Genomic DNA, 57,408 nt, shown 5'->3' with positions numbered 1-57,408 from the left:
GCACGCCCATGGGGGCCGCGCCGATCGCCTACACGCTGTGGCAGCGCTTCCTGCGCTTCGATCCGCAAGACACCACCTGGCCGGACCGGGACCGCTTCGTGCTGTCTGGCGGCCACGCGTCGGCCTTGCTCTACGGGCTGCTGCACCTCTGCGGCGTGCGGGACGCGGCTGGCGCCGAGGCGGTGTCGATGGACGACCTGCAGCGGTTTCGTCAGCTCGGCAGCCACTGCACCGGCCACCCGGAGCATGGCGTGACCGCGGGCGTGGAGACCACCACCGGCCCGCTCGGCCAGGGCATCGCCACCAGCGTCGGCCAGGCCATCGCCCAGGCCTGGCTGGCCGCCACCTACAACCGCCCCGACCACCGCCTGTTCGACCACCGCGTCTACGCCCTGTGCGGCGACGGCGACCTGATGGAGGGCCTGAGCGCCGAGGCCGCCTCGCTGGCCGGCCACCTGCAGCTCGCCCACCTCTGCTGGCTCTACGACTGCAACCGCATCAGCATCGAAGGCTCGACCACGATCGCCTTCACCGAGGACGTCGGCGCGCGCTTCGCTGCGCAGGGCTGGCAGGTGCTGCGTGTCGCCGACGCCAATGACCTCGGCGCGCTGACCCGCGCGCTGCACACCTTCGTGGAGACCACCGACCGGCCCACGCTCATCATCGTGCAGAGCACCATCGGCTATGGCGCCCCGCACAAGGCGGACACGAAGGAAGCCCATGGCGAGCCGCTCGGCGCCGAAGAGGTGCGGCTGACCAAGCGCTTCTACGGCGTCGATCCGGACGCGAGCTTCGTGGTGCCCGAGGGCGTGCGGGCGCATTTCGCGGCGAAATTCGGCCAGCGTGGCGCACAGGCCTACGGAGCGTGGACCGAGCGCTTCGCCGCCTACCGGGCGCGTTACCCGACATTGGCCCTGCAGCTCGACCAGATGCAGCACCGCACCTTGCCACCTGGCTGGGACGCCCACTGGCCGACCTTCGCCGCCGATGCCCGCGGGCTGGCCACGCGCGAGGCGTCCGGCCAGGTGCTCAACGCGATCGCGGCCCGCGTGCCCTGGCTGATCGGCGGCGCCGCGGACCTCGGACCTTCCACGAAGACGCGCCTCGGCGACCACGCCGGTGACTTCGAGCCACCCGGTGGTGGCGGTGGCGCAGGCGACTACCAGGGTCGCAACCTGCACTTCGGCGTGCGCGAACACGCGATGTGCGCCATCTCCAACGGGCTGGCGCTGTCCGGCCTGCGCCCGTTCGCGGCCAGCTTCCTGGTCTTCTCCGACTACGGGCGCGGGGCGATCCGGCTCAGCGCGATGATGGGCCTGCCGGTGCTCTATCTGTGGACCCACGACTCGATCGCCATGGGCGAGGACGGCCCGACCCACCAGCCCGTCGAACAGCTCGCTGCACTGCGCGCGCTGCCGGGCATGGTGGTGCTGCGTCCGGCCGACGCCAACGAGGTGGCCGAGGCCTGGCGGGTGGCGATGCAGTGCACCGACCGGCCGGTGAGCCTCGTGCTGTCGCGCCAGGCGCTGCCGACGCTGGACCGCACCCGCTACGGCAGCGCGCGCGGCGTGGCCCGCGGCGCTTACGTGCTGGCCGATCCGTCCGATGGCCGCGCGCCCGAGGTGCTGCTGATCGGCACAGGCAGCGAGGTGGCGCTCTGCCTGGCCGCCTTCGAGCAGCTCGGTGCCGAGGGCATCGCGGCACGCGTCGTCAGCATGCCCTCGTGGGATCTCTTCGAGGCCCAGAGCGCCGACTACCGCGACCGGGTGCTGCCGCCCGAACTGCTGGCGCGGGTGGCAGTCGAGGCCGCCTCGCCGCTGGGCTGGGAGCGCCATGTCGGCGCGGACGGCGTGGTGATCGGCATGACCGGCTTCGGGCACTCGGCGCCAGGGGCGGTGGTGCAGGCGGCCTGCGGCTTCGATGTCGCGCACGTGGTCGCCGCGGCGCACGAGCAGCTGCTGTGGCACCCGGGACTGACCGCCCGCACGGCATAGGCCCTGTCCTGCAGGCGCTGTGGCGCTGCCTGCTGCCTGCTGCCGGACGCGGCGCGGGATTCCCATACTGGGTTGTTGTCACGTGAAACAAAGGTTCCCCATGAACAAGCTTCTCACCCTGGGCGCGGCCGTGCCGGTCGCCGCCGTGCTGCTGCCGGTGGCCCAAGCCGCCCCGATGACCCGCGCCGACTACGACGCCGCGATCCGGAAGTGCGACCCGCTGGTCGGTGATCCGCGGGCGCTGTGCACCGAAACGGCCAAGCAGAAGTTCGGCACGCCGTGAAGGCCGCCTTGGCCGCGAATGCCGGGATGTCCGAGTCCCTGTCGCCTGACTTGCTGCGCCGGATGCACGCCGCCTGGCGGGCCGCCAACTACCTGTCGGTCGGCCAGATCTACCTGCAGGAGAACCCGCTGCTCGACGTGCCGCTCACGCTGGCACATGTCAAGCCGCGGCTGCTCGGCCACTGGGGCACGACGCCGGGGCTGAACCTGCTCTACGTGCACCTGAACCGGCTCATCGCCGCCCACGACCTGAACCTGATGCTCGTCGTCGGCCCCGGGCACGGCGGGCCGGGCATCGTGGCGAGCACCTACCTCGAAGGCTCGTACACCGAGCACTACCCCGCGATCGAGCGCAACCGCAGCGGGCTGCGCCGGCTGTTCCGCCAGTTCTCGTGGCCGGGCGGCATCCCGAGCCACGTCGCGCCGGAAACGCCCGGCTCGATCCACGAAGGCGGCGAGCTGGGCTACTCGCTGGCGCACGCCTACGGGGCGGCGTTCGACAACCCGGACCTGGTCGTCGCCTGCGTCATCGGCGATGGCGAGGCCGAGACCGGCCCGCTCGCGGCGAGCTGGCAGTCGAACCAGTTCCTGAATCCGGCGCACGACGGTGCCGTGCTGCCGATCCTGCACCTCAACGGCTACAAGATCGCCAACCCGTCGCTGCTGGCGCGCATCGGACGTCCCGAGCTGTTCGAGCTGCTGCACGGCCACGGCTACGAACCGCATTTCGTCGAAGGCGATGACCCGGCGCTGGTCCACCAGTGCCTGGCCGGCACGCTCGACAAGGCGCTGGACCACATCCGCTGCATCCAGCGCGACGCCCGCACGCCGGACCAGCCCGCCCATCCGGCGCGGCCGCGCTGGCCGATGATCGTCCTGCGCACCCCCAAGGGCTGGACCGGGCCGAAGGTGGTCGATGGCCTGCCGGTCGAAGGCACCTGGCGCGCCCACCAGGTGCCGATCGCCAACGTCCGGGCGCCCGGCCACCTGCAGCTCCTCGACGACTGGCTGCAGAGCTACGACCCCCGCACGCTGTTCGACGCGGACGGTCGCCTGCACGAGGAACTGGCGGCCCTGGCGCCCACCGGCCCGCGCCGCATGGGCAGCAACCCGCACACCAACGGCGGCCAGCTGCTGCAGGCGCTGTCGCTGCCGCCGTTCCGCGACCACGCGGTGGCGGTGCCGACACCGGGCGGCGTGCAGGCCGAGGCCACGCGGGTGCTGGGCACCTGGCTGCGCGATGTGGTGGCGCGCAACCTCGACCAGCGCAACTTCCGCCTCTTCGGGCCGGACGAGACGGCCTCGAACCGGCTCGACGCCGTCTTCGAGGCCACCGGCAAGGCGTGGATGGCCGAGGTCCTGCCGACCGACACCCACCTCAGCGCCGACGGCCGCGTGATGGAGGTGCTGAGCGAGCACCTCTGCGAAGGCTGGCTGGAGGGCTACCTGCTCACCGGGCGCCACGGGCTGTTCTCGTGCTACGAAGCCTTCCTGCCGATCGTCGGCTCGATGGTCAGCCAGCACGCCAAGTGGCTCCAGGTCAGCCGCCAGATCCCGTGGCGCGCGCCGCTGGCCTCGCTCAACCTGCTGCTCACCTCGCACGTCTGGCGCCAGGACCACAACGGCCTGTCGCACCAGGACCCCGGCTTCATCGACCAGCTGGCCAACAAGCGGGCCGACGTGGTGCGCATCTACCTGCCGCCGGACGCGAACTGCCTGCTCTGCGTGGTCGACCACTGCCTGCGCAGCCGCCACACCATCAACGCCATCGTCGCTGGCAAGCAGCCCGAGTGGCAGTGGCTGGACATGGACGCCGCCGTGCGCCACTGCAGCGCCGGCGCGGGGGTCTGGGACTGGGCGGGGCAGGGCGACGACAGCGACACCGGCGACGAGGAACCCGATGTGGTGATGGCCTGCGCCGGCGACGTGCCGACGCTCGAAACGCTGGCCGCCGTGCTGCTGCTGCGCCAGGAGGTGCCGGACCTGCGCATCCGCGTCGTCAACGTCGTGGACCTGATGGTGCTGCAAGCCCCGTCGCAGCACCCGCACGGACTGCCCGACCGCGACTTCGACGACCTGTTCACCACCGACCGGCCCGTGGTCTTCGCCTTCCACGGCTACCCGGCGATGGTCCACAAGCTCACCTACCGGCGCCGCAACCACGGCAATTTCCACGTCCGGGGCTTCCAGGAGTCCGGCTCGACCACGACGCCCTTCGACATGGTGGTGCGCAACCACCTCGACCGCTACCAGCTCGCGCTGGATGTGGTCCGCCACGTGCCGCGCCTGGCCGGGCAGCTCGCGCAGGCCACGGCGCGCTACGGGGCCCGGGTGGAGCGCCACCAGCAGCACATCGCCGAGCACGGCGAGGATCTGCCGGAAATCCGGGACTGGCACTGGGAACGCCGGACATAGACTGTGCGCTCGAACAGGAGGGCGTGATGGGCTCGACGCGCAGCAGGACGGTGGCAAGGTGGATGGCGGCAATGCTGGCAGGCTGGACGCTGGCCGGTGCAGCACAGGCGGCCCGGGTGGTCACGGCGACGCCCAGCGGCGAGGTGTCCGAGGCGGTGCAGATCCGCCTGCGCTTCGACACGGCGGTCGTGCCGTTCGGTTCGCCCGCCTTGCCCGATCCGGCCACGCTGCGCTGCGAAGGCCTGGGTGCCACGGCGGCACCCGCCGGCAGCCGCCGCTGGACCAGCGACCGCGAGTGGGCCTACGACCTGAACGACGCGCTGCCCCCCGGCGTCGCGTGCCAGCTGACGATCGCGCCGACCTGGAAGCCGCTGAACGGCACGCTCCACGGGCCGCGCGAGTTCCGCTTCTCGTCGGGCGGGCCGGCGGTGCTGTCGGTCGAGCCGTACGAAGGCGCGCAGGTCGAGGAGGACCAGCACTGGCTGCTGCGCCTGAACGGCCAGGTCGTCGCCGACACGGTGCGCCGCAACGCCTGGTGCGAAGTGCAGGGCGTCGGCGAGCGGGTGCCCGTGGTCTGGGTCGACGGGGCACCGCGCGCCGCGCTGCTGAAGAGCCAGCAGATCAAGGACCGGGACGCCGAGCGCGTGGCCGTGCTGACCTGTCAGCGCCCGCTGCCGCCCGCTGCGGGGGTGAAGCTGGTGTGGGGGCCGGGCATCGCCGCGGCCAACAACCCGAAGGTCGTCACCCGCGCGCCGCGCCGCTTCGAGTGGGAGGTGCGCGAGCGCTTCACCGCCGAGTTCACCTGCGAGCGCGAGCGGGCCGAGGCGCCGTGCATCCCGCTGCGGCCGATGCAGGTGCGTTTCTCTGCGCCGGTCGCGCGCGAGGTGGCGGCGCAGATCCGCCTGGCGCGCGCGGACGGGCAGGGCAGCGGGATCGCGCCGAAGCTCGCCCGCGACGCGACCGAGGCGACGGTCGAGGCCATCGATTTCCCCTCGCCGCTGGACGAGCGCATGCGCTACCAGCTCACGCTGCCCAAGGACTTCCGCGACGCCTCCGGCCGCGCGCTGGCGAACGCGTCGGCCTTTCCGCTGCAGACGGCGACCGGCGGGATGCCGCCGCTGGCCAAGTTCGCCGCGGCGCCGTTCGGCGTGGTCGAACTGGGCACCGCCGCCGAGCCGGGGATGCTGCCGATCACGGTGCGCCATGTCCACGAAGGCAGCGGCCCGCCACCGAAGGCGCGGCTGAACATCAAGACGCTCGACGCGGGCGTGTCCGACAAGGACTTGCTGCAGTGGTTCGCCAAGGTGCAGCGCCACCACGAGAGCAGCTTCACCGCCCGGGAAGCCGGTCTGCCCCAGAAGGACTGGAAGGTCACCGAGACCGTGACCGGCGACGACGGCAAGCCGCGCAAGGTGACGCGGGACCGCATCGTCGGCACCCGCGAGCTGTCGCTGCTGGCCAAGGAAACCGAGGTGCAGCGCAGCGACCTGCCCGGCCCCGGTGCGGACACCGCCAAGACGCCCGGCGCGACCGAGGTGCTCGGCCTGCCGCTGACGCGCTCGGGCTACCACGTCGTCGAGATCTCTTCGCGCGTGCTCGGCCGGCAGTTGCTGGACCGGGAGGCGCCGATGTACGTCCGCGCCGGTGTGCTGGTGACGCCGATGGGGGTGCATTTCAAGCGCGGGCGCACGTCCAGCCTCGTCTGGGTGACGACGCTCGACCGCGCGCAGCCGGTGGCGAACGCGGACGTGGCGGTGAATGACTGCCGCGGCGACGTGCTCTGGTCCGGTCGCACCGATGCGCAGGGGGTGGCGCGGATTCCGCGTGGGTTCGAGGTGACCTACGACCAGTGCCTCACCGACAACGGCCTGTTCGTGACGGCCCGCAGCCCGGCGCGAGCGGACGGCGGGCGCGACCTGTCGTTCGTGTTCAGCGGCTGGAGCCAGGGCATCGAGTCCTGGCGCTTCAACCACCCGACCGCCAGCGGCCCGCTCGACGACCGCAACGCGGTGCGCGCCCACACGGTGTTCGACCGCACGCTGCTGCGCGTCGGCGAGACGGTGTCGATGAAACACTGGCTGCGCCACGAGACCGAGCGCGGCCTGGCGGCGTTCAAGGCCGATCAGCAGCCCGACGAGGTGGACATCACCCACGTGGCCACGGGCGAGGTGGTGACGCTTCCCTTTGCGCGGGCGATGCGCTGGGCGACTCCGAAAGCGGCCAAGCAGGGCTTCTACGACGTGACGCTCAAGCGCAAGGGCGGGGCGCAGTGGTCCTCCGGGCAGTTCCGTGTCGAGGCGTTCAAGGTGCCGCTGGTCGATGCGCGGCTGTCGGCACCGGCTGGCCCGCAGATCGCGCCGCGCGAGCTGAGCCTCGGCGTGCAGCTCACGCACCTGTCGGGCGGCGGGCTGTCGACGGCGGCGTCGCTGAACGCGCTGCTGCGGCCGGCGTACATCCACTTCCCCGACTACGGCGACTACAGCTTCTCGCCGCCGGACACCCGCAACGCCGAGACCGGCGAGTCGGTCAGCAGCGTGCGCGAACAGGTGCTCGCCGACCGCCAACCCGTGAAGACCGACGCGCAGGGCGCCGCCACCGCCAAGGTCGCGCTGCCCGCGAGCGTGCAAGCGCTCAAGGTGCCGGCCGAACTCGTCACCGAGGTAAGCTTCGACGACCCGAACGGCGAGCGCCAGACCGTGGGCCGCACGACGACGCTGTGGCCATCGAGCCTGGTGGTCGGCGTCCGCGCGCGCAGTTGGCTGGCGCAGAAGGGGCGCGTGCCGGTGCAGATGGTCGTGCTCGACACGCAGGGCAAGCCGCAGGCCGGGCAGGCGGTCGCGCTGCGCGGCGAGCAGCGCACGTCGCTGACGACGCGCCAGAAGGTGGTCGGTGGTTTCTACGCCTACGACTCTAAAGAGCAGGTGAAGGATCTTGGCAAGCTCTGCAGCGGCAAGACCGACGCGCGCGGGCTGCTGGTGTGCGACCTCGACGTGACGAGCGCGGGCGAGATCCACCTGATCGCGCAGGCGACCGACAGCGCCGGCAAGCGGACGGAGTCGACCGCCTCGGTCTGGGTCAGCCTGGGCGGTGAACTCTGGTTCGACCAGGACAACGACGACCGCATCGACCTGCTCCCCGAACAGCGCGACCTGAAGCCGGGCGAGACGGCGCGGCTGCAGGTGCGCATGCCGTTCCGCGAGGCGACGGTGCTGGTGACGGTCGAGCGCGAGGGCGTGCTGGAGGCGAAGGTGGTGACGCTGCGCGGCAGTGATCCGGTGATCGAGGTGCCGATCCCGAAGGCGTCCGCAGCCGGCGCGGGCTCCTGGGCGCCGAACGTGTACGTCAGCGCGCTGGTGCTGCGTGGGCGGATCCGGCATGTGCCGTGGTATTCGTTCTTCGACTGGGGCTGGCGCGCGCCGACGCTGTGGTGGAACGCCTGGCGCCACGAAGCGCCGGAGTACCAGGCGCCGACCGCGATGGTCGATCTGGCCAAGCCGGCGTTCAAGCTGGGCGTGGCGGCGCTGCGGGTCGGGCTGGACGAGCACCGGCTGGAGGTCAAGGTCACGCCCGCGCAGCCGCAGTACGGCGTGCGCCAGACGGCGAAGGCGACGGTGCAGGTGCTGCGCGGCGGGCAGCCGCTGGCGGGCGGCGAGGTGGCGTTCGCGGCGGTGGATGAGGGGCTGCTGGCGCTGATGCCGAACACCTCGTGGGAGCTGCTGGAGGCGATGTTCCAGCCGCGTGCGTGGGGGGTGGAGACGTCCACCGCGCAGAACGAGATCATCGGCCGCCGCCACTACGGCCGCAAAGCCATCGCCCCCGGCGGCAGCGGCGGTCGCAACCCGACGCGGGAGCTGTTCGACACGCTGCTGCTGTGGCAACCGGCGGTGAAGCTCGACGCGCAGGGCCGGGCGACGATCGACGTGCCGCTGAACGATTCGCTGACCAGCTTCCGTCTCGTGGCGATCGCGGACAGCGGCGTGGACCAGTTCGGCACCGGCAGCGCGTCGATCCGCGTCAGCCAGGACTTGCAGATGCTCGCCGGCCTGCCGACGCTGGTGCGCGGCGGCGACCAGTTCGAGGCGCTCTACACGCTGCGCAACACGACGGCGCGGGCAATGAAGGTCCAGGCGACGCTCACCGGGCAGCCGGAGCAGCAGGTGTCGATCGCGGCCGGCGCGGCGACGGAAGTGCGCTGGAAGGTCACGGTGCCGCAGGACGTGACGACGCTGACCTGGGAGGGCGGCGCCGAGGAGGTGGGCGTCGCCGCGGGAGACCAGCCGGCGCGCGACCGCATCAAGGTCGTGCAGCTGGTGCAGCCGGCCGTCCCGGTGCGCGCGCAGCAGGCGACGATCCGCCAGCTCGACGGTACGGTGAGCTGGCCGGTGGCGCTGCCCGCGGACGCGCTGCCGGGGCTGGGCGGTGTGCAGGTGACGCTCAAGCCGACGCTGGCGGGCGCGCTGCCCGGCATCCGGCGCTTCTTCGAGCTGTACCCGTACCGCTGCCTGGAACAGCAGACCTCGCGCGCCATCGGCCTGCACGACACGGCGGCGTGGACCCGGCTGGTGGGCGAACTGCCGACCTACCTCGACCGCGACGGCCTCGCGCACTACTTCCCGCCGTCATCCGACAGCGCGGGCGGGGGCAGCGACGCGCTGACGGCCTATGTGCTGGCGGCGTCGCAGGCGGCCGGCTGGAAGATCCCGGACGCGCCGCGCGAGGCGATGCTGGCCGGGCTGACCGCGTTTGTCGAAGGCCGGTTGGAGCGCCGCCTGCCGTCGCCGCGGGCGGATGCACTGGAGCGCGACGTGCGCAAGCTCGCCGCGATCGAGGCGCTGTCACGGCACGGCCGGGCGTCGGCGCGGCTGCTCGGCTCGCTGGAGATCACGCCGCAACAGTGGCCGACCGGCGCGCTGATCGACTGGCTGGCGATCCTGCGCCGCGTCGACGGCATCCCGCAGCAGGCGCAGCGCGTGGACGAGGCGCGCAACCTGCTGCGCGCCCGGCTGGTCGCGGGTGGCACGACGATGAAGTTCGCCGATGAGGCGGGCGATGCGTGGTGGTGGCTGATGACGGGCGCGGACGCCAACGCGGCGCGGCTGCTGCTGACGGCGGTGGACGATGGTGCGGGCTGGCGCGAAGACCTGCCGCGGCTCGTCACCGGCCTGATGGCGCGTCTGGACGCCCAGCGCAGCGGCGCGTTCTCGACGACGACGGCCAACGCCTGGACCACGCTGGCGCTGGACCGCTTCTCGGCGGTGCACGAGTCGATGCCCGTCACGGGCCGCAGCCGCGCCGCGCTCGGAACGACCACGCGCGAACTCGACTGGGCGAAGCAGGCCGACGGCGGGGCGATGCGCCTGCCGTGGGCGGCGCCGTCCAGCACGCCGGCCACGCTGACGGTCACGCAGCAGGGCACCGGCAAGCCGTGGGTGGCGCTGCAGAGCCTGGCCGCCGTGCCGCTGAAGGCGCCGTTCAGCGCCGGCTACCGCATCGAGCGCAGCGTCACCGGGGTCGAGCAGAAGACGGCCGGCCGGTGGACCCGCGGCGACGTGCTGCGCGTGCAGCTGAAGGTGACGGCGATGGCCGACCTCGGCTGGGTGGTGATCAGCGACCCGGTGCCGCCGGGTGGGGCGCTGCTGGGCAACGGGCTGGGGCGGGATGCACAGATCGCGACCCGCGGCGAGCAGTCGAGCGGAGCCGCCTGGCGCGTGTACGAGGAGCGCCTGCCGGAGGCCTGGCGCGCCTACTACGCCTGGCTGCCGCGCGGCACGCACACGGTCGAGTACACGATGCGGCTGAACACCGCCGGCCGCTACCTGTTGCCGCCGAGCCGCGTCGAGGCGATGTATGCGCCAGAGAACTTCGGCGAGGCACCAGTTGGCGTGATGGATGTCTCGTTTTGAACAAATCACCCTGGAATCGGGGGTGTAGTTCACAGGTACTTGGACGTATCTTTCATTCCAACGCGGCATGGCAAGTCAAGGCCTTGGCGTGGTATCTGTACCTTTTTATCGATTCATCGAGCGATTCATGAAATCAGGGGGGGTCTGCCAGAGCGGCAGACCCTTTTATTTTTGGGCGATCATCGCGGCATGTTGTCGCGTCGCCGCTCCCTCCTCCTTGGCGGACTCGCCTGGACCCTGCTGTCCACGCTGGCGGCGGTGGGCCTGGCGCAGTCCGAGCTGACCCGCCTGCGCGAGGCCTTCGACACCGACGCCCGCATCGCCCACCGCCTGCTCAGCCAGCGCGCTGCGCAGCACGACGCCATCCTCGCCACGCTCAACCTGCTGCAGCCGACCCGATCCGGTGCGGAAGACGACCAGCCGCAGCAGCACCTGCCGGCGGTCTATCCGCAGGTACTCTTGGTGCTGCAGCGCGACCGTGGCCACGACTGGCGGGACGCCGCGCTGCAAGCTGCGGACGCGCAGTCCCGGGTGCTCGACCGGGCCGTGTCGGTGCACATCGATCTGGCGCAAGGCCGCTACCTGCTGGTGCAGCACGGCGAGCCGGCCAGCCACGCGCTGCGCCTCGACCTGCGCGCGATGGTGCCGTGGAGCGAGTGGCCGATCCGCGTCGATGACCCGCAGCGTGTGTCGCTGCAGTTCGGCGGGCAGTCCTTGGTGCTGCAAGCGGGCCACGGCGCACCCGACGCCGCGCCGTGGCCCTACGCCTTCCGCAAGGTGCTGGCGTCGCCGAGCCAGCCGTTCGAGGTGGTCGTGGAGCGCGGCTTTGGCTGGGCGGACCTGCCGTGGGGGCAGATGGCGGGGGCTTCGGCGCTGATCGCGGCGCTGCTGGCGGCGGCGGCGGCGTGGTGGCGGCAGCGCGTGGCGCGTCGCCGGGCGGAAGAACTGCTGCGGCTGGGCCAGGTCGCCCGGCTCAACACGCTGGGCGAACTCGCCGCCGGCATCGCCCACGAGCTGAACCAGCCGCTCACCGCCGTGCTCGCCAGCACGCAGGCCGCGCGCCGCCTGCTCGCCGACGAGGAGCACGACCCGGCCGACACGCCGCTGCTGCGCCAGGCGCTGGAACAGGCCGCCGCGCAGGCCCGCCGCGCCAGCGATGTGTTGCTGCGGCTGCGGCGCAGCGTCGAGCGGCCGGACGCGGGGCGGGTGCTGCAACCGGTCGCGCTGGACGTGCTGGTCGCCGACACGCTGCACCTGCTGGAGCCCGAGTCGGCGCGGCGGGCGGTGGTGCCGCAGGTGGTGGCCGCGGCGGCGCCGGTGGTGGTGCAGGGCGACGCGGTGGCCGTGCAGCAGATCGTCCACAACCTCGTGATGAACGCGCTGCAGGCGCTGGAGCAGGTGGACGCCGCCGAGCGCCGCCTCGTGCTCACGCTCGACACCGACGGTGATGCCGGCCGGCTGCGCGTGGCCGACACTGGTCCCGGCATTCCGGACGACGCGCTGCCGCGGCTGTTCGAGCCCTTCTACACCACACGCCCCGGCGGGCTCGGCCTCGGCCTGAGCCTGTGCGAAAGCCTCGCGCAGGGCATGGGTGGCGCGCTGGCGGCCGAGGTGAACCCGCCGCGTGGCGCCTGTTTCACTCTGCGGCTGCCCCGGGTGGCCGAACGCCCATGACCACTGCACCCCTGATCCACCTCATCGACGACGACGCCGCCGTGCGCGACAGCCTCGCGCTGCTGATCGGCACCGTCGGCCTGCGCGTGACGACCTGGGCCGAGCCGCTGGCCTTCCTTGCCGGATTCGATCGGCAGGCGATCGGCGCCATCGTGCTGGATGTGCGGATGCCGGGGCTGAGCGGGCTGACGGTGCTGGAGCGGCTGCGCGCCGAGGGCGTCGACCAGCCGGTGGTGATGCTGACGGGGCATGGCACGGTGGAGCTGTGCCGGCGCGCGTTCAAGTCCGGCGCGGCCGAGTTCCTCGAAAAGCCGGTGGACGACGAGCTGTTGATCGAGACGCTGCAGACCGCCGTGCGCCAGCATGTGCGTTCACGCGAACGCCACCAGGCCGACCGCGAGGCCCGCGAGCGCCACGCGCAGCTTTCGGAGCGCGAGCGGGAGGTGCTCGGGCTGATCGTCGCGGGGCTGACGAACAAGGAGATTGCCCGGGCGCTGGGCGGGCTGTCGCCGCGCACGGTCGAGACGCACCGCGCCAACCTGTTCGCCAAGCTCGGCGCCGAGTCGCTGGCGCAGCTCATCCGGCGTTACGCGGCGCTGGTGGACGAGGCGCCGCCGGCCGGGCATCCGTAGCGCTACGGAGGGCGGCGCGTAGGCGTGCGCATGGCGGCGGCGGGGGCGAATTCCTACAGTGAAGTCCTGTTCCCACACCACCCGAACCCGACAGGACACCCCATGAACCGACTCGCCGCCGCCCTCGCCCTGACCGCTGTTGCCGCCTTCGGCACGCTGCCCGCGCAGGCACAAGCTGTCCGCACCGAGCGCACGATCTCGCTCGACCTCGCCACCCAGATCGCCGCGGGCGCCGTCGCCGCCTGCCAGGCCGGCGGCTACGCGGTCACCGCGACCGTCGTGGACCGCTCGGGGGGTGTGCGCGCCGTCCAGCGCGCCGACAACGCCGGGCCGCACACGCTGGCCGCCAGCCACGACAAGGCCTTCACCTCCGCCTCGGCCCGCAACACGACGCTGGCGATGATGGAAGGCGCGCAGAAGAACCCGGCTGCGGCGAACCTCGTCCACATCCCCGGCTTCCTGCTGCTTGGTGGCGGCGTGCCGATCAAGGCGGGCAACGACGTGATCGGCGCGGTGGGCGTCGGCGGTGCGCCCGGTGGTCACCTTGACGAGCAGTGCGCGATGGCCGCGATCGACAAGGTCAAGGAGCTGCTGAAGTGAATACCGCTCTGCTGCGCGCCGTGGTGATCGCGGGTGCGGCGTGGCTGGGGGCGGCGCTGACCGCGTCGGCCCAGGTCGCGCCTAGCGCTGCCGAGGTTGCTGCCTACACCGGGCTGCACGCGGCGGCGCACCGTGGCGATGTGGCGCGGCTGAAGGCGCAGCTCGCCGCGGGCGCGCCAGTCGATGCCCGCGACGCCGCTGGCCGCACGCCTCTGCACGTCGCCACCTTCGCCCGCCAGCGCGACGCGATCCGCGCGCTGGCCGCGGCGGGCGCCACGCTCGGCCTGCTGGAACACGACCGCTACGACGCCGTGACCATTGCCGCGGTCGCGGACGACGAGGACACGCTGCGCCTGCTGCTGTCGCTGGGCGCGAGCGCGAAGCTGGTGACCAGCCGCTATGACGGCACCGCGCTGATCGCCGCCGCGCATCTCGGCCATGACGGCGTGGTGCGGCAGCTCATCGCCGCGGGGGCGCCGCTGGACCATGTGAACAACCTGCACTGGACGGCGGCGATCGAGGCAGTCGTGCTCGGGGATGGCGGGGCGCGGCACCAGGCGACGCTGAAGGCGCTGCTGGACGCTGGGGCGAATGCGCGGCTGGCGGATCGGGAAGGGCGCACGCCGCTTGAACTGGCGCGGGCGCGGGGGTTCGGGGAGATGGTGAAGTTGCTGGAAGCGGTGAAACGCTGAACCGTCGGGGCGATACAGTCCGTGGACTGACCACCCCGCCACATGAGTCTCCTTCGCCACGTTCTCGCTCCCGTCATGTCCGCGCTGGTGTGCATGGGCACGAGTCCGGTGGCGCTGGCCTCAGCGCTGCCGGCGTATCCGGAAGTCCGCGCCGCCCACCGCCCCTCCGCCCTCACCCTCCTCGACCGCCAGGGCACCCCCCTCCAGTCGATCCGCACCGACCCCACCGCCCGCCGCCTGCCCTGGGTCGCGCTCACCGATTTCTCCCCCGCGCTGCGTACGTCGGTCGTGCTCGCCGAGGACCACCGCTTCCACGCCCACACCGGCGTGGACTGGTCCGGCCTCGCCCGCAGCACCTGGGCCAACCTCGCGGGCGACGGCGCGAAGCAGGGCGCGTCCACCATCACGATGCAGCTCGCCGGCCTGATCGACACCGACCACGCCCGCCCGGCGCAGGGCCGCAGCGTCGTCGGCAAGCTCGGCCAGATCGCGGCAGCCCGCGAGCTGGAAGCCCGCTGGAGCAAGGCGCAACTGCTGGAGGCTTATCTGAACCGCGTGCCGATGCGCGGCGAGCTGGTCGGGATTCCGGCGGCGTCGCGCGTGCTGCTCGGCAAGCACCCGAGCGGGCTGGACGCGGCCGAGTCGGCGCTGCTGGCCGCGCTGGTGCGGGGGCCGAACGCGGCGCGGGACGTGGTGGTGCGCCGCGCCTGTGCGCTGATGCAGCAGCAGCGGCTGGACTGCGCCGCGCTGGAGCCGGTCGCGTCGCGGGCGCTGGTGCCGGGTGCGTCGGCCCGCGCCGTGCAGCCCGCTCCGCCGAGCGACGCGCCGCACTACGCCCGCCACCTTCTTCGCTCGCTGAAACCGCCGTTCCCCGCCACGCTGACGACGACGCTCGACGCTGGCCTGCAGCGCCTCGCCGTCCAGGCGCTGCGCCAGCAGCTCGCCGAACTCAGCCTGCGCCACATCGAGGACGGCGCCGTGCTCGTGCTCGACAACGCGACCGGCGAGGTGCGCGCCTGGGTTGGCTCGTCGGGCGCGGCGCTGTCGGACGCAGCGGCCGTGGACATGGTGCTCACCCGCCGCCAGCCCGGCTCGACGCTCAAGCCGTTTGTCTACGCGATGGCGTTCGAGCGCCGGCTGATCACGCCCGCCAGCCTGCTCGAAGACGCGCCCGCGCAGCTCATGGCCGGCAGCGGCGTCTACGCCCCGCAGAACTACGACCACGCCTACCACGGCTGGGTCAGCGCCCGCAATGCGCTGGCCGCCAGCCTGAACATCCCCGCCGTGCGCCTGGGCGTGATGCTGACGCCGGACGCGCTGTTCGACCGCCTGAACGCCTACGGGCTGGCGATCCGCCAGAGCGGCGGTTTCCACGGCGCCGCGCTCGCGCTCGGCAGCGCCGAGGTGACGCTGTTCGCGCTGACCAACGCCTACCGCGCGCTCGCCAACGGGGGCCGCACCGCGAACGGCCGGCAGGTCGGCACGTCCGCCGCCGCCTGGCTGGTCGGCGACATCCTCTCGGACAACGCCGCCCGCGCGATCACCTTCGGCCTCGACAGCCCGCTCGTCACGCGCGGCTTCGCGGTGGTGAAGACCGGCACCAGCAAGGACTTGCGCGACAACTGGTGCGTCGGCTGGACGGACCGCTACACGGTCGGCGTCTGGGTCGGCAACGCCAGCGGCGCGCCGATGCAGGCGGTCAGCGGCACGGTCGGCGCCGCACCCGTCTGGCGCACGCTGGTGCAGGCGCTGCACGACGGCCAGCCGTCACGTCCGCTACCGATGCCTGCGGGTGTCGTGCGCCAGCTCGTCGCGGGCGATGCCCAGCCGGCGCGCATCGAGCATTTCCTCACTGGCACCGAGCAGGCCGAGATCCGCCGCGGCGGCCACACGCAAGCGGCCGCCCAGTACCACGGCATCGCCAGCCCGCAGCAGGGCGCGCTGTACGCGATCGACCCGGACATCCCGCCCAAGGTCCAGCGCCTCGTCTTCGAAGGCGAGCCGGGGCAGTGGTGGCTCGACGGCAAACGCATCGGGCAGGGCGCGCGCGTGAGCTGGGCGCCGTGGCCGGGGCGGCATGTGCTGGAGCTGCGGCTGGGTGGGGGGCGGGTGGAGACGGTGCGGTTCGAGGTGCGCGGGGCCTCGATCAACTCGGCACGCCCAGCAGCGTCAGCAAGTCGTCCAGCTCGCTGACCTGGGTGCGCATGGCGTCCAGCACGTGGCGCTCGAAGTGGATGGCGTGGATCGAGTCGCCATGCGCCTCGGCACCGAATTCGCGCAGAAAAAGTCGTTTGCATTCGGCGGTGACCGTCGGGCGTCGTTTGCCCGCGACCTCCAGCAGCCACGCTTCCAGACAGGGAGATGACTCGATGGCCTGGATGCCTTTGGCGCGGGCCTGCTTGCGCTGAGCATCACCCCAGTCCTTGTCCGTGTCGATCATCACCGCGATCTGGTCCCAGGCATGGCGATCACGCTGGGCAATCCGGATCGTGGTCTGCAGGACACCGTCACCCCCTTTGCCATGGTGATTCTTGATCGTTAACGCGATCCCGGTGCCTGGCTGGTCGCGCAGATACGACTGGCGCAGGTGCCGCAGCAGTGCTTCCTCGGCGTCGCCCTCACAGACGATGAGCAGGGTGCGCTTGACATGGCGGGCAGGTCGGTTTTTCCCCATGGCGTTCACACCTGCGGCACTGCACCGTAGGCGCCGGCCATGTACTTGGCATAGAAGTTGTCGTCGTTGCGCAGACCGACGACGCTGTCGAGGCGCCATGCCGTGCTTTCGCCAGTGGCGTCTTTCTCGACCAGCATCACTTGCGATTTGTGCAGCAGGTTCAACACCTCTGCTGCGTGGCAGGTGAAGAGGATCTGCGCGTGGTGCGGGTTGGTGCGTGGGCTGGCGAACAGGTTCAGGATTGGCTCCAGCATGTGCGGGTGCAGGTCGTTCTCGAATTCGTCGATCACGACTAGACCGCCGCTGGCCAATGCGGGCAGCAGCCGTGACAGCAGGATGAAGGCACTGCGGGTGCCGCTGGACTCTTCCCAGAAGGGCAAGGCGTGGGTCGCACCATTGCGCCAGCGGTGAATTCCGTGGGGAATCCATACCTTCACCACGCCTTCGCGGCCTGCAGGGAGAAATTCCTGCTCGCGCAGTTCGATGTCTTCCAAGCCTAGATCCCAGCCCCGCAGCAGTCGAGTCATCTGCTGTCGCAAGGCAGGATGCGCTGCAAAGAACTCCGAGGCATCCAGCAGATCATTGTCGTGGTAGGGCACCCGACCTTCGATGTTCACGTTCGTGCCAAGCACTCGGGTTGTCCAGCGTTCCACCTCTTTGACTCCGTACTGGGCCGCGGTGGACAGGAGTGATGCATTCGGGCGGACCTTGCGGGCTTCGCTAGGCCGCAGACCGAAGTTTTGCTGGCGGATCGCGTATGTCTGCTGTTCGGCGCTCCAGTCCCGCGTGAACACATAGCCGAATCGCTCACGTTTCTCGTGCAGCGATTCATGAAGCACCCGTTCGGCGGTGAGTGTCAGTTGGTAGCGCCAGATGCCTTGGTCATCTTCGCCTTCCAGTTCGAAAGCGATCGGTCGGTCGGGCGTCGCCAAGTGTGGCGTGACCGGGATGGGGGTGCCGGGTGCCAAGTGGAACGACCGCGTCATGAACCAGTTCAGGAACACCAGTGGCTTGAGCAAGGCGGTCTTGCCGGAACCATTGGGACCGACGACACCCATGACAGTGCTGACGCGCTGGCTGGAGGCAGGTGTGTGTTCCCAGGTCAGCGGCTGCACCTTCTGGTTGAGCAGCAGAGACACTTCGGTGGTGTCGGAGAAGCTCTGGAAGTTGGTGAACGAGTAGCGGCGCAGCATGGTCTGATGGTATGTCGGCAAAGAGCAGAATGGTTATTGAATCATGTATCGGGCAAATTTTTGTTGAAAGTGTCTTTTGATGGGCTGTTGTTGGTCAGTTGAACGCATGCGGCATGTCCCGCGTATCCTAGATGCCGACATGCATCCCAATGGAGACTGGACATGAGCGAGACACTGATTTCTGACGCTTCCCCCCGCATCGCGCTGGTCACTGGCGCCGGCAGCGGCATCGGCCGCGCCACCACCCTGACCCTGCTGCGCGCCGGCTGGACCGTCGTGCTCACCGGCCGCCGCGTCGAGCGTCTGCACGGCGTGATCGCCGAGGCCCAGGCCGCGCAGCCCGACGACGACCTGGCTGCCCGCACGCTGGCCGTCGCCGCTGACGTGACGGACGAGGCCTCGGTGCTCGCGCTGTTCGACGCCATCCGCGTCCGCTTCGGCCGGCTGGACATGCTGTTCAACAACGCCGGCCTGTTCACGCCCGCCGCGCCGGTCGAGGACGTGTCGCTGGAGAACTGGAAGCTGTCGGTGGACACCAACCTGACAGGCGTGTTCCTCTGCACCCGCGAAGCCTTCCGCCTGATGAAGGCGCAGTCGCCGCAGGGCGGGCGGATCATCAACAACGGCTCGATCTCGGCCCATGTCCCGCGCCCCTGGGCGATCGGCTACACGGCGACCAAGCACGCGATCACCGGGCTGACCAAGGCGGCGTCGCTCGACGGCCGCCGCTGGAACATCGCCGTCGGGCAGATCGACATCGGCAACGCCGCATCCGACATGACCGTGAAGATGCGCGCCGGCACGCTGCAGGCCGATGGCGAACTGCGCACCGAGCCGGTGATGGACGTGCAGCACGCGGCGGATGCCGTGCTGCACATGGCGAACCTGCCGCTGTCGGCCAATGTGCTCACCATGACGGTGATGGCGACGACGATGCCCTACGTCGGCCGCGGCTGAGGCGGCGGCACGGGCGCGCTCAGGTGGTCGGGCAGCCGCCCGACTGCTCGTGGCGCAGGTAGAGGTCGGTGTCGGGCAGTTGCTCGCGCAGCACGTCGAAGGCGAGTTCCGCCAGCACCTGCGCACTGCCGCAGTGCCCGCCGCCGAGGTGCATGGTCAGCACCGCCTCGTCCGGCGTGATCTCCAGCGAACGGACCCGGCCGCTGCTGACGATGTCCGGGCCGCCCTGGGCCTCGCGCACGCTGCGCAGCGCCTGCACCACCTTGTCCAGCAGCGCCGGTTCACCGACCCAGACGGGTTCGGCAGGAGCGGTCTTGGCGGGGCCGTTCGGGGCCACGTGCATCCAGATGGGGCGGTGAACTAAGGGCATACCCTGATGATGCACCGCCTTCGCGCATGTCGGGATTGATGCCTGTCAATCCTCGACCACCCAGCCGAGGCGTCGCCGCAGCGCAACGCTGGCCCGCCGCGGCGACCACTCGACGGCATGGTCGTGGGTCAGGTAGATGTCGGTGTCCGGCAAGGCGGCCTGGATGGCACGGAATGCGGCGTCGGCGGTCAGGTCGCTGAGCGGGCAACTCATGCCGAGGCTGACGAAGCGCAGCCAGGCTTCGCCTTCGGTCAGGCGCAGGGACTCGATCAGGCCGAGTTCGAGGATGCTGGCCGGCACGTCCGGGTCACGCACCTGGCGCAGGGCATCCAGGCTGCGCAGCAGGGCGTCGGCCGGGCCTTCCAGCGTCAGCTCCGGCACGGGGGTGTCAGAAAGCGGCGGTGCGGCGGGGGTCATGGTGCAGTCCTCCACGGCGGGTTCAAGCGGGTGCGATCTTTGCGACTATCGGCAGTGCACGGCCCCATGGACTTGCGCCGCATCAAGCGGAGGGCGCGGGCACCGCCGCCGTCAGTGCAAAGCGGCCGTAGTAGCCTGCTGCGCCAGCCGCGCCTGCTGCTGCAGGGCGTCGAAGGTCAGTGGCTCGGGCTGGTGGAAGTAATAGCCCTGGCCCCACTGCACGCCCAGCTCGCGCAGCAGCTGCGCCACCGATGCGGTCTCGACGAACTCCGCCACCACCGGCTTGTCCAGCAGCCGCGCCATGTCGACCATCGAGCGCACCATCGCCTGGTGGGTCGGCTCGGTCTGCATGTCGCGCACGAACAGGCCGTCGATCTTCAGCGTGTCGAAGGGCAGCTCGCGCAGGTAGGCGAACGACGCATAGCCCGAGCCGAAGTCGTCCAGCGAGAAGCGGCAGCCCGCGTCGTGCAGCGTCTGCATGAATTCGCGTGCCTGGGCGAGGTTGCCGATGGCCTGGGTCTCGGTGATCTCGAAGCACAGCAGGTCCGGGCGCACGCCGTGCTGCGCGATCGACGCCAGCACCTGCTGCGCCAGGCCGGGCTCCCGCAGCGACACGGCCGACAGGTTCAGCGTCACCTGGCCGAGCTGGAGCTGCAGTTCGGGGTGGCGGCCGATCAGCGACAGCACCTCGCCGAGCATCCAGCGGTCGATCTCGCCGATCAGGTGGAAACGCTCGGCCAGCGCGATGAACTGCCCCGGCGCGATCAGCTCGCCGCGCACCGGGTCCCACAGCCGCACCAGCACCTCGACCCGCAGCGGGCCGCCCGCGTCCAGCGACTGCATGCGCTGGAAGAAGATCCGGAAGCGGCCATGGCGCAGCGCGTCCATCAGCACCAGGGCCCAGTTGGTGGTCTCGCGCTGCGAGGCTTCGCCGACACGGGTCGGCGTGTAGGGGCGGATCTGGCCACGGCCGTCGCGCTTGGCCAGGAACACCGTCTCGTCGGCCATCTGCATCAGCTGGTCGAAGGAGACCAGGTCGCGGTCCAGCGGCACGATGGCGATGGTGGCGGTCAGCGTGAAACGCCGGTCCTGCCAGGCGAAGGACCAGTCCTGCAACGCCGCCAGCAGCTGCCGCGCCAGACCGGCACCCAGATCCGGCGCCTCGCTGACGACGGCGAACTGGTCACCGCCGAGGCGGGCCAGGAAGTCGCCCCGGCGCAGCAGCCCGCCCAGCAGGTCGGCGAACTGGCGCAGCAGCTCGTCGCCGGCGATGCAGCCGCAGCTCTCGTTGACGAGGCGGAACTGGTCGATGTCGATCAGCAGCATCACCGCCGGGCCGGCCGGCGTGGCCTGCCGCTGCAGCTTGGCCAGCAGCTGCGTGACGTGGGCGTCGAGCGCACCGCGGTTGTGCAGCCGGGTGACGAAGTCGTGGCTGGCGAGGTAGCCGAGGCGGTCCTGCATGTAGCGGCGCTCGTTGATCTCGTGGCGCAGCTGCTGGTTGACCAGCGTGAGGTCGGCCGTGCGCTCGCGCACCTTGTCTTCGAGCGCGCGGTTGAGTTCGCGCAGCTCGCGCAGCAGCCGGCGCCGCTCCAGCTGGTGCGACACCCGGGCGCGCACCTCGTCGGGCTGGATCGGCTTGGTGATGTAGTCGGTGCCGCCGACGGCGAAGCCGTGCGCCACGTCGTCGACCCGGGCGGTGCAGAAGATGACGGGGATGTCCGCCGTGCGCGGATCGGCCTTGAGCCGGGTGCAGACCTCGAAGCCGTCCAGCCCCGGCATCATCACGTCGAGCAGGACCAGGTCCGGTTGCAGCCGCTGCGCCAGATCGAGGGCACGGGCACCGTTGGTGGCGATGAGCAGGTCGGCGTCGATCTCGATCAGCGTGGCCTGCAGGACATCGATGTTCTGCGGCGTGTCGTCGACGATGAGGATGCGGGGAGTCGGCTGGCTCACGGTGGGGTGGTCTCGGGCTGGAAGGAGGGGAGCGCCTCTGGCCCGGCCAGCAAGGTCCGGGCGTGTTGCGAGAGACGGTCGAAGTCGTAGTCGCCCGCGGCGGCCTGCAGGGTGGCGAGGGCGTCGGCGGTCAGGGTGTCCGTGGTGCTGGCGCGCTCGGCCAGCTGGGTCAGCACCTGGCGCACCGGCTTGAGGGCGCCCTGGTCGGCGGCGTCCACCAGTGCCGCGAGCAGGTCGCGGCTGAGGGGGCCGATGCCGGCCGCGGATGGCGCGGGATCGGTCGCGGGCGGTGGTGCGGGGGTGTCCGGGCTGCCCTCGGCCTCCACCGGAACGAAGCGCGCCCCGGCATGCTGGGTCAGCATCTGGTGGATCTCCTCGAAGGCATACGGCTTGCCGACGAAGTCGCTGAAGCCGAGTCCGATGTAGTGCCGCCGCTCGTGCTCCAGGCTGGAGGCCGACACGGCCACGATCGGCGGCTGTGCCACGCCCGGCTGTTCGCGCAGGCGCTGCAGCATCTGCATCCCGTCGAGCACCGGCATGCGGATGTCGGTGAACACGATGTCGAAGCCGCCCTGGCTGGCGGTGCGCAGGCCGTCGAGGCCGTTCTCCGCGGTGGACACCGTGCAGCCCACCCGCCGCAGCAGCTCGACCAGGATGTCCCTGCTGTGGGCATCGTCCTCGACCACCAGCACCCGCACCGCGGTGCCGCTGGCCAGCCGCTGCGGACCGTGGTGGCGGGGCAGGGGCGTGGCGCCCTCCGTGTTGCGGGGCAGCGGCAGCGTGAGGCGGGCCTGCGTGCCGCGACCCGGCGTGCTGTCGAGCTGCAGCTCGCCGCCCATCGAGCGGGCCATGTGCCGCGCCAGCACCAGTCCGAGCCCGGTGCCGCCCTTGTCCAGTCCTGCCTGGCCCTGGTGGAAGGGTGCGAAGAGCTGGGCGAGTTCGGCGGCGGCCATGCCGGGTCCCGTGTCGGTGACCGCGATGTGCACGCTGTCGCCGTCGCGCCGCACCGCCAGGACCACCTGGCCGTGTTCGGTGAACTTGACCGCGTTGCTCAGCAGGTTGAGCACGATCTGGCCGACCTTGGTCCGGTCGGCGTGCACCGGCTCGGCGGCCTCCAGCGCCACATCGACGATGAAGTCCAGCCCCCGTGCGCCCGCCCGCGGGGCCATCAGCTGCACGATCTCGTCGAGTTCCTGGCGCAGATCGAAGTGCTGGCGGTGCAGCTGCAGCCCGCCGGCCTCGATCTTGGACAGGTCCAGCACGTCGTTGATCAGCCGCAGCAGCCGCTGGCCGGCCTGCAGCACGGTGCGCAGCCGGCCGCGGGTGGTGTCGTCGTGGCGCGGCTCTTCGAGCAGGATCTGGGCGTAGCCGATCACCGCGTTCAGCGGCGTGCGGATCTCGTGGCTCATGTTGGCCAGGAACATCGTCTTGGCCTGGTTGGCCTGGTGCGCCTGTTCGCTGGCATGGCGCAGATCCCCCTCCAGGCGGCGGCGCTCCTCGACCTCGGCGCTGAGCTGCGTGTTGCTCCGCGCGAGTTCCTGCGTGCGGTGCGTGACCTGGTCTTCCAGTCCGTCGAGGACGGTCTGCATGGCCCGGTCATGGCGCTGGCGCACCAGCACGATGCCGGTCAGCAGCGCGGTGAAGGCCAGCCCGCTGGCGAGGATGCCGCCCTGCAGCGCGCTGGGCCGTGGCGTCTCGTCCAGCCAGCCCGGGCGCATCAGCAGCGTCCAGCGCCGGTCGGCGAACTGCACGTCCGCCTGTCCGTGCAGGCCGGACTTGAACAGTTGCTGCACCTGGGGCGCCACGCGTGGCTGCCACGGCTCCACCGGCCGCACCTGCGCTGTCAGGTCGTGGTGCGAGTAGATGCCCGTGCTGTCGGTCGGCTCCGCCGTGTCCGCCTCGTGCAGCAGCAGGTCGAGCCGCCCGCCGGCCATCTGTGTCTGCGTGCGCTCGACCATCCGGCCCAGGTCGATCACGGCCGACACCAGCCCGTGCACCCGGCTGGCATCGTGGCGGCCGCCCATGTCCATGCTGCCGGTCAGGACCGGTGCATACAGCGTCACCGCGCTCACGTCGGTGGCGGCGCGGGCCAGCGAGACATAGGGCGAGGTTGCCCGCACGCCGCCGAAGGCCACCGCCTCGGAGATGGCCGCGTGCCGCCCTGCGTCGCCGTTCTCGTCGACACAGACCAGCGCCTCGTTGCCATCGGAGGGGGTGGCCCAGCGCAGCGGGTAGTACAGCGGGCGCGCGCCTGCCCGCACCAGCGCGCCCCGGTGGTCCATCTCGCGGATGTACTGGCCGTCCAGCCCCATCGGACTGTCCTCGAACACGGTGCGGTTCTCTGCGGCCACGCGCTGCAGCCAGCCGAAGTGCAGCACCCAGGGGCTGCGCGCCGCCATCTGTCCGGCCACGGTGTCGAACTCGTCCTGGGAGAGTTCCAGCCGGTAGTGGAAGTCGCGCAGCCGCTCCACGTGGCCCACGGCCATGTCGATCTGGTTCTGCAGGGCCATCGCCATCGCGCGGGCTTCGCCGTGGAAGGCCTCGGTGCGGCTCTGGACCGCGAGGTGGCCTGCCACCGACACCGCCAGCAGCGTCAGCCCCAGCCCCAGGCACTGCACCGGGAACGTCAGCGTCGCCAGCAGTGACCGCCCGGACATCCGCCCGCCGCGCTGTGGGGCGATCAGCATCAGTGGCGTCACCAGCAGCAGCCCGACCAGCTGTGCCAGTGCCATGTCCGCCCATAGCCGGACCAGCCCGGTGGTGTGTCCGGCTGGCGACTGGACCAGGCCGAGCCACCACCACAGCCCGACGAGAACGGCACTGCCCGCCGCGCTTGCCAGCGTTGCCACGGCCGTGAAGCGCAGCGGCTGCCAGCCGGGATGTTCCCGTACACGCCGGCGCAGGCCGCGCAACGATTGCGCACTCGCCATTGTCTGCACGGCCAGCACCGAGGCCAGTGCCAGCGTGCCCAGCAGCCCCGTGACGGGAGCGTCCCAGCGGTCGGCCTGCCACTGTGCCAGCCAGATCCCGTGACCCGCCAGCCACCCGAACGCCAGCGCCGGCCAGGCCTGCTGGCGCCACTGCAGCAGCAGGCCCAGCGACAGCCCGGCCGCCGGCCACACCCCGGGCGACGGCGCGCCAGGCGTCGGACTGCCGATGCCCAACCCGATCAGCCACGCCAGCAGCAGGGCGCATGCCACCTGCAGCGCCCATGGCGGCGCGCGCCTGTGTGCAGCAGGCATGGGTGGCTGGTCTGGCGGCGGTGGTGCCGTGGCGTCGATGGCCATCTTGATCTTGAAATCGAATTAAGCGAAGTAACAGAAAAACCAGTCCAGCAGGATACGGGAGGTCCGGCGTACCTTCCGTTGTCTCCTGCCTGGCAAGACACTTTCGACAAGGAAATCGTGTGGCTGCCGCTAAAGTGACACGCTTGATGCCCCGAGGAGTGCTGCATGTCCCGCGTTGTTTCGAGTCTTTCCCCCCAGCCCATCAGCCGTGAAGTGCTGCAGGAAAAATATGCCAAGGGCACCGAGACGACTGCGGACGAGGTCCGCCTGCGTGTCGCCCACGCCCTGGCCGCGGTCGAACCCGAAGCGCAGCGCGCCCACTGGACCGAGCGCTTCGCCTGGGCGCAGGCGCAGGGCTTCGTGCCCGCCGGCCGCATCGCCTCGGCGGCGGGCACCACGCTCGGCGCCACGCTCATCAACTGCTTCGTGCAGCCCGTGGGCGACTCGATCGCCGAGCCCGAGAACGGCTTCCCCGGCATCTACACCGCGCTGACCGAGGCGGCCGAGACCATGCGCCGCGGCGGCGGCGTCGGCTACGACTTCTCGCGCATCCGCCCGCAAGGCGCCTGGGTGGGCTCCACCGACAGCCACGCCAGCGGCCCGGTCAGCTACATGCGCGTGTTCGACCGCAGCTGCGAGACGGTCGAATCCGCCGGCAGCCGCCGCGGCGCGCAGATGGGCGTGCTGCGCTGCGACCACCCCGACATCGAAGCCTTCATCCACGCCAAGGACAGCGGCGACCTGCGCAACTTCAATGTCTCGGTGGGGGTCACCAACGAGTTCATGCGCGCGGTGGAAGCCGACGGCGAGATCGACCTGACCCACCGCGCCGAACCCGGCCGCAAGCTCAAGACGGCTGGCGCCTTCGAGCGCGCCGACGGCCTGTGGGTCTACCGCCGCGTGCGCGCCCGCCACCTGTGGGACCAGATCATGCGGTCCACCTACGACCACGCCGAGCCGGGGATCCTCTTCATCGATCGTATCAATGAGGACAATAATCTGGGGTATTGCGAGGCGATTACCGCTACAAATCCGTGCGGCGAACAACCACTTCCGTCGTATGGTTGTTGCTGCCTCGGCTCCGTCGACCTGACCCGCTTCGTCCGCAACCCCTTCGCGGCGGATGCCGCGTTTGACGAGGCGGGGTTTGCCGAGGTCTGCGCCGTGGCGACGCGGATGCTGGACAACGTGCTCGACGCGACCGTCTGGCCGCTGCCGGCGCAGCAGCGCGAGGCGATGAACAAGCGCCGCATCGGGCTGGGCTTCACCGGGCTGGGCGACGCGCTGATCATGCTGGGGCGCCGGTATGACACCGAGCCGGCGCGCGAGATGGCGCGGCGGATTTCCGCGGTGATGCGGGATGCGGCGTATGGCGCGTCGGTGGAACTGGCCAAGGAGCGCGGGGCCTTTCCGCTGTTCGATGCGGACCGGTATCTGGGCGGCGAGAGTTTTGCCTCCCGGCTGCCGGATGAATTGAAGGACCGCATCTACGCCTACGGCCTGCGCAATTCGCACCTGTTGTCGATCGCGCCGACCGGCACCATCAGCCTAGCCTTTGCCGACAACGCCAGCAACGGCATCGAGCCGCCGTTCAGCTGGACCTATACCCGCCGCAAGCGCGAGGCGGACGGCAGTTTCAAGGAATATGCCGTCGAGGACCACGCCTGGCGCCTCTACCGCCACCTGCACGGCCCCGACGCGCCGCTGACCGACGCCTTTGTCACCGCGCTGGACATGAGCGCCGAGGCGCACGAGGCGATGGTCGCGGCGGTGGCGCCGTATGTGGATACCTCGATCAGCAAGACGGTGAATGTGCCGGCGGACTATCCCTACGCCGAGTTTCAGGGGCTGTATTTCACGGCCTGGAAATCCGGGCTGAAGGGGTTGGCGACGTATCGGCCGAACAGCGTGCTCGGTGCGGTGCTGAGTGTCGAGCCGGCTGCCGCGCCCGCGCCTGCACAAGTGCCGCAACCCCAGCCGCTGACCGTGGCGCAACCGGGCATGACCATCGACCAGGACGGCGCCAACCGCCGCCTGCGTGTCGAGCGGCTGCCGCAGCCGGTGCTGGCGAGTCTGCGCTGGCCGGGGCGGCCGGAATTGCCGTCGGGGAATCCGGCCTGGAGTTACATGATCCAGCATCCGCACGGCAGTTTCTCGCTCTTCGTCGGAGAATTGCCGGCCGAGGCGGGGCCGGATGCGGGGCTGTTTGGGCAGACGCTGCCGTTCGAGGTCTGGGTGAATGGGGCGGAGCAGCCGCGGGGATTGGGCGCGCTGGCAAAAACGTTGTCGATGGACATGCGCGCGAATGACCCGAGCTGGCTGCGCCTGAAACTCGACGCGCTGGCGACGGTGGCGGAAGAGCGGGCGTTTGACATGGCCTTCCCGCCGACCGGGGAGAAACGCTTGTTCCCGGGCGTGGTGGCGGCGACGGCGGCGGTGATCCGCTGGCGCTGCGAGCAACTCGGCGCCTTGCAGGAGGGCGGGGCGACGCCGGTGCTGGACGCGATGTTCAGCCGCGAGGAGCCGCGCACCGGGGTGGATGGCACGCTGGCATGGGCGGTCGACATCGAGAATCCCGGCACGGGCGAGCAATTCACGCTGACGCTGAAGGAAGTCACCCTGCCGACGCCAGAGGGCGGCCACGTCACCCGGCCGTGCGCGATCGGGTTTGCCGGCAATTACCCGCGGGCGCTGGACGGGCTGGCGCGGCTGCTGTCGCTGGACATGCGGGTGATCGACCCGGCGTGGATCGGCATGAAACTGCGCAAGTTGTTGAATGTGGGCGAGCCGCTGGGGCATTTCATGGCGCCGGTGCCGGGCTTGCCGGCGGGGCAGCGGCGGCAGAAGGTCTGGCCGAGCACGGTGGCGTATGTGGCGCGGCTGGTGATTCACCGGTACGCGATGCTGGGCGTGCTGGACGAGGAGGGGTATCCCGTCAACGAGATGGGCGTGCTCGCCACGCCGGTGGCCGCGGCTTCCGCCGTGGCCGCCTCCACCGCCCGTGCCACGATGCCCGGCAAGCCGTGCCCCGAGTGCGGGAACGCGACGATGATCCACAAGGACGGGTGCGAGTTCTGCACGTCTTGTGGGTATGTGGGGGCTTGCGGGTAACTGGCGGAATTTGGTGAATATTCACCTGGGCGGCGTGGCGGAAGTCACGCCGCTTTTTCATTTGTGGCCGTGACGTGTGCGGTACTGGGCGGTGCTTCTGTGCTCTCGCTAGACTGGGTTGATGCAGAGTTTGGTGGTAATTTTAGGAATGAGTTATGCGTCAACTAGAGCAAAAAATCAACGCTGATAAGGATTTGGAGCTGAGTTAGGCAGCAGCGCCTTGAGGTCTAAACTACGTTAGTTTTTCATTTTCGCACTTCAATCGCAAGGAGACACAAATGGCAACAAAACCACCCGCGAAGCCTAAATCGCCTATGACGCTCGCTGCTGCATCCAGAATTCAAGGTGCAACAGCTCTTTCAAATAATGGCGTTGTTGAAAAGAGCACCTTCGCGGCCCGTGCTCAATCAGCTGCGGTAAAAACCACTTCAACTCCAGCAGCGAAAGCGGCTTCAAAAACCATTTCCAGCCCAAGCACTGGCAAAGCATCAAAAACTGCCGCCGGTAGCGCTCTCTCTCAGGTTGCACCAAAAAAGGTCACATCTCCAGTCGCAGCTTCGGCCGCATCCAAAACGCTTCGCGATGGCAGAACCGGTGCAGCCTCGAAATCAGCGGCGGGTTCTGCGCTGTCCCAAAAGCCGCCAGCAAAAAAACGTTGAAAAAATCTAACATTCCGATCTAGCCGATCGTAAAAAAGTTCGGCTTTTTGCCGTCGGCTGAGCTAGCACGTTAGGCGTCACAGACAACCCCATGCGTTGCAGCGCATCCATCCACAGGACTCTATGAAGCGCACAGACGAAGTCTTTGGCATGTCCAATGACATCCTTCCCGACTCCTACGTCGACCGAGGTGCCCTCGATGAGGAACTGGCAAAGCTTCTCCTGATTAGCAATGATTCTCAGCAAGGTGCCAACTGACGATCAGGCGTAGCGTAGAAGACAGACCAAGCGCAGGAGCGAGCACATGCCGATGAACCGAATCCAGTTCCAGCAGGGGATGTCGCTGCCAGAGTTCATGGCCAGCTTCGGCACGGAAGAGCAATGCGCCGAGGCGGTCAAGCAGGCGCGCTGGCCGCAGGGCTTCGAGTGCCCGCGCTGCGGCAGTGCGGCGCACTACGTGGTGGGCCACGGGGCGCGCAAGCTGTTCCAGTGCAACGGCTGCCGCCACCAGACATCGCTGACCGCGGGCAGCCTGTTCGCCAGCACCAAGCTGCCACTGAAGACGTGGTTCCTGGCGATCTACCTGCTCAGCCAGGCCAAGACGGGACTGTCGGCGCTGGCGCTCAAGCGGCAGGTGGGCGTGAGCTACCCGACGGCGTGGCTGATGCACCAGAAGATCATGCACGCGATGGCCGAGCGGGTGGACCAGTACCGACTCGACGGCACGGTGCAGCTCGACGATGCCTACCTTGGCGGAGAGCGCAGCGGCGGCAAGGCGGGCCGGGGTTCGGAGAACAAGGTGCCGTTCGTGGCGGCGGTCTCGGTCGATGACCAGGGGCATCCGCAGTACGTCAAGCTCGCGCCGGTGAGCGGCTTCACGCTGGAGGCGGTGGGCCAGTGGGCGCAGGCGGCGCTGATGCCGGGAACGCGGGTGGTCAGCGACGGGCTGGGGTGCTTCGCCGCGGTCACCAGCGCGGGCTGCCTGCACACGCCGATCGTGGTGGGCCAGCGCAAGCCGCGCGAGCTGCCCGAGTTCACCTGGGTCAACACGGTGCTGGGCAACCTGAAGACGACGTTGTCGGGTGCGTTCCATGCGTTCAAGTACCCCAAGTACGCCAGCAGCTATCTGGCAGCGTTCGCCTACCGCTTCAACCGCCGGTTCGACCTGCGCGGGCTGGTGGCTCGGCTCATCATCGATGTCGCGCGGTGCAAGCCTCGGGCTCAGCGGGTCGTTCGGGGGAATGCTGAGGATCGTTGCTAATCAGGAAGCTTCTTGGGCGAAAGGTTCACGTAGCGATACGCGGTCCATCCAAGTGCGGCAAGTCTTGGTTGCGCCAGCGTGTTGTACCCAACGCCCTCGTCGTTCAGTGTCGCCTTGGCACTACTAATATCGACATCTACACATCTGCACTTTCCCAGTTAGGGGTTCAACTTCAGGTCGAATCTACTTCCAAGTTCGGTATCAAGGGCACGGTCGAAGGGCAAGTAGCAGCGGGCTCGGAGCTCATAGGTAAGGTATCTGGGAAGCTCGGCCTCGAAGCAACAGGCGAACTGGGATCAAAAGGCGTCCCAGTCGGCCGGAACATCAATGACCTACAGTTCATCGCACAACTAGTTATCGAGTCCGGCAAGCGCCTGATCATCGAAGACGTCCATTACCTGTCGATAGATCAACGCGAAATACTGTCCTACGACCTTAAAGCGCTGTGGGACATTGGCTGTTTCGTCACCATGGTTGGCGTTTGGGGCCAAGCCAACATGTTCGTTAGACTGAACGGGGAACTCAGCGGTCGAGTGGAGGAACTCTCGATTGAGTGGGGTCCGGACGACCTCCGGACGATCCTAGCGCGTGGCTCAGTAGCGCTTGGCATCGATTTTTCCCGCGAGATCCAGAACAAGGCAATCATCGACGCATTCGGCAATGCGGGACTACTCCAAAGGCTAGCTCTGCGTACTCTCGACGAAGCGAAGATCACCACCGAGCAGCCGCCCACGTTCAAGGTCAACAACATGTCATGGTATGAAGGCGCCGCGATGGCTGTTGCAGATCAACTCAACGGTGTCTACCTCAAGTTCGGTGAACGTGTCGCTTCTGGGATTCGTACTCGTGCTGATGCGACGGGCATCTATGCTCACGCAATGGCTGCCATAGTCGCCGCTGACGACGGCATGCACATGAACGGCATTCCGGTTGAACACATCTTCACGGTTTCACATTCGCGTCAGTCTCGCATTCAGAAGTCGAACCTAAAGCTAGTCCTTTCCAAGATCGACTCGCTACAAGTAGACAAGGATGGTCGAGGACTCGTTGTTACGTACGACGCTGATAAAGAATGCGTTCTGAATGTGGATCGCCAGTTGCTCTTCTATCGTAAGTATCTAACTGTCTCTTGGCCTTGGGAAGAATTGATTTCCGAGGCGGATAAGTTAGTGCAGTGACGCTTAATAATTATTAAAACCGGAGCGGCCAAGGCTGCATGCCGCGTCGTCCCGGTTAATTCCCGCCACTTGCAAGAGTAGATTCTCCGCAGTGAAATAACTCCCTCATCTCACCCGCGGAGATCCCCATGCCCACCCCCTACGACCCCGACAAACTCGCCGACGCCACCCTGGCCCTGCTCGGCGCCTTCGAGTTTGACAACGGCCGCGCGTGGAAGCGCCACGATTTCGACGTGATGGACCGCCTCCACGCCGAAGGCATGATCAGCAACCCCCACAACCGGAACGCCTCGGTGCACCTGACCCCCGAAGGGCTGACGCGCGCCAAGGCGCTCGCCGACGCCTGGTTCGGGGCGTCATCACCCGCCCACTGACGCCGACACACGTCTGGCGACGCTGCCAGCGTTCGCCGTAGCCGGGCTGAATCCGGCCGCATATTCAGGATCTGAGTTTATTCAGACGACCTGAATGTAGTTTCAAAATACTATAAAAAAACAACCCCTTGAATGAGGGGTTGTTGTGCACCAAATCAGATGCTTCAGCGGCTGAATACCGGCCGCAAGGCCGCAGGCCGACGCCACACAGGTGCCGGCGATGGCGGCGGCGGGCGGAACCAGATGCTCTTGGGCCGGCCTGTGGCGGTGCGGCTGTACACGGCATCACCATGGGCTTCCTGCTTGTGCGCCAGCAGCAGGCTCGACAGGATCTTGCGCTGGCACAGGCTGCAGGTGATCGAGCGACTGCCCATCATGCCGGGGGCCATTGGCGGTACCTTGCCAAGTTTCCTGCGTGTGCTTGTCGGTGGCACGGAGGGAAAGGATCCCCCGCATTTGAGGGGGTCTGAGATGCGTGACATGATTTTATTGTTGTAGTAGGCATGAATTGTTTTGCATGCCCGGGGTGAATCAAAGCTGGGTATTGCCGTCTGTCAAGGCAATACTGCTGTCTGACCCGCATCGTATCTCCCCCGAATGAAGGGCGTGAATAGTACCAAAATGTGAATCTGATAAATCCGGCAACTGTTGGCAAACCAGCGGTACTGTGGCGGATTCAGCCGGTGCGAGATTCCAGCCACTGCACGATCTGTCCCGCGCTCATCGCACCACTCTGGCGCGCCACCTCCCGGCCTCCGTGCAACAGCACCATCGTCGGGATGCTGCGGATCCCGTACTGGCTGGAGGCGGCGGGGCTGTCATCGCTGTTGACCTTGGCGAAGAGCACGCGGCCCTTCAGCTGTGCCGCGGCGGCCTGGAATTGCGGCGCCATCTGGCGGCAGGGCCCGCACCACGGCGCCCAGAAATCGACCACCACCGGCAGTTCGGTCCTGGCCGCGACCGTGGCCAGCGTCTGGTCGTTCAGCTCGACCGGTTGCCCGTCCAGCACGGGCTTGCCGCAGCGGCCGCAGGTGGGGTCGTCGCGCAGGCGCTCGTCGGGCACGCGGTTGACGGCCAGGCAGTGGGGGCAGGCGATGTGCATGGTGTGGCCTTTTGCATACGGTGGATGGTATGAAGGGCAGGTGGAGATGCCTCGCCGGCTTTCAAGGGCGGGCCCGGGCCGCACCGGTGGTGTCGATGGTGTCGGCTAGAGACTGCGCTGGAACGCCGGCGCAGTCGGTGCACGCCGGACGCCGCCGCCGCCGACGCTGTGCGGCGTGTGGTTGGTGACCACCTGCAGCTGCGCCACCAGCGCCCGCAGGGTGGCCGGGCGGATGGCCTGGGCGGCAGGGTGCACGGCCGGTTCACCGTAGAAGACCAGGTTGCCGGCGGCGCTGTCGGTGATGCAGGCGCCGAAGTCCTGCAGCGCGTGTGCCAGCGCGGTTTCCGGGCCGGGCTGCAGGTCGAGCGTGCGCAGATCGACCGAGGGTGGCAGTGCCAGCAGGCTGCCCATGTGGAGATTGCCTTCGGTGCCGTAGCGCCGGCCATCGCCGCCGTCGGCGGCCGAGGCCGGCCAGACCCAGGCCCGTCCGTCCGGCCCGAGCCGGTTGAGCGCCTGCGGCCGCACCGCCACGGCGAGCACGTGCGGGAGTCGGCCCCGCTCCAGCTCGCCGGTGCGGATCAAGCCGGCCAGCGCCGAGCCGCCATAGGCCCGCGCGCCATGCCAGCCGGGGTAGACACCGGCATCGGTCAGGTTGTTGAGCACCACGGCGGCGGCCACGATGCGGTCGGGTCCGACCCGCTCGGCCTGCCACAACTCGACCACGTGGCGCCGCGCCGCATCGATCAGGTGCAGCGCGCCATCGGACATCGGGTCCGGTCGCGCATCGACAGGCACGCGCTGGACCCGCACTGGCGTGCGCTCGCCGCGGCGGTAGATCGACACGGTCGGGTCATCGGCACTGGCGATGTGGACCGGGTGGCTCCACTGCCGGGTGTTGATGCCGGCGCCCTGCGTCGGGTCCATGTGCGGACTGCGGATCGGAGCAAAGCGGGCACCATCGCCCAGCGCGGTGTTCCAGGGGCTGTCCGGCGAGAACGGCCACAGCGCGGGGTCGCGGGTCGGCATGGCGTCAGCGCCCGGACCGGCCAGGCCCGCACAGCCGGCCAGCAGCGCCGCACCCGAGGCGGCCAGCAGGGCGCGCCGCCGTGTCAAAGCGGCAGTTCGGTGTAGAAGCGCCCGCCGTGGAAGATCAGCGGCGAGGCGTCGGCCCGGTAGCGGCACTGCTCGACCTCGCCGACGAAGATGACGTGATCGCCTTCCTCGTAGCGGCTGCGGTTGTGGCATTCGAGCACCGCCGCGGCGCCGTCCAGCAGCGGCACGCCGCCGATACCGGGGCGCCAGTCCAGGCCCGCGAAACGGTCCGCGCCGCGGGTGGCGAAGCGTTCGGCCAGCTCCCGCTGCTCGGCGGCGAGGATGTGGATGGCGTAGTGCGATCCGGTGGCAAACGCCGCCATCGACCCGGCCTGCAGCGACAGGCTCCACAGCACCAGCGGCGGCGTCAGCGAGACGGAGTTGAAGGAATTGGCCGTGAGCCCCACCGGGGTGCCGTCGGCGGCCCGGGCGGTGACGATGGTGACACCGGTGGCGAACAGGCCGAGCGCTGCGCGGAAATCCTGCCGGGTGAAGGGGGAGGCTTGCATGGCGGGCATTGTCAGCGATTACCCCGAGTCCTGCGTCCGCAGGGAGGGATGCCCGCCTTCTAGAATCCGGCCCCATGTCCCGCCCCACTTCCACCGCCTTGCCGCCCGTCCGCCCGTCCGGCACGGCCTCTGCCACCCAGTGGCTGCTGCGCTGGTGGCGCCTGCTGGCGGTGCTGGTGCTGGGCTTTGCCTCGGGGCTGCCGCTGGCGCTCACGGGGCAGGCGATGCAGGCCTGGCTGAGTCTGGAGGGCGTGGATGTGGCGACGATCGGCTTCCTGAGCCTGGTCGGGCTGCCGTACACCTTCAAGTTCCTGTGGGCGCCGCTGATGGACCGCTTCGATCCGCCCTTCCTCGGGCGGCGGCGCGGCTGGCTGGTGCTGACGCAGCTCGCGCTGGCGGGCGTGCTGGTGCTGATGGCGGATACCTCGCCGAAGACCTCGATGCAGCTGTTCGCGCTGCTGGCGGTGGCCGTGGCCTTTCTGTCGGCCTCGCAGGATGTCGTGATCGACGCCTACCGCACCGACGTGCTGCCGGCCGCCGAGCGCGGGCTGGGTTCGTCGGTGGCGGTGCTGGGCTACCGGCTGGCGATGATCCTGTCGGGCGGCGTGGCGCTGATCTGGACCGATCCGGCCAACGTGGCGGCCGCTGCTGCGGCCGGAGACGGCACCGGCTGGACCTGGCCCGAGGTCTACCGGCTGATGGCCGCGCTGATGGTGGGGGCGGCGGTGGTGTCGGCGCTGGCGATGCCGCGGCTGAAGGGGATGGTGCGGCCCGAGAGCGTGGCGCGCAACGACCTGATCGGCTTCGTGGCGGTGCTGGTGGCGGTCGCGGCGGGCTATGTGCTGACGGACAAGGTGCTGGGTTCGGTGGCGAGCGCGCTGCTGCAGCCCCTGCTGGAGCACACCACGCTGCCAGCGCCGCTGCGCCAGCGCTGGGTGGATCTGCTGGGCCTCGTGCTGGGCATCGGCGTGACGCTGCCGCTGGCGGCGTGGGCGGCGCGCAAGGCGCGTTTCGACACGCTGCTGGGCGGGCTGCAGAGCTATTTCAGCCAGCCGGGGGCGTGGGCCTTCCTGGGCTTCATCGTGCTCTACAAGCTGGGCGATGCCTTCGCCGGCTCGCTGATGACGCCGTTCCTGCTGAAGGCGATGGCCTACGGCTCGGCCGAGGTCGGCGTGGTCAACAAGGTGCTCGGGTTGTGGCTGACGATCGGTGGCGCGCTGCTGGGCGGGGCGCTGATGGTCCGGCTCGGCCTGTGGCGCTCGCTGCTGCTGTTCGGCGTGCTGCAGATGGCGAGCAACCTGGGCTTCTGGTGGCTGTCGGTCCATGGCAAGGGCGTGCTGCCGGGCCTCACGGTGCCGGCCTTCGACTGGGGCTTCCTGCACCTGGCGCAGGCGACACCGGTCGACGGCGGCCTGCTGATGGTGATCGCCTTCGAGAACCTCTCCGGCGGCATGGGCACGGCGGCGTTCGTCGCCTTCCTGATGAGCCTGACCAGCCAGCGTTTCTCGGCCACGCAGTACGCGCTGCTCTCGGCGTTTGCCTCGGTCGGTCGGGTCTGGGTCGGGCCGCTGGCGGGGGTGCTGGCCGAGTCGATCGGCTGGCCGAGCTTCTTCATCGTGTCCACGTTCGCCGCGCTGCCGGCGTTATGGATGCTCTGGGGCCTGCGCGCGACGGTGCAGGCGCTGGAGGTCGATCCGGCCACGGTCGCTCTCGACGACTGACGCTGGCGACTGAACCCCGTCGAGTTCTTGTTCAACATGGATGCTCTGATGTCTACCACCCTGCACCAGGACCTTGTCGAAGACGCCACCATCACCACCCGCATCGACCTGCACCGGTCGGGCTGCAGCTGCGCGCTGCATGGCCGGCGCCTGTTCACGGGCTTGCTGGCCGGCGCGGCCGCGACCGCGGCGCTGCCGGCGCTGGCCCGCGATGGCGTGGAGGTGGGGGGCAACTCCAAGTTCACCAAGCTGGTGTCGGCCGAGCAGGTCGAGTCTGCTGCACAGGAGCAGTACCTGCAGATGCGCCAGGAGGCCAGCAGCAAGCGCGCGCTGGCCCCGGCGAACCATCCGCAACAGCAGCGCCTGCAGGCGATCGCGGACCGGCTGATCCCCTACACCTACGAATGGAACCCGCGTGCCCGCAACTGGACCTGGCAGGTCAGCCTGATCGGCAGCAAGGAGCTGAACGCCTTCTGCATGCCGGGCGGCAAGATCGCGTTCTACCTGGGCATCCTGCAGACGCTGCAGCTCAGCGACGAGGAGGTCGCGATGATCATGGGCCACGAGATGGCGCACGCGCTGCGTGAACACGCCCGCGAGCGCATGGGCAAGCAGACGGCGACCCGCGGTGCGATCGAGCTGGGCGCAGCGATCTTCGGCCTGGGCGGACTGGCCCGTTCGGCCGCAGACATCGGCGGGCAGTTGCTGACGCTCAAGTACGGCCGCGACGACGAGTCCGAGGCCGATCTGGTCGGCATGGAGCTGGCCGCGCGGTCGGGGTACAACCCGCGGGCCGGGGTGTCGCTGTGGCAGAAGATGGCCGAGGCGAGCAAGGGCGCGCCGCCGCAGTTCCTCTCGACCCACCCGTCCAGCAGCACCCGCATCCAGGACATCGAGGCGAACCTGCCGAAGGTCGAGCCGCTCTACGCCCGCGCTGCCCGGCCGCCGCGGGTGTTCGGCCCGCCGTCGCTGCGCGGCGCTGCGGGCTGAGGTTCACCAGCGGTTGGGCAGCGGCTTGAGGATGTGCAGGCCGCGGCCGATGGTGGCCGTGTAGCCGCCGCGCTCCAGGTCCTTGAGCAGCCGGCTGACCATCTCGCGCGAGCAGCCGATGCGGCTGGCGATCTCGGCATGGGTGATGCGGCTGACCAGGCGGCGCGTGCCGTCTTCCTGCTGCACGGCCAGTTCCTCGATCAGCGCGACGAGGCGGCCGTAGCTGTCCATCAGCGCCATGTTGCGGGCGTCGCGGGTGGCGGTGCGGGCACGGGCGATGACCTTGGCGAGCAGCTCGAACGCGAACTCCGGGTACTGCGTGATGTGTTCGAGCAGCGTCGGGCGGGTGATGACGACGCAGGTGGTCGGCTCGACCGTGATGACACTGGCTGCACGCGGTCCGCCATCCAGGCTCATCTCGCCGACGAACTCGCCGCTGCCGTAGAGGCCGAAGGTGATCTCGCGGTCGTTCGGACCGATCGAGAAGACCTTGATGCGGCCCGACAGCACGATGTAGAGCGTGTCGCCGAATTCGCCTTCCTGGATCAGGATGACGCCTTTGCGGTAACGGCGGGGCACTGCCCGCCGTGCCAGGGCAAGGAGTGCAGGAGAGAGTTGCAGATCATCCAAGGTGGTGTCTGCGGAGGGGGCCGTTCGGGGCGCTTTGGGCATCGCCTTTCACGATAGGACATGCAGTAAGCAACTGCAAGCACGAACAGGGTCCCTCTTTGCGCCAGCACATCGTCAGTGCGCCGCTTCGTGTCCCAGCACCGACACAATCGGGGGCAGCATCGCCACCTGGCGCACGAGATCGCGGATGCTGGCGGCCTGCGTCTTCTGGCGCACGCTGGCGATCTGTGTGCGCACGGTGGAGACGGCCACCCCGAAGCGGCGGGCGATGGCGCTCGGCTCGTCGCCGCTGCACAGCGCGGTCAGCACCATGCCTTCCGCATGGGTGAGGCTGTGCACGCGGGCGAAGTGCTCGACGCTCAGCGCTTCGCAGACCTGCAGCTTGCCGAAGACCAGCAGGATCGCCCCGTCGGCACGGCCTCCCTGCGGGCTGCCCAGCGGCACGACGGCCACCGTTTCCACGTGCGGTCCTTCACCCAGCTTGAGCAGGCTGCGGCGGCCCGCAGCCGCCTGCGTCAGCGCACGTTGCAGGACCGGATCGTCGCTGCCGGCCCGGGTGTGCAACCGACCATCCTGCAGGCGGCAGGAGCCGTGCAGTGCGGTGCAGTGCTGGTGGCCCATCTGGTTGGCCTGCATCAGATGCCCGGTGGTGTCCAGAATCAGCAGGCCGTAGTCCAGTTCGTCCAGGGCCCCGGTCAGCATGTGCAGCAGCCACTGCGCACTGTGGGCTGCAGGGGCTGTGCCCGGGTCGGCGCGAGGTCGGTCTGGGCGTTCGCGGTTCTGGATGGAAACGACGGGCAGCATGGCGGTACTCCTGATCGACCCTGCGAATCCCCCCGAACTCGCCAGCATCGACCCTGTGACGTTATCGCGCTGTCACGCGACTGAAGTTGAGCGCGTGCACTCTGACAGCGTGATCTATTGCCATTTTTGCGGTTACAGACGTTACCGCGCCATGCTGCCGGTGGCCGGCTCAGGTGCCGCCGACGTACTGGTTCGTGACCCGCTCCTCGCCGAAGCTGCTTTCCGGGCCGTGGCCGGGGATGAAGACGGTGTCGTCGCCCATGGGCCACAGGCGCTGGGTGATGGAGTCGATCAGCGTCTGGTGGTGGCCGCCGGGGAAGTCGGTGCGGCCGATGCTGCCGGCGAACAGCACATCGCCGACGAAGGCGCGCTGGATCTCCGGGCTGTGGAAGACGACGTGGCCGGGCGTGTGGCCGGGGCAGTGGCGCACGTTCAGCGTGTGCGCGCCGAGCGTCACCGTGTCGCCGTCCTGCAGCCAGCGTGTCGGCGTGAACGGTTCGGCGGGCGGGAAGCCGAACATCTTGCTCTGCTGCGCGAGGCCGTCGATCCAGAACTGGTCGCCGGGGTGCGGGCCGATGATGGGCAGGCCGCGCTCGCGGGCGAGCTGGCCGGTGCCGCCAGCGTGGTCGATGTGGGCGTGGGTGAGCCAGATCTGTTCGAGCTTCAGGCCGCGGCGGTCGATCTCGGCGAGCAGCTTGGGCAGGTCGCCGCCCGGGTCGATGACGGCGGCCTGTTTCGTTGCGTCGTCCCAGACGATGGAGCAGTTCTGGGCGAAGGCGGTGACGGGGTGGGTGTGGTAGCGCAGCATGGTCGAGATTGTCCACGGGGACCCCGTAGACTGCGTGACCGGGTTGGTCCCGTCGGGAGCATGTCGCTTGAAACTGAAAATGGCCGAAAAGTCGCTGTTCGCGATCCTGCTGCGATCCCCCTGGTGGATGAGCCTGGCGATCGGAGCGGTCATCGGGCTGGTGGCCGCCGTGGCGCTGCCGCCGGAGTTCCGTGTCGCGGGGGCCGTGTCGGGCTTTCCGTTCTTCGTCATCGGCGTCATGGCCGCGCGCCGTCAATGGGGGCAGCCCAGCGCGGCCCAGGTGGCGCAGACCCTGCAGACGGTGAGCGCCATGGCGTGGCCCGCCTTCGCCCGCGCGCTGGAAACCGCGTTCCAGCGCGACGGCTACGCGGTGCAGCGCGGCACGGCCCCGGGCGTCGACTTCGTGCTGGAGCGCCAGGGCCGCACCACGCTGGTGAGCGCACGCCGCTGGAAAGCCGCACGGATCGGGCTGGAGCCGCTGCGCGAACTGCAGGCGGCGCGCGCGGCGGCCGAGGCGCAGGACGCGCTGTGCATCGCCCTGGGCGAGTTCACCGACAACACCCGTCCCTTTGTCCGCGAGCACGGCATCACCTTGTGGCAGTCGGCCGAGCTGGCGAAGGCCCTGCGGGGGATCCCGTTGAACGCCTGAACTTCTGGAGCCCCACCATGCGCCTGAACCTGTTCCTCTCGGTGGCCCTGCTGGCCGCCAGCGTTGCCAGCACCCCCGGCTTCGCGCAAGCCCCCGCCGCGCCGGCGGGGACCGCCGTGGTGGTGCGCGGCCTGACGGACCCGTGGGCGATGGCCTTCCTGCCGGACGGGCGGATGCTCATCACCGAAAAGGCCGGTCAGCTCCGCATCGCCACCCCGGACGGCCGCCTGTCGGCACCGCTGGCCGGCCTGCCCGCGGTGGCGGCGACCGGGCAGTGCGGCCTGCTGGACGTCGTGCTCGACCCGCAGTTCAGCGAGAACCGCCGCCTGTTCTTCACCTTTGCCGAGCCAGGCGCGGGTGGCAACAGCACTGCGGTGGGCAGTGCGCGTCTGGTGGACGACCAGTTGCGCGAGGTGCGCACCCTGTTCAGCCAGAAGCCCAAGAGGGACAGCGGCAGCCACTGCGGCTCGCGCATCGTGGTCGACCGCCAGGGGCACCTGCTGGTCGGGCTGGGCGACCGCTTCAGCGGCAAGGACGAGGCGCAGAACCCGGGCAACCACATCGGCAAGGTGGTGCGCCTCACCGCCGAGGGCCGTGTGCCGGCGGACAACCCCTTTGTCGGCCGTGCCGGCGCGGCGCCCGAGGTGTTCAGCCTGGGCCACCGCAACATCCAGGGCGCGGCGCTGCACCCGGTGACGGGGGAGCTGTGGGCCAGCGAACACGGGCCGCAAGGGGGTGACGAGATCAATGTGGTCGAGGCCGGGCGCAACTACGGCTGGCCGCTGGTGACCTTCGGGCGCAACTACGTCGTGGGCACGCGCATCGGCGAGACCGGGCCGAAGGCGGGTTTCGAGCAGCCGCTGCACCACTGGGTGCCGACCTCGATTGCCCCGAGCGGCATGGCCTTCCTGAGCAGCGACCGCTACCAGGCCCGCTACCCCGACTGGAAAGGCAGCCTGTTCGTCGGCGCGCTGCGTGGCCAGGCGCTGGTGCGGCTGACGGTGGACGGTCGGCGCATCACGGCGGAGCAGCGGCTGCTGGAAGGCCAAGCCCGCATCCGCGACGTGCGGCAGGGGCCGGATGGCTGGCTGTATGTGTTGACCGATGGCGCCAACGGGCAGGTCTTGCGCCTGCTGCCATGACACCTCCTGCACGGCCTTGCGCCAAGGGATCCTCCCGATGACCACGCTCCGCACGCTCCTCTGCTTCGGCGACTCCAACACCCACGGCACCCAGCCCATGCGCTCCCGCGATGACGCCCGCCGGCTCGGCCGCCGCGAGCGCTGGCCCGGTGTGCTGCAGGCCGCGCTCGGCCCGGACTGGCACGTCATCGAGGACGGCCTGCCCGGCCGCACCATCGGCCGTGACGACCCGGTCGAGGGCGCCGACCGCAACGCGCTGCGCACCCTGCCGGCCAGCCTGCAGTCGCACCGGCCGCTCGACGTGGTGGTCTTCCTGCTCGGCACCAACGACCTCAAGGCCCGCTTCGGCGCCAGTGCCGAGCAGATCGCCGAAGGCGCCCACGCACTGATCGACACCGTGCTGGAAAACACCCGGCCGGGCGAGGCGCGGGTGCAGGTGCTGCTGGTCTGCCCGCCGCCGATCGAGGAACACGGCGTGCTGGCCGACATGTTCAGCGGCGGGGCGGCCAAGGCGCGCGGGCTGGCGGCGGCGATGCGGGCGGTGGCGGCGCAGCGCGGGGTGGCCTTCCTCGACGCGGGCGAGCACATCGCCGTCAGCACGGAGGAGGGCATCCACCTCGACGCGGCGGCCCACGCGCGGCTCGGTGGGGTCATCGCCGAGACAGTGCGCTCATTCGCCCTCGGCTGAACGCTGCCCCAGCCCCCACCACCGCGGCATCAGCCCCTGCACCTGCGCCCCCGCGAACCGGTCGTCGATCAGGTGGACGACGCCGCGGTCCTGCGGCGTGCGGATCACCCGGCCGGCCGCCTGCACCACCTTCTGCACACCAGGGAACAGGTACGCGCAGTCGAACCCGCTGCCCGTGTCGCGGCTGACCAGCGTATCGAGGCGGCGGCGGATCTGCTCGTTGACCGGGTTGACCTGCGGCAGGCCGAGGGTGGCGATGAACGCGCCGATCAGCCGGTCGCCGGGCAGGTCGATGCCTTCCGCGAACGCGCCGCCCAGCACCGCAAACCCCACGCCGCGCCCGCCCGCCGCGAATCGGGCGAGGAAGGCGGTCTGCTCCGGCTCGCTCATGCGCCGCGACTGCTTCCACACCGGCACGTCCGGGTGCGCCGCCTCGAACGCCACGGCCACCCGGTCGAGGTAGTCGAAGCTGCTGAAGAAGGCGAGGTAGTTGCCCGGCCGCTCGGCGTACTGCGCGGCGATCAGCGCGGTGATCGGTGCGACCGAGGCGTCGCGGTGCTGCCAGCGGGTCGAGATGTCGCGGGCGATGTGGATGTCCAGTTGCGCGCGCTCGAACGGCGAGTCCACGTCGATCCACGCCGTCTGCTCCGGCAGGCCGAGCAGCTCCCGGTGAAACGCTGGCGGCTGCAGCGTGGCCGAGAACAGCGTCGCCGTGTGCGCCACCGCCCAGCGCGGCCCGAGGAACGGCGCCGGCACGACGTTGCGCAGGCACAGCACCGAGGTCCGCCCGTCCCGCGACGGCGTCAGGTCGCACAGCGAATGCGGCCCGAACGATTCCGCCAGCTTCGTCAGGTGCAGCGCGTCGAACAGGAAGCCCTGCAGCGCCGCGTCCACGGTGGTCGGGTGATCGACGAGGTGGTCGATGACGGCGGTGGCGGCTTGCTGGATCGCGGTCATCAGTTCGTCGGGCAGCGCAGGCAGCACGCGGTAGGCGTTGTCCTCGCCGTCATTCGACTCGCTGGCGTTCAGCGCCTTCCAGACGCGGTTGAGCTTGTCGAGCGGCTTCTGCAGCGCCTTGGGCACCGTGTGGCGCAGGCCGCGCACGCTGAGCTGGTCGAGTTCGCCGGTGTGCATCAGCCGCGCGCGGTCCACGAGGTTGTGCGCCTCGTCCAGCAGCAGCGCCACGCGCCAGCCGTTGATCTGCGTGAGCGCGTGCAGCATGGCGGACAAATCGAAGAAATGGTTGTAGTCGCCGATGACCAGATCGGCCCAGCGCGCCAGCTCCTGCCCGAGGTAGTAGGGGCAGACGCCGTGCGCCGCCGCCACTGCGCGCACGCCCTCGCGGTGCCAGACCGGAACCGTCAGCGCCGCCTCGCGCGCCGCGGGCAGGCGGTCGTAGAAACCCTCCGCCAGCGGGCACGACTCGCCGTGGCAGGCCTTGTCCGGATGCTCGCAAGCCTTCTCGCGCGCCACCAGCTCCAGCGCCCGCAGCGGCAGGTCCGGCTCGGCGCGGCGCAGCGTCGCCACCGCGTCGAGCGCCAGCGCGCGGCCGGAGGTCTTGGCGGTGAGGAAGAACACGCGGTCGATCTGCTGGCCGGGCAGGGCGCGCAGCAGCGGGAACACCGTGCCGATGGTCTTGCCGATGCCGGTGGGCGCCTGGGCCATCAGCGGGCGGCCGGCGCGGGCGACCTTGAACACGGCTTCGGCGAGCGGGCGCTGGCCGGTGCGGAAATCGCTGTGCGGGAAACGCAGCACGGCCAGCGCGGCGTCGCGGGCGCGGCGGTGCGCGTGTTCGAGCTGCGCCCAGGCGATGTAGGCCTCGCAGCGCTGGACGAAGTGCTGGCGCAGCGCCTCGGCGTCCAGCGTCTGCGTGAACACGGTTTCCTGGCGGCTGCCGATGTCGTAGTAGACGAGCGCGAGTTCGAGCCGTTCGAGGCCGTCGCGTTCGCACAGCAGCCAGCCGTAGACCATCGCCTGCGCCCAGTGCAGCGCGCGGTGGTTGGCGGGCTGGCGGGCGAGGGCACCGGCGCCGCGGTGGGTTTTCACCTCCTCCAGCCGGCCCTTGTCCGCGTCGAACCCGTCCGCGCGGCCCCGCACCAGCAGCTCGCCGTGGCGGCCGGACAGCGGGATCTCCTTCTGGTAGCCCGCGCCGCGCCGAGATGCCACCACCGCGTGGCCTTCGATGCCCTCGATCGCGGTCGGCGCCGGGGTGAAGCGCACGTCGAGGTCGCCCGCCTTGGCGGTGAACTCGCACAGCGTGCGCACGGCGACGGTCAGGGGCGGCAGATCCTCGGTGGTGACATCCATCAACCGAGCATAGCCCGCGCCAGCTCGCCGATGCGCCGCAGCCCGGCCCGCTGCTCGGCATCCCAGCGCCCGCCGACCCCCAGCCGCAGGCAGCGCCGGTAGCGGTCGGTCGCGCTGAACATCGTCCCCGGCGCGAAGCAGATGTGCTCGGCCAGGCAGGCGTGGAACAGCGCCAGCGAGTCGCTCCCCGGCGGCAGCTCGACCCACAGGATGTAGCCGCCCGCCGGGTCGGTCACCCGCGTGCCACGCGGAAAGCTCTCGGCGATCAGGCCGCGTGCCTCGTCCACCCGGGCGGCGATCGTGGCGCGCAACTGGCGGTAGGCGGATTCGCTGCCCGCCTGGGTCAGCAGATCGGCCATCGCCAGCTCCAGCAGCTCCGTGTGCCCGCCCGAATGCACGGCTTTCAAGCGGCGGACCTGCGCCCCCCAGCGCCCCGCCTCGACCCAGCCCAGCCGGATGCCCGGCGCCACCGTCTTCGAGAACGAGCCGCAGACCATCACGTGGCCCGTGGTGTCGAAGGACTTGACGGCGCGGCGGCGGTCGTCCTGTTCGGCGAGGTCGTTGTAGAGCACGTCCTCGATCAGCGGGATGCCGCGCTCGGCCACCATCTGCGCCAGCCGCTTGCGCTCGGCCAGCGGCATCGACGCGCCGATCGGGTTGGAGAGCGTCGGCACCGCCAGCACCGCCTTGACCGGCTGCGTGTCGAAGGCGAGCTGCAGCGCGTCCAGCGACAGCCCGGTGCGCGGATGTGTGGGGATCTCCAGCGCGCGCAGGTGCATGCTTTCGAGGATTTCGAGGAAACCGAAGTACGACGGCGACTCCAGCGCCACCACGTCGCCCGGCTGCGTCACGGCGCGCAGGCACAGGCTGATCGCCTCCAGGCAGCCGTTGGTGACGAGCAGCTCGCGCGCATCGAGCTGGCAGCCCAGGCCCATCGCGTAGCGGGCGATGGCGCGGCGCAACTGCTCGTTGCCGGGGCCGATCGGGTACTGGCACAGCGTCGCGCGGTGGCGCTGTGCGGCGCGGCTGACGGCGCGGCGCACGCGGTCCTGCGCGAACAGCTCGCCGCTCGGGCAGGCGGCGCCGAAGGAGAGGAAGCGCGGGTCGGTGGCGAGCTGCATCACCTGGGCGCCGAGCGAGCTGACGTCGACCGGCTGCGAATCGGCCGGCGGGCGCGACGGTTCCGGCTCGGGCGGGCGGGGCGCACGGGCGGCGACGAAGTAGCCCGAGCGCGGGCGGGCCTCGATCAGCCGGGCGTCTTCGAGCGTGCGGTAGGCCTGCACGACGGTGGACAGCGACACGCCCTGCTGCCGCGCCAGTTCGCGCACCGAAGGGATGCGCTCGCCGCGGGCCAGCGTGCCCGAGCGGATCGGGTGGGCGATGCGTTCGGCGATCTGCAGGTACAGGGTGTCGTTGGCGTGGTCCATGGACCCATTCTGTATGGGTCGGTGGTCTGGTGACCAGTACAGATGAACTGCAATGCGACCGGCACAGGCGCGCTGCGGCGGGGGGTGTGGTGGCCGTGTTGGGGGTCCGGTGTGGCTGTCGCGATCGACACGGCCCACCTAAGGTGCAAGGCATGGACACCACCTTGCACTTCACCCCCTCGTCCCCGCTCAGCCTGCGCCCCGGCGCGGTGCTGACGCTGGCCCGGCCGCACGACGGCTATACCCGGGTGCAGGTCGATGCCGGCCGCATCTGGCTGACCCAGTCGGGCGACGCTGGCGACCATTTTCTCGCGGCGGGCGAGGACTGGCTGCTGTGCGGCGCGGGCGAGGTGGTGATCGAGTGCGACGGCGCGGAGACGGCGCGCGTGCAGGTCTGGCACGCCGGGGTGCGCCCGGCCGCCGCACACAGCCGCGTCAGCCCAGCGCGAGCCGCTCCACCAGCGCCATCTGCCTGGGCAGGCAGATGCGCTCCAGGTCATAGCGGCTGACGATGGTTTCGCGGGCGTTGCTGCGCAGCGCGTCGTGGGCGCCGGGCGGGGCCTCCAGCGCCTCGCACATGGCGCGGGCCAGGCCGTCGCGGTCGAAGAAATCGACCAGCCAGCCGTTGCGGCCGTGCTCGATCACTTCCTCGACCGGCGCGGTGCGCGAGCCGATCACCAGCGCCCCGGCCGACATCGCCTCCAGCATCGACCAGGACAGCACGAACGGGTAGGTCAGGTAGACGTGGGCCCGCGTGACCTGGTAGAGCCGGATCAGCTGGGCATGGGGCAGGCGGCCGACGAAGTGCAGCCGGGCGATCTGCGCGGGGGTGAGTTGCGGGCGGATCTCGTCGAGGAAGCGGTCGCGCCAGGAGCGGCCGTCCTCGGACTTCGCGCCGTAGGACACCCCGTCGGCACCGACCATCACCACCTGCGCCTGCGGGCAGCGCGCCAGCATCGCCGGCAGTGCGCGCAGGAAGGCGTGGTAGCCGCGGTTGGGCTCGAAGTTGCGGTTGATGAAGCTGATGACCTGGTCCTGGCGCGTCAGACGCAGCCGTGCGGACGAGCCGGGCAGGGCGCACTCGAACACCGCGTCCGCGTTCGGCTGGATGACCTGCGTGTCCACGCCGTCGTGGATGACCTCGACCTTCGGGCGGAAGAGCTCCGGCACGGTCGAGCGTTGCCACGTGGTCGGCGAGATGCCGGCATCCATGTCCATCAGGCCGTGCAGCAGGTGGGTGTTCTTGGTGCGGATGCGCAGGCGCGCGTCGATGCTGCGCGGCGGAAACTCGGGGTCGAAGGTGACGTCGTGGCCATCCCAGCCGTAGTACCACTCGACGAAGTGCAACTGTCGCGCCTCGGGCCAGATGTCGCGCAGGAACAGGGCTTCTCCCCAGCCGGGATGGGCACAGATGACGTCCGGCGTGAAGCCCTGCTGGCGCATCGCCAGGGCCGCCCGCGCGGCCCCTTCCCCACGCAGGACCTTGGTCTCGAACTCGCCGGCCCAGGGGTGGATGTTCGGCGTGCTGCCGCGCAGGACCTTGTAGCGCGTGCCGGCCACACCGGGCAGATCGCGTGCCGTGGGCTCCAGCATCAGCGCACGGACTTCATGGCCGGCTTGCACCAGGGCAGGTGCGAGGTGAACGTACTGGCCCGGAAAATTCTGGTGAACGAAGAGTAGACGCATGGTGATTGCGAGTATCAGGGGGTGCCCCAGATGCAAGAAAGGAACGATCACCGGAATTCCGGCGCGATCGGCGATGGCCATCGGGGCGATCCGCATGGTCAGCCGGCAGGTCGGACGCTCCAATCGGCGCCATGACCACTGTCCGACATTTCCGGCAGAGCCTGTTGTGGCCGCTGCAACTCATGCCCCGCGAGGGGGATCGCTCCGATCGCCGTCCCTGGGAACAACTGCTGGAGGCCGGTGGCGCCCAGCCCTGGCACGCGGTGGTGGACGAATACACCGGCGAGGCCAGCGGCTTCCACGAGCGCCACTACAACGAGTTCGTCACGTTCCTGCCCTATGTGCAGCGCTTCCTGTACGGCGACGGCTCGGCCCGCGGCCGCACGGGCGGCGCCTCGTCGATGCAGGTGCTGCGCCGGGACGACGTGCGGCAGGTGCGCGTGACGCTGCAGGCCGGAGAGGCGCCGGTCACGCTGCAGGTGGCGCACATCGACCTGTACTTCTTCTACGACGTCGACGTGGTGATGCTCAACGTCGAGGTCTGCGCCGACGACCTGCCGCTGGCGGTGGCGCAGGAGGTGCTCTACCGCTTCGGCCGCGGCTACCCGCCGGGCTGGGACGGCGAGGGCCGCGGTCTGCACTGCGCGGTCGCGGTCGAATGGCTGGGCGCCGACGCGCAGGTGCTGGCCGCCTCGGATGCGGGTGATCGGGAGGCCTTCCTCGCCTTCGTCGCCCGCCACCGCGCACCCCGGCTGGCGGCGCACTGGCGCTGGCTGCTGCAGCCGCTGGTGCCGGACCAGGAGGACGCCACCGGCCCGCTGCGCTTCCGCCAGATCGAGTACCACCGCATGCCGGTGATGGGCTACCTCGCGGTGGACGACCCGGCGCAGCTCAGCCGCGCCGATTTCGTGCGGCTCGGGCTGGTGTCCGGGCGCGGTGGCGGCGACGAGTTGCTGCCGTTCGCCGAACAGCATCTGGCGGATTTCGAGTCGCGCTACTGCTACGACCGCTTCTGGTGCGCAGGCGGTGCGGCGCCGCACACGCGCTACCTCTGCTGCGGCCATGCGCTGGTGGTGGTCGGGTGTGCTGGCGCGCCGTTCTTCACCGACCGGGAGCGTGGCGTGCTCGCCCAGTTCCGCCACCAGCATTTCCTGCTCTTCCTGATCGCGCACTTCCAGAAGGCCGCGCTGCTGATGTTCTCGGACCGGCTGGTGGTGGCGCTGGATGCGCTCAGCATCGCCGACGCCGGCTCGGTCAAGCGCTTCAAGCGGGCGGTGCGCAGCAACTTCGAGACCTTCCTGCGCTTCACGCACCGCTACTGGTTCCACGAGATCTCCGAGCAGGTGCAGACCCGCGCGCTGCACCACCTCTGCGTCGCGCACCTGGGGCTGAACACGCTCTATCCCGAGGTGCGCGAGCGGGTCGGCGAGATGAACACCTACCTCGACACCGACAGCCTGCGCCGCCAGGCCAACACCGTCGTGCGGCTCACGGTGGTGACCATCGCCGGGCTGATCGGCACGCTCTCCACCGGCTTCCTCGGCATGAACCTGCTCGCCGAGGCCGACGCGCCGCTGTGGCAGCGTGGACTGATCTTCGTCGGCACGCTGGTGGCCTCGCTGGTGGTGACGGGCTACACCATCGTCAAGTCCAAGCGGCTGTCGGATTTCCTGGACGTGCTCTCCGACGAGCGCCTGACGCTGCGGCAGAAGGCCGGTGCCTGGTGGAAGGATGCACGGGATCCGCATCGTTCGCGCAATTGACCGCAGATGGGGTCAGTTTTCGAACTTTAGCCCCTGAGATGAAGGACGACAGTGGCGGCTCGGGCTGCTCAGATGGGCCGCTCAGTCTTGCGGAGTCCATGCATGTCGTCGTCCTTGCCTTCTTTCGCGCGCCCGGTGCTGGCGCTGGCATTTCCCCTGCTGCTGAGCGCCTGTGGCGGGGGTGGCAGCAGCGGCGGCGAGCTGGCGCTGGCGCTGGTGACCAGTCCGACGACCGCGCAGGCGAGTGTCAGCGCCAGCGAGAGCTTCCCGACCGGCCTCGTCGTGGCCTCGCCGGCTGAGCTGGGCAGCGCATCGGCGGCGGCCTCGACCACGGCGCGCGCCCTCGCGGTGCCGCTGGGTGCCGGTGCCGGACGCGCCGAGCTGACCGACATGGGCGCCCGCATCGAGGCGGTGCTGGCCGGCGACACCAGCGTGTCGCTGGGCGGGCTGCTGAGTTTCGGCAACCTCTTCCTGCAAGGCAGCAACGCCGGATGCTACGGCCCGCAGCTGCTCTACGCGAACCACGAGGACGGCAGTGGCACCGAATCCGGCCTGCTGCCGGGCGGGGACCTCGGCCTGTGGCTGCCGACCGACGCGGCCAGCGGCCAGCCTTGCGTGGTGGCACAGCTCAACGCGCGCACGGCCGGCGTGAAACACGCCACCCGCCAGGGCCTGCTGCTGATGGCCGTGATGCGCGCGACGATCACCAGCTCCGGCGGTACGCTGTCCATGCCAGCGGCCGGCTTCCGTACCGACCTGACCACGCCGTTCTCCACCGTGCTGACCGCGCTGCCGGCGCTGACGGGCGTGACCGTGCACGCCGCCACGGTGTCGCTCGACCCCTTCGGCAAGACCTACACCTACCGCCTCGCCGTGAGCCGGAACGCCGGCACCTCGGCCGGGCGCAGCGGCGAGATCGTGCTGCAGCACCGGCCCGACGCGACGGCCGCGGCCTACAGCGGCGTGCTGCGCGTGGCAGGGTTCGACCTGGCCAGCGACGCCACCTTCGGCTGCAGCGACCGCATGACCAGCGGCCGCTACCAGCGCGCCCGCGTCACCACCGTGCGCTACAGCCGCCAGGGCGACCAGATCGACTTCGGCGCCCGCTCCGGCCAGTACTGCGGCGCGCCGGCCGACCTCGCCGACACCGACTACGCCCGCCAGGTGGCCAGCTTCACCACCAACGAACTCGATCCGGCTGAACAACTCCCGGCCGGTGCCCCCGGCAGCGCCGTGGTGGCGGGAACCTCCACCGGCTGGCGCGGCAACTTCGACCGCTTCGGCGGCCGCTACGACCGCACGACCGGCGCAGGCCAGTTCCTCTACGCCTGGCAGGCCGGCACCGGCGACCGCCACGCCCGCGCGCTGGCCGTCAGCAGCACCTACGACAGCGCCGCCGACAGCCGCACCGTGCAAGGCTACTTCGCCTTCACCGACGCGCTGGCCACCACCGACGGCAGCCTGCTCGGCATGGTCTGCAACTGGGCCGGGCCGGGCGCGGTGCACACACCCGCCGCCCGCTTCCAGTCGCAGACTGCCACGCTCGCCGGCCTGGCCTCCACCTTCGTCGCGACGGCCAGCCACCTGGGCTACGCGCCGACCAACGCCTGCGCGTCCACCACCACCGTGTTCGACGCCAACGCCGACGGCACGCTGGCCGGCGGCGAAGGGCAGGGCACGCTGCACACGTTGGACGCCCCAGCCTCGCCCGCGGTCTCGGTGCAGGGCGAACTCGTGTCGCGCGGCTACCACCAGCCCGGGTACTTCTGACGTCCGTTGACCGGTGCGCGGCTGCGCGGCGATCAGTCCTCGTCGCGCAGCTGCCAGCCCTTGACCATCTCGGCCTGCACGCCCGGCGGCACCGCGTCATGGTGGGACAGGGCCAGCGTGTAGCTCCCTTCCCCCCGGGTCAGCGCGTTCAACCGCAGCTGGTAGCCCGACAGCTCCGACAGCGGCACCCGGGCCTTCACGCTCGCCCGCCCGCCCAGCTGCGGCGTTGTCGAGCGCACCTCGCCGCGCCGCGCCGCCAGATCGCCGGTGATGTCGCCGATCATGGCCTCGGGCGCCGAGATCTCCACGTCGACCACCGGCTCCAGCACCACCGGCTGGGCCTCGCGCACCGCGAGGATGAAGGCCTTTCTCCCCGCGGTGACGAAGGCGATCTCCTTGCTGTCCACGCTGTGGTGCTTGCCGTCGAGCACGGTCACGCGCACATCCACCACCGGGTGCCCGGAGACCACGCCGGCATCCATCGCCAGCCGCACACCCTTTTCCACCGCGGGGATGAACTGCCCCGGGATCGCGCCGCCCTTGACCACGTCGACGAACTCGAAGCCCGCGCCCCGCGCCAGCGGTTCCACCTGCAGGTGTACCTCGCCGAACTGGCCCGCGCCGCCGCTCTGCTTCTTGTGGCGGTACTGGGCCTGCGCGGTGGTGGTGATGCTTTCCCGGTAGGCGATGCGCGGCGGTGCCGTCTCCACCTCGACCCGGTAGCCCTCGCGCAGCCGCTCCAGCAGCACCCGCAGGTGCAGCTCGCCCAGGCCGTAGACGACGGTCTCATGGGTGCTGGCGACGTGCTCCACGCGCAGGCAGGGATCCTCGGCCGCCAGCTTGGCCAGTACCTCCGACAGCCGCTGCTCGTCGCCGTGGCGCCTGGGCTTCAGCGCCAGGCCGTGCACCGGCACCGGGAAGGGCAGCGGCTTCAGGTGGATGTGGTCGTCCTCGGCGGCGTCGTGCAGCACTGCGTCGAAGGCGATCTCGTCCACCTTGGCGACCGCCACGATGTCGCCCGGTCCGGCGCTCGGGATCTCGGTGTGGGTCTTGCCCTGCAGCCGGAACAGGTGGCCGACCTTGAACGGCTTGCGCCCGTCGCCCACGTAGAGCAGGCTGTTGGGTGTCACCGTGCCCTGGTGGATGCGGAAGATGCCGAGCTTGCCGACATAGGGGTCGATCGTCACCTTGAAGACCTGCGCCAGCACATGCGCGTCCGGATCGACCCGGGCGTGCATCGGGCGGGCAGCCGAGCCCTCGCCCTTGAAGAAGTCCGGCAGATTGCCCTCGGACGGATCGGGCAGCAGCTGCGCGATCACGTCCAGCAGCGCCGACACGCCGGTGCCCACCTTGGCCGAGACAAACACGACGGGGATCAGGTGTCCCTCGCGCAGCGCCTGCTCCAGCGGCGCGTGCAGCTCGCGGGCGTCGACATCGCCTTCTTCCAGGTAACGCTCGACGAAGGCGCTGTCGACCTCGACCACCTGCTCGACCAGCGCCCGGTGCGCCGCGGCGACCGAGGACACGTCCGCCTCGTGCCCCGGCGTCGCCTCGGGCGCGAACCAGCAGTCCACCACCTCGCGGCCGCCGTTGGCCGGCAGGTTCAGCGGCAGGCATTCGCGGCCGAAGGTGGCCTGGATCTGGGCCAGCAGCGCGGCGGCGTTGAAGCCGGGGGCGTCGATGCGGTTGACGATGAGCATCCGGTCGAGCTGCCGCTCGGCGGCCCAGGCCATCATCCGGACGGCCATCGGCTCGATGCCCGACGTGGCGTTGATGACGATGGCGGCGGTCTCCACCGCTTCGAGCGCGGGCAGCGACTGGCCGAGGCAATCGGCGCTGCCTGGCGTGTCGAGCAGGTGGATGCGCAGGCCCTGGTGGTCGAGGTGCAGCACGCTGGTGTGCAGCGAGTGCTGCATCCGGCGCTCGATCGGGTCGAAGTCGCTGGTGGTGCTGCCGCGCTCGACGCTGCCGGCGGCGCCGACCATGCCGGCCTGCACCAGCAGCGCTTCGGCGAGGGTGGTCTTGCCGGCCGCGGCGGGGCCGACGAGGGCGAGCGTGCGGAGGTGCGAAACAGGGGAGGTGGCTGGGGCGCTTGCGGCGGAGGAAGCGGCGACACCGGACACGGAGCCGCCGAGGGCTGGGCTGGACATGGTCTGTCTCCTCAGCGCCGGGCCGCTGACAGCGGTCAAGCACTGTCTGGGTGGGTGGAGCCTGCCAGCGTACGCCGATTGACCGACCGGAACAAGCGCACGCAGGCGCATTGATCTGCATCAAGTGATCGGCTGGTTTGAATATCAGTGCCTACTGATAATCAAGCGTGCATTCGCCTGCTGGCGGGACCGCTCGCAGGCCCTGACAACCACTGGAGACTCCGATGACCCCATCCACCCGTCTGGTCCTCGCCTTGTGCGTCGCCGTTGTCACCCTGGCGCCAGCCCGGGCGGCCGAGCCCGAACTGCTGCGCATCCTCGGCGAGGACAAGTCCTTTGTCATCCAGACGGCCAAGGGGCCGATGACGATCACCCGCACGATGACCCCGTGCGCGAAGAACAAGGGCTGGCTGCAGCCGCTGGTGCCGGTGGCCGGGGTGCATCCGGTGGGCGAGATCGAGATCCTGCACGCGCTCAACGACAAGGGCGCGATCGTGGTCGACATGCGCGAGTCCGAGGACCGCGTGAAGGGCACGATCCCGAACACGCACCACATTCCGTACACCGAAGTGGCCGGCCGGATGGAGGAGCTGGGTTGCCAGAAGGTCGGCAAGGGCTGGGAATGCACGGCGGCGAAGAAGGTCTACGCCTTCTGCAACGGCCCGGTCTGCCCGCAAAGCCCGACCGCCATCCTGGCGATGACCCGCGACGGTTTCCCTGCCGACAAGATCTACTACTACCGCGGCGGCATGCTGGACTGGGCGGCGCTGGGCTTGCCCGTCGTCACGGGCGACTTCTGATGCGCGGGCCGGTGCACCTGGGCGAAGATGGCGTCCATGCACCTGCTCACTACCGCCCGTACCTGGGCTGTCCGCATCAAGCGCGACGGCCTCACCCTCTGGTTCGCCCTGCGTGATCCGCGCACGCCCTGGCTGGCCCGTGCACTGGCGTGGCTGGTGGTGGCCTATGCGCTGAGCCCGATCGACCTGATCCCGGATTTCATCCCGGTGCTCGGCTATCTGGACGACCTGCTGCTGCTGCCCGGCCTGATCTGGCTGACGGTGCGGCTGCTGCCGGAGGCGGTGCTGGCCGACTGCCGCCCGCAGGCGGTCGCCTGGCTCGATGCGCGCAAGGACCAGCCGCGCAGCCTGTTCGGCGCGGCGCTGGTGATTGCGCTGTGGACCGCGCTGGCGTGGTACGGCTGGTCGGCCTGGCAGCAGCGCGCATGAAGCGCGCCTGACTCAGTCCGCCGTGAAGCGCGTGGCGCGCTGCTCGGTGCAGATCTGCAGCGAGTACTCGGTGTAGAACTCGGCGCGGCCCTTCTGCTTCGCCGCGACGTGTTCCGGATGGGTGGCCCAGCCGCGCATCGCTTCTTCGGACTCGAACTCGACGATGGTGACCCGCTCGCCGTCGGCCGCCGTGAAGCCCTTGTGCGAGACGTAGCCCGGCATCGTGCGCGCCAGGGCGCTCATGCGGTCCGCCCAGCCGGTGTAGTCGGCCACGGCGTCGGGCTTCAGGCGGTTGCGGAAGATGATGATGTGCATCGGATTCAGGCTCCAGGTCGAACGGTCCAGTGGGCGTCGCCACGCTCCGACAGCCGGAAGTCGCCCAGCCGGATGCGGCGCTCGTGTTCGGCGATGACGGACTCGCTTTCGAAACGCCGGCCGATCTGCCGCGCCGGGTTGCCGGCGACGATGTCGTAGGGTGCCACATCCGCGGCCACCACCGCACCGGCGGCGACGATGGCGCCACGGCCGATCCGCACCCCCGTCAGCACGAGGCAGCCGAATCCCAGCCAGACGTCACTGCCGATGCGCACGACATTGGTGTCCGGATCGACGCTGGCCGGCATCGCCACCATCGTCGGCGAGATCTGCGGCGTGAAGCGCATCGGCACGCCGCAGACGCGGAAATCATGGTCCTGCCGCCCGACCAGCGCCACGCGGTCGGCGATCAGCGCGAAGTCCCCGATCTCGGCGTTGCACTCGATGTGCACGTCCTTGCCGACGTAGACCGCCTGCCCGAAGACCAGCCGCTGCGGTGCCCACAGCCGGCAGCGTGCACCGAGGTGCAGGTCCTGCCCGGCATGCACCTGCGGGCCGGCGCGCCACAGCGTCCAGTGCGTGCGCAGTCGACGCAGCATGGCCAGGGGATAGGACCACAGGTTCATCGGGGCATCTCGGGCTCGGTGCGGGTGGAAACGGCAGTCTAGGCCAGCCCGTGCGCCAGTTGTCGTGTCAGTTGTGCTGCCGGCATCTCGCGGCATCCATCTGCGTGCTGCCCCGCCCACAGAGGTGAAAAATCGTCCATGCCCAGCGCCTCGGCCCGGGCGCGCAGTGGGGCCACCGCCGAAGTCGCCAGTGGAAACCGGGGAACGGCGGCCTCGTTCATCGGACCGAAGCTGCGCATGAACCGGTTGACGATGCCGCGCGCCGGCCGGCCGGTGAACAGGTTGGTGAGCGCCGTGTGGCGCGCCGCGTCGCTCTGCAGCGCGGCACGGTGCACGGCGCTGGTGCTCGCCTCCGGGCACAGCAGATAGGCCGTGCCGACCTGCACCCCCGCCGCGCCGAGCGCCATCGCCGCGGCCACGCCCGCCGCGTCCGCGATGCCGCCCGCGGCGATCACCGGCACGCGCACGGCGGCCACGACCTGCGGCAGCAGCGCGAAGGTGCCCATCTGCCGGGTCAGGTCGTCCGATAGGAAGTGGCCGCGGTGCCCGCCCGCCTCCAGCCCCTGCGCGATGACGGCATCGACGCCGTGCGCTTCCAGCCAGCGCGCCTCCTCGACCGTGGTCGCCGACGACAGCACCTTGGCGCCCCAGCCCCGCACCCGCGCCAGCAGCTCCGGCGACGGCAGGCCGAAATGGAAGCTCACCACGGGGGGCGCGAACGCCGCGAGCAACTCGGCCGTTTCCGCATCGAACGGCCGCCGCCCCGGTCCGGCGGGGATGGCGGCCGGGTCGATGCCGAACTCGGCGTAGGCGGGGGCCAGCGTGGCGCGCCAGGCGGCCTCGCGGGCGGCGTCCGGCGCGGTCGGGGTGTGGCAGAAGAAGTTGACGTTGAACGGCCGGTCGGTCTGTGCCCGGATGGCCGCGAGTTCCTGCCGCAGCGCGTCCGGTTCGAGCATCGCGCAGGGCAGGGCGCCGAGCCCGCCCGCGTTCGACACGGCCACCGTGAGCGCGCTGCCTTGCACGCCGGCCATCGGGGCTTGCAGGATGGGGAGATCGGTGCCGAGGAGGGTGGTGAGGGACATGGTGGAGGCTGGAAAGTGGGCGTTGCGGCGTCAAGGCCTTCCAGAATACCCACCTTGCCTCACTCGTGCCGCAGCGCCTCGATCGGATCCAGCCGCGCCGCCCGCCGCGCCGGCACATAGCCGAACACCACCCCGATCGCCGCCGAGAACACGAACGACAGCACGTTGATGCCCCACTGGAAGGTGTAGGGCAGCTCCATCAGCGACGACAGCCCGACGGACGCCGCCGTGGCCAGCACGATGCCGACCAGTCCGCCGAAGCTGGAGAGCACCACGGCCTCGATCAGGAACTGCAGCAGCACCTCGTTTTCCAGCGCACCGATGGCCAGCCGGACGCCGATCTCGCGGGTGCGCTCGGTGACGCTGACCAGCATGATGTTCATGATGCCGATGCCGCCCACCAGCAGGCTCACCGCGGCGACCGCACCGAGCAGCGAGGTCATCAGCTGGGTCGTGCCGGACAGCGTGTCGGCCAGCTGCCGGGTGTCGAGGACGTTGAAGTTGTCGTCGTCGGCGGGGCCGAGCTTGCGGCGCTCGCGCAGCAGCTGGCGCAGGCCGGACTGCACGCTGGCGGTGTCGACGCCGTCCTGCACCGACACGAGCAGGGTGTTGATGTTCAGGCTGCCGGTGACGCGGCGCTGCAGCGTGTGCAGCGGGATGAGCACGGTGTCGTCCTGGTCGTTGCCCATCGCGGCCTGGCCCTTGGAGGCGAGCAGGCCGATGACGGTGCACGAGAACTGCTTGATGCGCAGGCTCTGGCCGAGCGGGTCGACCGTGGCGCCGAACAGCTCGCGCCGCACGGTCGTGCCGATGACGCAGACGGCGGCGCCCGAGCGCAGTTCGGTGTCCTCGAAGTTGCGGCCGGCGGCCAGGGTCCAGTTGCCAGTCTGGAAGTAGCCGTTGTTCGTGCCGACCACGCTGGTCGACCAGTTGCGCGCACCGGCGACGACCGTGGCCCCGGTGCGGGCCTCGGGGGCCACGGCGGCGATGCCGGCCACCTGGGTGGCGATGGCGTCCAGGTCGGCCTCGCGGAACGAGGGGGCACCGGCGCTGTCGCGGCCGGGGCCGAGGCGCTGGCCGGGTCGCACCTGCAGCAGGTTGGTGCCGAGGCTGGCGATCTGCGCCTGCACGGCGCTGGTGGCGCCGCGGCCGAGCGTGACCATGGTGATGACGGCGCTCACGCCGATCACGATGCCCAGGATGGTGAGGAAGGAGCGCAGCAGGTTGCGGCGGATCTCGCGCAGCGCGAGCAGCAGGGTGTTCCAGATCATGTCGGCATCCCGCTCTGGCGC

General features: G+C 70.0%; 47 protein-coding genes (2 of these 47 running past the window's edge). 25 read left to right on the top strand and 22 right to left on the bottom strand.

Annotated elements, in window-relative coordinates; translation table 11 throughout:
• The 9 genes from tkt to pbpC form a co-directional block, all read left to right on the top strand.
• Positions 1–1,994: the 3' portion of a transketolase gene (gene tkt, locus BDD16_RS05445; protein WP_179633009.1), read on the top strand. The gene continues 115 nt to the left of window position 1, outside the view; 1,994 of the gene's 2,109 nt are visible here — the last part of the coding sequence; its start codon lies off the left edge, out of view; it ends in the stop codon at positions 1,992–1,994.
• Positions 1,995–2,094: 100 nt separating this feature from the next.
• Positions 2,095–2,277: a hypothetical protein gene (locus tag BDD16_RS05440; RefSeq protein WP_179633008.1), complete on the top strand. Its 183-nt coding sequence runs from the start codon at positions 2,095–2,097 to the stop codon at positions 2,275–2,277.
• 26 nt (positions 2,278–2,303) lie between these two features.
• Entirely contained in the window at positions 2,304–4,691 is a 2,388-nt protein-coding gene (locus BDD16_RS05435; RefSeq protein WP_179633007.1) for a phosphoketolase family protein, read from the top strand.
• Positions 4,692–4,762: 71 nt separating this feature from the next.
• Positions 4,763–10,594 (top strand): alpha-2-macroglobulin family protein, encoded by a 5,832-nt coding sequence (locus tag BDD16_RS05430; RefSeq protein WP_246332475.1) that lies wholly within the window; start codon positions 4,763–4,765, stop codon positions 10,592–10,594.
• Positions 10,595–10,783: 189 nt separating this feature from the next.
• Positions 10,784–12,268 carry a sensor histidine kinase gene (locus BDD16_RS05425; RefSeq protein ID WP_179633005.1) on the top strand — a complete coding sequence of 495 codons (1,485 nt, stop codon included), beginning with the start codon at positions 10,784–10,786 and terminating at the stop codon, positions 12,266–12,268.
• Complete coding sequence (locus BDD16_RS05420) at positions 12,265–12,900, top strand: response regulator transcription factor (protein WP_179633004.1); 636 nt, start codon at positions 12,265–12,267, stop codon at positions 12,898–12,900. Before BDD16_RS05425 ends, BDD16_RS05420 begins: the two co-directional genes overlap by 4 nt.
• A gap of 102 nt (positions 12,901–13,002) precedes the next feature.
• Positions 13,003–13,500, top strand: a complete 498-nt coding sequence (locus BDD16_RS05415) for a GlcG/HbpS family heme-binding protein (RefSeq protein ID WP_179633003.1) — start codon at positions 13,003–13,005, stop codon at positions 13,498–13,500.
• Positions 13,501–13,508: 8 nt separating this feature from the next.
• A complete protein-coding gene (locus tag BDD16_RS05410) occupies positions 13,509–14,192 on the top strand; it encodes an ankyrin repeat domain-containing protein (protein WP_179636012.1) in 684 nt (227 codons plus the stop codon).
• Positions 14,193–14,234: 42 nt separating this feature from the next.
• The gene (pbpC, locus tag BDD16_RS05405) at positions 14,235–16,385 is read left to right on the top strand and encodes a penicillin-binding protein 1C (protein ID WP_179633002.1); all 2,151 of its coding nucleotides are present in this window, start codon (positions 14,235–14,237) and stop codon (positions 16,383–16,385) included.
• Here the strand turns inward: pbpC and BDD16_RS05400 are convergent.
• Positions 16,339–16,866 carry an RloB family protein gene (locus BDD16_RS05400; protein WP_246332699.1) on the bottom strand — a complete coding sequence of 176 codons (528 nt, stop codon included), beginning with the start codon at positions 16,864–16,866 and terminating at the stop codon, positions 16,339–16,341. The two genes, pbpC and BDD16_RS05400, sit on opposite strands and share 47 nt — an antisense overlap.
• Positions 16,867–16,871: 5 nt before the next feature.
• Positions 16,872–18,059: an AAA family ATPase gene (locus BDD16_RS05395; RefSeq protein WP_179633000.1), complete on the bottom strand. Its 1,188-nt coding sequence runs from the start codon at positions 18,057–18,059 to the stop codon at positions 16,872–16,874.
• Between the two features lie 162 nt (positions 18,060–18,221).
• Here BDD16_RS05395 and BDD16_RS05390 point away from each other — a divergent pair, with 162 nt between their 5' ends.
• A complete protein-coding gene (locus BDD16_RS05390) occupies positions 18,222–19,016 on the top strand; it encodes an SDR family oxidoreductase (protein WP_179632999.1) in 795 nt (264 codons plus the stop codon).
• 19 nt (positions 19,017–19,035) lie between these two features.
• Here BDD16_RS05390 and BDD16_RS05385 read toward each other — a convergent pair whose 3' ends face one another.
• From BDD16_RS05385 to BDD16_RS05370, 4 genes are all read right to left on the bottom strand, one after another.
• Positions 19,036–19,359, bottom strand: a complete 324-nt coding sequence (locus tag BDD16_RS05385; protein ID WP_218897703.1) for an iron-sulfur cluster assembly protein — start codon at positions 19,357–19,359, stop codon at positions 19,036–19,038.
• Between the two features lie 72 nt (positions 19,360–19,431).
• On the bottom strand, positions 19,432–19,803 hold the full coding sequence (locus BDD16_RS05380; protein ID WP_179632997.1) for an iron-sulfur cluster assembly protein: 372 nt from the start codon (positions 19,801–19,803) through the stop codon (positions 19,432–19,434).
• A 111-nt stretch (positions 19,804–19,914) separates the two neighbouring features.
• A complete protein-coding gene (locus tag BDD16_RS23260) occupies positions 19,915–21,756 on the bottom strand; it encodes a putative bifunctional diguanylate cyclase/phosphodiesterase (protein WP_179632996.1) in 1,842 nt (613 codons plus the stop codon).
• Complete coding sequence (locus tag BDD16_RS05370; protein ID WP_179632995.1) at positions 21,753–24,998, bottom strand: ATP-binding protein; 3,246 nt, start codon at positions 24,996–24,998, stop codon at positions 21,753–21,755. The genes BDD16_RS23260 and BDD16_RS05370 overlap by 4 nt, the downstream gene beginning before the upstream one ends.
• Before the next feature lie 210 nt (positions 24,999–25,208).
• Here BDD16_RS05370 and BDD16_RS05365 point away from each other — a divergent pair, with 210 nt between their 5' ends.
• The 5 genes from BDD16_RS05365 to BDD16_RS05345 all read left to right on the top strand — a co-directional run bounded on the left by BDD16_RS05365 (position 25,209) and on the right by BDD16_RS05345 (position 31,626).
• Complete coding sequence (locus BDD16_RS05365; RefSeq protein ID WP_179632994.1) at positions 25,209–28,154, top strand: adenosylcobalamin-dependent ribonucleoside-diphosphate reductase; 2,946 nt, start codon at positions 25,209–25,211, stop codon at positions 28,152–28,154.
• Between the two features lie 278 nt (positions 28,155–28,432).
• Positions 28,433–28,813 carry a hypothetical protein gene (locus tag BDD16_RS22790; RefSeq protein ID WP_218897702.1) on the top strand — a complete coding sequence of 127 codons (381 nt, stop codon included), beginning with the start codon at positions 28,433–28,435 and terminating at the stop codon, positions 28,811–28,813.
• A 304-nt stretch (positions 28,814–29,117) separates the two neighbouring features.
• Entirely contained in the window at positions 29,118–30,074 is a 957-nt protein-coding gene (locus tag BDD16_RS05355) for an IS1595 family transposase (RefSeq protein WP_179632313.1), read from the top strand.
• 68 nt (positions 30,075–30,142) lie between these two features.
• Complete coding sequence (locus tag BDD16_RS05350) at positions 30,143–31,252, top strand: hypothetical protein (RefSeq protein ID WP_179632993.1); 1,110 nt, start codon at positions 30,143–30,145, stop codon at positions 31,250–31,252.
• Positions 31,253–31,380: 128 nt separating this feature from the next.
• Positions 31,381–31,626, top strand: coding sequence for a DUF6429 family protein (locus tag BDD16_RS05345; RefSeq protein WP_179632992.1), 246 nt, complete (start codon positions 31,381–31,383; stop codon positions 31,624–31,626).
• A 164-nt stretch (positions 31,627–31,790) separates the two neighbouring features.
• On the opposite strand, the gene BDD16_RS05340 is transcribed toward BDD16_RS05345, so the two are convergent.
• From BDD16_RS05340 to BDD16_RS05325, 4 genes are all read right to left on the bottom strand, one after another.
• The gene (locus BDD16_RS05340; RefSeq protein WP_179632991.1) at positions 31,791–32,015 is read right to left on the bottom strand and encodes a hypothetical protein; all 225 of its coding nucleotides are present in this window, start codon (positions 32,013–32,015) and stop codon (positions 31,791–31,793) included.
• Positions 32,016–32,302: 287 nt separating this feature from the next.
• Entirely contained in the window at positions 32,303–32,728 is a 426-nt protein-coding gene (trxC, locus tag BDD16_RS05335; RefSeq protein ID WP_179632990.1) for a thioredoxin TrxC, read from the bottom strand.
• Between the two features lie 105 nt (positions 32,729–32,833).
• On the bottom strand, positions 32,834–33,841 hold the full coding sequence (locus BDD16_RS05330) for a hypothetical protein (protein ID WP_179632989.1): 1,008 nt from the start codon (positions 33,839–33,841) through the stop codon (positions 32,834–32,836).
• Entirely contained in the window at positions 33,838–34,329 is a 492-nt protein-coding gene (locus BDD16_RS05325; RefSeq protein ID WP_179632988.1) for a flavin reductase family protein, read from the bottom strand. The genes BDD16_RS05330 and BDD16_RS05325 overlap by 4 nt, the downstream gene beginning before the upstream one ends.
• Before the next feature lie 74 nt (positions 34,330–34,403).
• On the opposite strand from BDD16_RS05325, the gene BDD16_RS05320 reads away from it, so the two are divergent.
• A complete protein-coding gene (locus BDD16_RS05320) occupies positions 34,404–36,050 on the top strand; it encodes an AmpG family muropeptide MFS transporter (RefSeq protein WP_179632987.1) in 1,647 nt (548 codons plus the stop codon).
• Between the two features lie 48 nt (positions 36,051–36,098).
• Entirely contained in the window at positions 36,099–37,040 is a 942-nt protein-coding gene (locus BDD16_RS05315; RefSeq protein WP_179632986.1) for a M48 family metallopeptidase, read from the top strand.
• 3 nt (positions 37,041–37,043) lie between these two features.
• Here BDD16_RS05315 and BDD16_RS05310 read toward each other — a convergent pair whose 3' ends face one another.
• From BDD16_RS05310 to BDD16_RS05300, 3 genes are all read right to left on the bottom strand, one after another.
• On the bottom strand, positions 37,044–37,619 hold the full coding sequence (locus BDD16_RS05310) for a Crp/Fnr family transcriptional regulator (RefSeq protein WP_310732890.1): 576 nt from the start codon (positions 37,617–37,619) through the stop codon (positions 37,044–37,046).
• 165 nt (positions 37,620–37,784) lie between these two features.
• On the bottom strand, positions 37,785–38,474 hold the full coding sequence (locus tag BDD16_RS05305) for a helix-turn-helix transcriptional regulator (RefSeq protein ID WP_179632984.1): 690 nt from the start codon (positions 38,472–38,474) through the stop codon (positions 37,785–37,787).
• Positions 38,475–38,643: 169 nt separating this feature from the next.
• Positions 38,644–39,282, bottom strand: a complete 639-nt coding sequence (locus tag BDD16_RS05300; protein WP_179632983.1) for an MBL fold metallo-hydrolase — start codon at positions 39,280–39,282, stop codon at positions 38,644–38,646.
• A 67-nt stretch (positions 39,283–39,349) separates the two neighbouring features.
• Between BDD16_RS05300 and BDD16_RS05295 the strand changes: the two genes are divergently transcribed.
• Genes BDD16_RS05295 through BDD16_RS05285 form a run of 3 tightly spaced genes read left to right on the top strand, consistent with a single transcriptional unit; the run spans position 39,350 to position 41,761 of the window.
• On the top strand, positions 39,350–39,931 hold the full coding sequence (locus BDD16_RS05295; RefSeq protein WP_246332474.1) for a restriction endonuclease: 582 nt from the start codon (positions 39,350–39,352) through the stop codon (positions 39,929–39,931).
• A 17-nt stretch (positions 39,932–39,948) separates the two neighbouring features.
• Positions 39,949–41,073 (top strand): PQQ-dependent sugar dehydrogenase, encoded by a 1,125-nt coding sequence (locus BDD16_RS05290; RefSeq protein ID WP_179632982.1) that lies wholly within the window; start codon positions 39,949–39,951, stop codon positions 41,071–41,073.
• 37 nt (positions 41,074–41,110) lie between these two features.
• Positions 41,111–41,761 (top strand): GDSL-type esterase/lipase family protein, encoded by a 651-nt coding sequence (locus BDD16_RS05285; RefSeq protein WP_179632981.1) that lies wholly within the window; start codon positions 41,111–41,113, stop codon positions 41,759–41,761.
• Here the strand turns inward: BDD16_RS05285 and BDD16_RS05280 are convergent.
• Together BDD16_RS05280 and BDD16_RS05275 are read right to left on the bottom strand one after the other, a co-directional pair.
• Positions 41,744–44,068 carry a helicase C-terminal domain-containing protein gene (locus BDD16_RS05280; protein WP_179632980.1) on the bottom strand — a complete coding sequence of 775 codons (2,325 nt, stop codon included), beginning with the start codon at positions 44,066–44,068 and terminating at the stop codon, positions 41,744–41,746. The genes BDD16_RS05285 and BDD16_RS05280 overlap by 18 nt on opposite strands.
• Positions 44,068–45,495 carry an aminotransferase-like domain-containing protein gene (locus BDD16_RS05275; protein ID WP_179632979.1) on the bottom strand — a complete coding sequence of 476 codons (1,428 nt, stop codon included), beginning with the start codon at positions 45,493–45,495 and terminating at the stop codon, positions 44,068–44,070. The genes BDD16_RS05280 and BDD16_RS05275 overlap by 1 nt, the downstream gene beginning before the upstream one ends.
• Positions 45,496–45,647: 152 nt before the next feature.
• Between BDD16_RS05275 and BDD16_RS05270 the strand changes: the two genes are divergently transcribed.
• Positions 45,648–46,004 carry a DUF2917 domain-containing protein gene (locus tag BDD16_RS05270; protein ID WP_179632978.1) on the top strand — a complete coding sequence of 119 codons (357 nt, stop codon included), beginning with the start codon at positions 45,648–45,650 and terminating at the stop codon, positions 46,002–46,004.
• On the opposite strand, the gene BDD16_RS05265 is transcribed toward BDD16_RS05270, so the two are convergent.
• Complete coding sequence (locus tag BDD16_RS05265) at positions 45,931–47,181, bottom strand: glycosyltransferase (RefSeq protein WP_179632977.1); 1,251 nt, start codon at positions 47,179–47,181, stop codon at positions 45,931–45,933. The genes BDD16_RS05270 and BDD16_RS05265 overlap by 74 nt on opposite strands.
• A gap of 131 nt (positions 47,182–47,312) precedes the next feature.
• Here BDD16_RS05265 and BDD16_RS05260 point away from each other — a divergent pair, with 131 nt between their 5' ends.
• On the top strand, positions 47,313–48,944 hold the full coding sequence (locus tag BDD16_RS05260) for a magnesium transporter CorA family protein (RefSeq protein ID WP_179632976.1): 1,632 nt from the start codon (positions 47,313–47,315) through the stop codon (positions 48,942–48,944).
• Positions 48,945–49,046: 102 nt separating this feature from the next.
• Positions 49,047–50,714 (top strand): hypothetical protein, encoded by a 1,668-nt coding sequence (locus BDD16_RS05255; RefSeq protein ID WP_179632975.1) that lies wholly within the window; start codon positions 49,047–49,049, stop codon positions 50,712–50,714.
• Between the two features lie 32 nt (positions 50,715–50,746).
• Here the strand turns inward: BDD16_RS05255 and fusA are convergent, their stop codons facing one another.
• Entirely contained in the window at positions 50,747–52,864 is a 2,118-nt protein-coding gene (gene fusA, locus BDD16_RS05250) for an elongation factor G (protein WP_179632974.1), read from the bottom strand.
• A 224-nt stretch (positions 52,865–53,088) separates the two neighbouring features.
• Here fusA and BDD16_RS05245 point away from each other — a divergent pair, with 224 nt between their 5' ends.
• Both BDD16_RS05245 and BDD16_RS05240 read left to right on the top strand, forming a co-directional pair.
• On the top strand, positions 53,089–53,664 hold the full coding sequence (locus tag BDD16_RS05245; protein ID WP_179632973.1) for a rhodanese-like domain-containing protein: 576 nt from the start codon (positions 53,089–53,091) through the stop codon (positions 53,662–53,664).
• Between the two features lie 36 nt (positions 53,665–53,700).
• Positions 53,701–54,093: a YkvA family protein gene (locus tag BDD16_RS05240; protein ID WP_179632972.1), complete on the top strand. Its 393-nt coding sequence runs from the start codon at positions 53,701–53,703 to the stop codon at positions 54,091–54,093.
• Positions 54,094–54,105: 12 nt separating this feature from the next.
• Here BDD16_RS05240 and BDD16_RS05235 read toward each other — a convergent pair whose 3' ends face one another.
• The 5 genes in view from BDD16_RS05235 to BDD16_RS05215 are tightly spaced (at most 59 nt apart) and all read right to left on the bottom strand, a layout consistent with a single transcriptional unit that may run on beyond the window.
• Positions 54,106–54,408 carry an antibiotic biosynthesis monooxygenase family protein gene (locus BDD16_RS05235; RefSeq protein WP_179632971.1) on the bottom strand — a complete coding sequence of 101 codons (303 nt, stop codon included), beginning with the start codon at positions 54,406–54,408 and terminating at the stop codon, positions 54,106–54,108.
• A gap of 5 nt (positions 54,409–54,413) precedes the next feature.
• Positions 54,414–55,034, bottom strand: a complete 621-nt coding sequence (locus BDD16_RS05230) for an acyltransferase (protein ID WP_179632970.1) — start codon at positions 55,032–55,034, stop codon at positions 54,414–54,416.
• A 38-nt stretch (positions 55,035–55,072) separates the two neighbouring features.
• The gene (locus tag BDD16_RS05225; protein WP_179632969.1) at positions 55,073–56,116 is read right to left on the bottom strand and encodes an NAD(P)H-dependent flavin oxidoreductase; all 1,044 of its coding nucleotides are present in this window, start codon (positions 56,114–56,116) and stop codon (positions 55,073–55,075) included.
• A 59-nt stretch (positions 56,117–56,175) separates the two neighbouring features.
• Positions 56,176–57,387, bottom strand: coding sequence for an ABC transporter permease (locus BDD16_RS05220; protein WP_179632968.1), 1,212 nt, complete (start codon positions 57,385–57,387; stop codon positions 56,176–56,178).
• Positions 57,384–57,408: the end of an ABC transporter ATP-binding protein gene (locus BDD16_RS05215; RefSeq protein WP_179632967.1), read on the bottom strand. It continues 680 nt past the right edge of the window; only the last 25 of its 705 coding nucleotides appear in the window; its start codon lies off the right edge, out of view; the stop codon is at positions 57,384–57,386. Before BDD16_RS05215 ends, BDD16_RS05220 begins: the two co-directional genes overlap by 4 nt.

The organism is Sphaerotilus montanus (assembly GCF_013410775.1).
In the GTDB taxonomy this organism is placed as follows: domain Bacteria; phylum Pseudomonadota; class Gammaproteobacteria; order Burkholderiales; family Burkholderiaceae_C; genus Sphaerotilus; species Sphaerotilus montanus.
Note: the sequence above shows the minus strand (reverse complement) of the source record. Positions and strands in the feature narration are given on the sequence as shown.

Bases quoted from the DNA above. Each gene is read 5' to 3' on its own strand.
- BDD16_RS05440 (WP_179633008.1), top strand. From the start codon at position 2,095: ATGAACAAGCTTCTCACCCTGGGCGCGGCCGTGCCGGTCGCCGCCGTG.
- BDD16_RS05435 (WP_179633007.1), top strand. From the start codon at position 2,304: ATGTCCGAGTCCCTGTCGCCTGACTTGCTGCGCCGGATGCACGCCGCC.
- BDD16_RS05430 (WP_246332475.1), top strand. From the start codon at position 4,763: ATGCTGGCAGGCTGGACGCTGGCCGGTGCAGCACAGGCGGCCCGGGTG.
- BDD16_RS05425 (WP_179633005.1), top strand. From the start codon at position 10,784: ATGTTGTCGCGTCGCCGCTCCCTCCTCCTTGGCGGACTCGCCTGGACC.
- BDD16_RS05420 (WP_179633004.1), top strand. From the start codon at position 12,265: ATGACCACTGCACCCCTGATCCACCTCATCGACGACGACGCCGCCGTG.
- BDD16_RS05415 (WP_179633003.1), top strand. From the start codon at position 13,003: ATGAACCGACTCGCCGCCGCCCTCGCCCTGACCGCTGTTGCCGCCTTC.
- pbpC (WP_179633002.1), top strand. From the start codon at position 14,235: ATGAGTCTCCTTCGCCACGTTCTCGCTCCCGTCATGTCCGCGCTGGTG.
- BDD16_RS05400 (WP_246332699.1), bottom strand. From the start codon at position 16,866: ATGGGGAAAAACCGACCTGCCCGCCATGTCAAGCGCACCCTGCTCATC.
- BDD16_RS05395 (WP_179633000.1), bottom strand. From the start codon at position 18,059: ATGCTGCGCCGCTACTCGTTCACCAACTTCCAGAGCTTCTCCGACACC.
- BDD16_RS05390 (WP_179632999.1), top strand. From the start codon at position 18,222: ATGAGCGAGACACTGATTTCTGACGCTTCCCCCCGCATCGCGCTGGTC.
- BDD16_RS05385 (WP_218897703.1), bottom strand. From the start codon at position 19,359: ATGCACGTGGCCCCGAACGGCCCCGCCAAGACCGCTCCTGCCGAACCC.
- BDD16_RS05380 (WP_179632997.1), bottom strand. From the start codon at position 19,803: ATGACCCCCGCCGCACCGCCGCTTTCTGACACCCCCGTGCCGGAGCTG.
- BDD16_RS05370 (WP_179632995.1), bottom strand. From the start codon at position 24,998: ATGCCTGCTGCACACAGGCGCGCGCCGCCATGGGCGCTGCAGGTGGCA.
- BDD16_RS05365 (WP_179632994.1), top strand. From the start codon at position 25,209: ATGTCCCGCGTTGTTTCGAGTCTTTCCCCCCAGCCCATCAGCCGTGAA.
- BDD16_RS22790 (WP_218897702.1), top strand. From the start codon at position 28,433: ATGGCAACAAAACCACCCGCGAAGCCTAAATCGCCTATGACGCTCGCT.
- BDD16_RS05355 (WP_179632313.1), top strand. From the start codon at position 29,118: ATGCCGATGAACCGAATCCAGTTCCAGCAGGGGATGTCGCTGCCAGAG.
- BDD16_RS05345 (WP_179632992.1), top strand. From the start codon at position 31,381: ATGCCCACCCCCTACGACCCCGACAAACTCGCCGACGCCACCCTGGCC.
- BDD16_RS05340 (WP_179632991.1), bottom strand. From the start codon at position 32,015: ATGGCCCCCGGCATGATGGGCAGTCGCTCGATCACCTGCAGCCTGTGC.
- trxC (WP_179632990.1), bottom strand. From the start codon at position 32,728: ATGCACATCGCCTGCCCCCACTGCCTGGCCGTCAACCGCGTGCCCGAC.
- BDD16_RS05325 (WP_179632988.1), bottom strand. From the start codon at position 34,329: ATGCAAGCCTCCCCCTTCACCCGGCAGGATTTCCGCGCAGCGCTCGGC.
- BDD16_RS05320 (WP_179632987.1), top strand. From the start codon at position 34,404: ATGTCCCGCCCCACTTCCACCGCCTTGCCGCCCGTCCGCCCGTCCGGC.
- BDD16_RS05315 (WP_179632986.1), top strand. From the start codon at position 36,099: ATGTCTACCACCCTGCACCAGGACCTTGTCGAAGACGCCACCATCACC.
- BDD16_RS05305 (WP_179632984.1), bottom strand. From the start codon at position 38,474: ATGCTGCCCGTCGTTTCCATCCAGAACCGCGAACGCCCAGACCGACCT.
- BDD16_RS05300 (WP_179632983.1), bottom strand. From the start codon at position 39,282: ATGCTGCGCTACCACACCCACCCCGTCACCGCCTTCGCCCAGAACTGC.
- BDD16_RS05290 (WP_179632982.1), top strand. From the start codon at position 39,949: ATGCGCCTGAACCTGTTCCTCTCGGTGGCCCTGCTGGCCGCCAGCGTT.
- BDD16_RS05285 (WP_179632981.1), top strand. From the start codon at position 41,111: ATGACCACGCTCCGCACGCTCCTCTGCTTCGGCGACTCCAACACCCAC.
- BDD16_RS05280 (WP_179632980.1), bottom strand. From the start codon at position 44,068: ATGGATGTCACCACCGAGGATCTGCCGCCCCTGACCGTCGCCGTGCGC.
- BDD16_RS05275 (WP_179632979.1), bottom strand. From the start codon at position 45,495: ATGGACCACGCCAACGACACCCTGTACCTGCAGATCGCCGAACGCATC.
- BDD16_RS05270 (WP_179632978.1), top strand. From the start codon at position 45,648: ATGGACACCACCTTGCACTTCACCCCCTCGTCCCCGCTCAGCCTGCGC.
- BDD16_RS05265 (WP_179632977.1), bottom strand. From the start codon at position 47,181: ATGCGTCTACTCTTCGTTCACCAGAATTTTCCGGGCCAGTACGTTCAC.
- BDD16_RS05260 (WP_179632976.1), top strand. From the start codon at position 47,313: ATGACCACTGTCCGACATTTCCGGCAGAGCCTGTTGTGGCCGCTGCAA.
- BDD16_RS05255 (WP_179632975.1), top strand. From the start codon at position 49,047: ATGTCGTCGTCCTTGCCTTCTTTCGCGCGCCCGGTGCTGGCGCTGGCA.
- fusA (WP_179632974.1), bottom strand. From the start codon at position 52,864: ATGTCCAGCCCAGCCCTCGGCGGCTCCGTGTCCGGTGTCGCCGCTTCC.
- BDD16_RS05245 (WP_179632973.1), top strand. From the start codon at position 53,089: ATGACCCCATCCACCCGTCTGGTCCTCGCCTTGTGCGTCGCCGTTGTC.
- BDD16_RS05240 (WP_179632972.1), top strand. From the start codon at position 53,701: ATGCACCTGCTCACTACCGCCCGTACCTGGGCTGTCCGCATCAAGCGC.
- BDD16_RS05235 (WP_179632971.1), bottom strand. From the start codon at position 54,408: ATGCACATCATCATCTTCCGCAACCGCCTGAAGCCCGACGCCGTGGCC.
- BDD16_RS05230 (WP_179632970.1), bottom strand. From the start codon at position 55,034: ATGAACCTGTGGTCCTATCCCCTGGCCATGCTGCGTCGACTGCGCACG.
- BDD16_RS05225 (WP_179632969.1), bottom strand. From the start codon at position 56,116: ATGTCCCTCACCACCCTCCTCGGCACCGATCTCCCCATCCTGCAAGCC.
- BDD16_RS05220 (WP_179632968.1), bottom strand. From the start codon at position 57,387: ATGATCTGGAACACCCTGCTGCTCGCGCTGCGCGAGATCCGCCGCAAC.